The sequence below is a fragment of the Paenibacillus sp. FSL W8-0919 genome (genome assembly GCF_038003785.1).
GTDB classification, from domain to species: Bacteria; Bacillota; Bacilli; order Paenibacillales; family Paenibacillaceae; genus Paenibacillus_AQ; species Paenibacillus_AQ lactis.
The window spans coordinates 4,063,891-4,121,561 of the sequence record NZ_JBBOPV010000001.1 but is presented as its reverse complement, the minus strand read 5'-3'; the positions used below and the strand labels follow the sequence as shown (position 1 = coordinate 4,121,561).

General features: G+C 50.4%; 47 protein-coding genes (1 of these 47 running past the window's edge). 8 read left to right on the top strand and 39 right to left on the bottom strand.

The window, feature by feature from the left end; genetic code table 11:
- Positions 1-617, bottom strand: partial view of an endo-1,4-beta-xylanase gene (locus tag NST44_RS18745; RefSeq protein ID WP_007130182.1) — the beginning only. The gene continues 688 nt to the left of window position 1, outside the view; the window shows 617 of its 1,305 coding nt (coding positions 1-617); it begins with the start codon at positions 615-617; its stop codon lies beyond the left edge, outside the window.
- Positions 618-925: 308 nt separating this feature from the next.
- On the opposite strand from NST44_RS18745, the gene NST44_RS18740 reads away from it, so the two are divergent.
- Positions 926-1,699 (top strand): helix-turn-helix domain-containing protein, encoded by a 774-nt coding sequence (locus tag NST44_RS18740; protein ID WP_007130183.1) that lies wholly within the window; start codon positions 926-928, stop codon positions 1,697-1,699.
- Positions 1,700-1,809: 110 nt separating this feature from the next.
- Here the strand turns inward: NST44_RS18740 and NST44_RS18735 are convergent, their stop codons facing one another.
- The 13 genes from NST44_RS18735 to NST44_RS18675 form a co-directional block, all read right to left on the bottom strand.
- Positions 1,810-3,474 carry a glycoside hydrolase family 43 protein gene (locus tag NST44_RS18735; RefSeq protein WP_007130184.1) on the bottom strand — a complete coding sequence of 555 codons (1,665 nt, stop codon included), beginning with the start codon at positions 3,472-3,474 and terminating at the stop codon, positions 1,810-1,812.
- 171 nt (positions 3,475-3,645) lie between these two features.
- Positions 3,646-5,268: a response regulator gene (locus NST44_RS18730; protein WP_007130185.1), complete on the bottom strand. Its 1,623-nt coding sequence runs from the start codon at positions 5,266-5,268 to the stop codon at positions 3,646-3,648.
- Complete coding sequence (locus tag NST44_RS18725) at positions 5,261-7,012, bottom strand: sensor histidine kinase (protein WP_210095194.1); 1,752 nt, start codon at positions 7,010-7,012, stop codon at positions 5,261-5,263. The genes NST44_RS18730 and NST44_RS18725 overlap by 8 nt, the downstream gene beginning before the upstream one ends.
- An 85-nt stretch (positions 7,013-7,097) precedes the next feature.
- The gene (locus NST44_RS18720) at positions 7,098-8,783 is read right to left on the bottom strand and encodes an extracellular solute-binding protein (protein ID WP_007130187.1); all 1,686 of its coding nucleotides are present in this window, start codon (positions 8,781-8,783) and stop codon (positions 7,098-7,100) included.
- Positions 8,784-8,947: 164 nt separating this feature from the next.
- Entirely contained in the window at positions 8,948-9,892 is a 945-nt protein-coding gene (locus NST44_RS18715; protein WP_210095195.1) for a carbohydrate ABC transporter permease, read from the bottom strand.
- 15 nt (positions 9,893-9,907) lie between these two features.
- Entirely contained in the window at positions 9,908-10,825 is a 918-nt protein-coding gene (locus NST44_RS18710; RefSeq protein WP_007130189.1) for a carbohydrate ABC transporter permease, read from the bottom strand.
- The gene (locus tag NST44_RS18705; RefSeq protein WP_007130190.1) at positions 10,822-13,380 is read right to left on the bottom strand and encodes a DUF5696 domain-containing protein; all 2,559 of its coding nucleotides are present in this window, start codon (positions 13,378-13,380) and stop codon (positions 10,822-10,824) included. Before NST44_RS18705 ends, NST44_RS18710 begins: the two co-directional genes overlap by 4 nt.
- Positions 13,381-13,392: 12 nt before the next feature.
- A complete protein-coding gene (locus NST44_RS18700; RefSeq protein ID WP_007130191.1) occupies positions 13,393-14,019 on the bottom strand; it encodes a Yip1 family protein in 627 nt (208 codons plus the stop codon).
- Positions 14,016-15,476 carry an NHL repeat-containing protein gene (locus NST44_RS18695; RefSeq protein WP_040738682.1) on the bottom strand — a complete coding sequence of 487 codons (1,461 nt, stop codon included), beginning with the start codon at positions 15,474-15,476 and terminating at the stop codon, positions 14,016-14,018. Before NST44_RS18695 ends, NST44_RS18700 begins: the two co-directional genes overlap by 4 nt.
- A 17-nt stretch (positions 15,477-15,493) precedes the next feature.
- The gene (locus NST44_RS18690) at positions 15,494-16,357 is read right to left on the bottom strand and encodes a carbohydrate ABC transporter permease (RefSeq protein ID WP_208604298.1); all 864 of its coding nucleotides are present in this window, start codon (positions 16,355-16,357) and stop codon (positions 15,494-15,496) included.
- Between the two features lie 14 nt (positions 16,358-16,371).
- Positions 16,372-17,331: a carbohydrate ABC transporter permease gene (locus tag NST44_RS18685; protein ID WP_007130194.1), complete on the bottom strand. Its 960-nt coding sequence runs from the start codon at positions 17,329-17,331 to the stop codon at positions 16,372-16,374.
- Positions 17,332-17,351: 20 nt separating this feature from the next.
- Positions 17,352-20,243 (bottom strand): extracellular solute-binding protein, encoded by a 2,892-nt coding sequence (locus NST44_RS18680; protein ID WP_007130195.1) that lies wholly within the window; start codon positions 20,241-20,243, stop codon positions 17,352-17,354.
- 97 nt (positions 20,244-20,340) lie between these two features.
- Positions 20,341-21,738: an extracellular solute-binding protein gene (locus NST44_RS18675; protein WP_007130196.1), complete on the bottom strand. Its 1,398-nt coding sequence runs from the start codon at positions 21,736-21,738 to the stop codon at positions 20,341-20,343.
- Between the two features lie 295 nt (positions 21,739-22,033).
- Here NST44_RS18675 and NST44_RS18670 point away from each other — a divergent pair, with 295 nt between their 5' ends.
- A complete protein-coding gene (locus tag NST44_RS18670) occupies positions 22,034-22,729 on the top strand; it encodes a response regulator transcription factor (RefSeq protein ID WP_007130197.1) in 696 nt (231 codons plus the stop codon).
- Between the two features lie 74 nt (positions 22,730-22,803).
- On the opposite strand, the gene NST44_RS18665 is transcribed toward NST44_RS18670, so the two are convergent.
- The 16 genes from NST44_RS18665 to NST44_RS18590 form a co-directional block, all read right to left on the bottom strand.
- A complete protein-coding gene (locus NST44_RS18665) occupies positions 22,804-24,447 on the bottom strand; it encodes a response regulator transcription factor (protein ID WP_244152710.1) in 1,644 nt (547 codons plus the stop codon).
- A 1-nt stretch (position 24,448) separates the two neighbouring features.
- A complete protein-coding gene (locus NST44_RS18660; protein ID WP_007130199.1) occupies positions 24,449-26,200 on the bottom strand; it encodes a sensor histidine kinase in 1,752 nt (583 codons plus the stop codon).
- Positions 26,201-26,304: 104 nt separating this feature from the next.
- Complete coding sequence (locus NST44_RS18655; protein ID WP_007130200.1) at positions 26,305-27,225, bottom strand: carbohydrate ABC transporter permease; 921 nt, start codon at positions 27,223-27,225, stop codon at positions 26,305-26,307.
- A gap of 12 nt (positions 27,226-27,237) precedes the next feature.
- Positions 27,238-28,137 carry an ABC transporter permease gene (locus NST44_RS18650; RefSeq protein WP_007130201.1) on the bottom strand — a complete coding sequence of 300 codons (900 nt, stop codon included), beginning with the start codon at positions 28,135-28,137 and terminating at the stop codon, positions 27,238-27,240.
- 69 nt (positions 28,138-28,206) lie between these two features.
- Positions 28,207-29,916: an extracellular solute-binding protein gene (locus tag NST44_RS18645; RefSeq protein WP_007130202.1), complete on the bottom strand. Its 1,710-nt coding sequence runs from the start codon at positions 29,914-29,916 to the stop codon at positions 28,207-28,209.
- Between the two features lie 275 nt (positions 29,917-30,191).
- Complete coding sequence (locus NST44_RS18640) at positions 30,192-30,983, bottom strand: sulfite exporter TauE/SafE family protein (protein WP_007130203.1); 792 nt, start codon at positions 30,981-30,983, stop codon at positions 30,192-30,194.
- 17 nt (positions 30,984-31,000) lie between these two features.
- Positions 31,001-31,750 (bottom strand): spermidine synthase, encoded by a 750-nt coding sequence (locus NST44_RS18635; protein ID WP_083832623.1) that lies wholly within the window; start codon positions 31,748-31,750, stop codon positions 31,001-31,003.
- Positions 31,751-31,943: 193 nt separating this feature from the next.
- The gene (locus tag NST44_RS18630; RefSeq protein ID WP_007130205.1) at positions 31,944-32,528 is read right to left on the bottom strand and encodes a GNAT family N-acetyltransferase; all 585 of its coding nucleotides are present in this window, start codon (positions 32,526-32,528) and stop codon (positions 31,944-31,946) included.
- A gap of 201 nt (positions 32,529-32,729) precedes the next feature.
- The gene (locus NST44_RS18625) at positions 32,730-33,197 is read right to left on the bottom strand and encodes a hypothetical protein (protein ID WP_007130206.1); all 468 of its coding nucleotides are present in this window, start codon (positions 33,195-33,197) and stop codon (positions 32,730-32,732) included.
- Positions 33,198-33,213: 16 nt separating this feature from the next.
- On the bottom strand, positions 33,214-33,756 hold the full coding sequence (locus NST44_RS18620; protein ID WP_244152704.1) for a TlpA disulfide reductase family protein: 543 nt from the start codon (positions 33,754-33,756) through the stop codon (positions 33,214-33,216).
- Between the two features lie 8 nt (positions 33,757-33,764).
- Entirely contained in the window at positions 33,765-34,292 is a 528-nt protein-coding gene (locus tag NST44_RS18615) for a MauE/DoxX family redox-associated membrane protein (RefSeq protein WP_007130208.1), read from the bottom strand.
- Between the two features lie 25 nt (positions 34,293-34,317).
- Entirely contained in the window at positions 34,318-34,962 is a 645-nt protein-coding gene (locus NST44_RS18610) for a hypothetical protein (protein WP_210095196.1), read from the bottom strand.
- 356 nt (positions 34,963-35,318) lie between these two features.
- Entirely contained in the window at positions 35,319-36,770 is a 1,452-nt protein-coding gene (locus NST44_RS18605) for a carbon starvation CstA family protein (protein ID WP_007130210.1), read from the bottom strand.
- 147 nt (positions 36,771-36,917) lie between these two features.
- A complete protein-coding gene (locus NST44_RS18600) occupies positions 36,918-37,655 on the bottom strand; it encodes a LytR/AlgR family response regulator transcription factor (protein WP_007130211.1) in 738 nt (245 codons plus the stop codon).
- 20 nt (positions 37,656-37,675) lie between these two features.
- Positions 37,676-39,433 (bottom strand): sensor histidine kinase, encoded by a 1,758-nt coding sequence (locus NST44_RS18595; RefSeq protein WP_007130212.1) that lies wholly within the window; start codon positions 39,431-39,433, stop codon positions 37,676-37,678.
- A gap of 237 nt (positions 39,434-39,670) precedes the next feature.
- The gene (locus tag NST44_RS18590) at positions 39,671-40,264 is read right to left on the bottom strand and encodes a GNAT family N-acetyltransferase (protein WP_007130213.1); all 594 of its coding nucleotides are present in this window, start codon (positions 40,262-40,264) and stop codon (positions 39,671-39,673) included.
- Between the two features lie 292 nt (positions 40,265-40,556).
- On the opposite strand from NST44_RS18590, the gene NST44_RS18585 reads away from it, so the two are divergent.
- A complete protein-coding gene (locus NST44_RS18585; protein WP_210095197.1) occupies positions 40,557-42,956 on the top strand; it encodes an Ig-like domain-containing protein in 2,400 nt (799 codons plus the stop codon).
- Between the two features lie 223 nt (positions 42,957-43,179).
- Here the strand turns inward: NST44_RS18585 and NST44_RS18580 are convergent, their stop codons facing one another.
- Positions 43,180-43,890, bottom strand: coding sequence for a hypothetical protein (locus tag NST44_RS18580; protein WP_007130215.1), 711 nt, complete (start codon positions 43,888-43,890; stop codon positions 43,180-43,182).
- 303 nt (positions 43,891-44,193) lie between these two features.
- On the opposite strand from NST44_RS18580, the gene NST44_RS18575 reads away from it, so the two are divergent.
- Complete coding sequence (locus NST44_RS18575; RefSeq protein ID WP_007130216.1) at positions 44,194-44,649, top strand: AraC family transcriptional regulator; 456 nt, start codon at positions 44,194-44,196, stop codon at positions 44,647-44,649.
- Positions 44,650-44,727: 78 nt separating this feature from the next.
- On the opposite strand, the gene NST44_RS18570 is transcribed toward NST44_RS18575, so the two are convergent.
- From NST44_RS18570 to NST44_RS18540, 7 genes are all read right to left on the bottom strand, one after another.
- Positions 44,728-45,318, bottom strand: a complete 591-nt coding sequence (locus NST44_RS18570) for an HD domain-containing protein (RefSeq protein ID WP_040738692.1) — start codon at positions 45,316-45,318, stop codon at positions 44,728-44,730.
- A 490-nt stretch (positions 45,319-45,808) separates the two neighbouring features.
- Entirely contained in the window at positions 45,809-46,456 is a 648-nt protein-coding gene (locus tag NST44_RS18565) for a FusB/FusC family EF-G-binding protein (protein ID WP_007130219.1), read from the bottom strand.
- A 256-nt stretch (positions 46,457-46,712) separates the two neighbouring features.
- Entirely contained in the window at positions 46,713-47,630 is a 918-nt protein-coding gene (hprK, locus tag NST44_RS18560; RefSeq protein ID WP_007130220.1) for an HPr(Ser) kinase/phosphatase, read from the bottom strand.
- A gap of 313 nt (positions 47,631-47,943) precedes the next feature.
- A complete protein-coding gene (locus tag NST44_RS18555) occupies positions 47,944-49,428 on the bottom strand; it encodes an S-layer homology domain-containing protein (protein WP_007130221.1) in 1,485 nt (494 codons plus the stop codon).
- 131 nt (positions 49,429-49,559) lie between these two features.
- Entirely contained in the window at positions 49,560-50,255 is a 696-nt protein-coding gene (locus NST44_RS18550) for a response regulator transcription factor (RefSeq protein WP_007130222.1), read from the bottom strand.
- Positions 50,224-51,732 carry a sensor histidine kinase gene (locus tag NST44_RS18545; RefSeq protein WP_210095200.1) on the bottom strand — a complete coding sequence of 503 codons (1,509 nt, stop codon included), beginning with the start codon at positions 51,730-51,732 and terminating at the stop codon, positions 50,224-50,226. Before NST44_RS18545 ends, NST44_RS18550 begins: the two co-directional genes overlap by 32 nt.
- 186 nt (positions 51,733-51,918) lie before the next feature.
- A complete protein-coding gene (locus NST44_RS18540; RefSeq protein ID WP_251537641.1) occupies positions 51,919-52,401 on the bottom strand; it encodes a nucleoside deaminase in 483 nt (160 codons plus the stop codon).
- A gap of 285 nt (positions 52,402-52,686) precedes the next feature.
- Here NST44_RS18540 and NST44_RS18535 point away from each other — a divergent pair, with 285 nt between their 5' ends.
- From NST44_RS18535 to NST44_RS18520, 4 genes are all read left to right on the top strand, one after another.
- Complete coding sequence (locus tag NST44_RS18535) at positions 52,687-53,568, top strand: LysR family transcriptional regulator (RefSeq protein ID WP_007130225.1); 882 nt, start codon at positions 52,687-52,689, stop codon at positions 53,566-53,568.
- Positions 53,569-53,807: 239 nt separating this feature from the next.
- Positions 53,808-53,963, top strand: coding sequence for a hypothetical protein (locus tag NST44_RS18530; RefSeq protein WP_007130226.1), 156 nt, complete (start codon positions 53,808-53,810; stop codon positions 53,961-53,963).
- A 41-nt stretch (positions 53,964-54,004) separates the two neighbouring features.
- Complete coding sequence (locus NST44_RS18525; protein ID WP_007130227.1) at positions 54,005-55,348, top strand: arsenic transporter; 1,344 nt, start codon at positions 54,005-54,007, stop codon at positions 55,346-55,348.
- Between the two features lie 238 nt (positions 55,349-55,586).
- Positions 55,587-56,879, top strand: a complete 1,293-nt coding sequence (locus tag NST44_RS18520) for a saccharopine dehydrogenase NADP-binding domain-containing protein (RefSeq protein WP_007130228.1) — start codon at positions 55,587-55,589, stop codon at positions 56,877-56,879.
- 101 nt (positions 56,880-56,980) lie between these two features.
- Here the strand turns inward: NST44_RS18520 and NST44_RS18515 are convergent, their stop codons facing one another.
- The gene (locus NST44_RS18515; protein WP_340900352.1) at positions 56,981-57,646 is read right to left on the bottom strand and encodes a DUF2642 domain-containing protein; all 666 of its coding nucleotides are present in this window, start codon (positions 57,644-57,646) and stop codon (positions 56,981-56,983) included.
- Positions 57,647-57,671: the final 25 nt, after the last annotated feature.

Here is a 57,671-nt window from a genome sequence, read left to right as displayed (position 1 = left end):
AGCAATTTTTTGTTCGCTTCCTGTCGCTTGGGATCTGTCTCATCCACCATCGGCTTGCCTTCCGCATCTTGGAAAAACCATGGCCCGACTTGGGTATGCCAGACCAGCGTATGGAAACGGACCTGCATGTTGTTCTCCTTGGCAAATTCCACGATCCGGTCGGCATTTGTCCATATAAATTGGCCTTCCGACGGCTGGATCGCATCCGGCTTCATGACGTTCTCCGCCACCAGCCAGCGGACATGCTTCTTCAGCAATTCCGATGAAGGACCGCTCGTCTGGTTCGGTTCGATCGCGGCGCCGATCGGAAAATCCTCCTCAAAGAGTTCATGCAGCGAGGGAATATCTTGCGCTAAGGACTGTTGTGTCTTCGACTCAGTTGACGCAGTTTGATTAGTGCCGGCAGGGGGTTCGGCATTCGGTTTTCCGTTCGACGCATCGGAATCCCCTGTTAGCTCCGCTGCTCCTTCCCCCGGTTTTCCTGGGGCCTGACTTTCGGCGGGGGGCTTGTCACGGCTGCCCATTTGGGGCAGGATTAACAGGACAACGACGGACGCTGCTACCGCAGCTGCCACTGCCGTGGCCGCCCATCGGCCGCGTTTAGGCATTCGAAGCAAAGCATGACCTCCTTTCCACTTCGAGCAAGTGATAGGGCCCCCGCTATGGGACCCGGCCCGAATAAATCATAACTCCATATTAGCGCTTACATTTTATTGAAACAACCTGCCAAATTTGGGATCGTTCACCCGTCCAATCTCGGGTTGCCAATGTTTCTTCCGCGTACACAGGCCCCTTATATTTCTGTAAGAAGTAAATATCGGTTAGAAATATAAAAATCGGCACATTGCGATTCGGGTTTCCGTTCCCCATAATGTTATCAAACCGTATGAAAGCGTTATTACAACGAAGTTGGGGGGAAGCTTTTGTGCACGATGTTCTGTTTGTTGATCTGGAATCCCATGATGAAGCAACACCGGGAATCCGGCCGGATTGGAATGAGTTGAGATGCTCGCGGTTCCGCTGCGTCAGGTCCTCCTCGTCCGCCATGCAATTCATTGCTTTGGAGCCTTACACCTTGGTGATTATCCATGCGCTCGGTTCAGATTCCGAAGGTATGGAGTTATGCGCAAACATCCGGTCCGTAAGCCAGGTTCCCATCATTGTTACCGGAGGCAGCACGGATTTTTATTGGACCCGGAAAGCCTTGCAGCTGCAAGTTCATGATTATCTGCCTGCACCGTTCACGGTCGAAGAGCTCAACACTTGCTTGCGGATGATCTCGCCGGCAACCCATTCCGGTGACGGGCATCCGGATAATAGATTGTCCCATGTCCATGCGGAAAAGGAGGATCAGGTCATTCAAGAGGTCAAGGAATACTTGAAGGATTCGATGTACCAAAACATCACCTTAAAAGAAATTGCCGAGCGGATGCATTTCAACTATTCCTACTTGGTGCAGAAGTTCAAGTTCCACGAGAAAATGACGTTTAACGAATATCTGCTGCAGCAGCGAATGGAGAAAGCGAAATTCTTGCTGACGCATACCGACATGAAGATATACGAAATCGCTGACGCGGTGGGTTACAACGATATGGACTGGTTCTATAAAAAATTCAAGACTTATGCTGGCGTAAGCGCTAACATGTATAGAAAATTGCATGGATCCCGTACGGTTCCCGTTGCCTCTGGCCAGCACTAACTTGTACGTACATTTTTACCTGATGCACCTAAAAAGGCGCTGCTTGATACGCGAGCGCCTTTTTAGCTTGCCATCGTCACATTATGAATGGACGGGCTGTATATATGCCGTCACAACTCGAATTGCCATGCTTCAAAATCAAATAACTTCTGATCCTGCTTTCCGGTAAATACGAAGTAAAGATGATGGATGCCGGATGCGCCTGAAACTTCAATGGATATTTCCTGACGCTGCTTCACACCGGATGCTGGCGGTACGTTCACTGTGCCGATCCGTTCTCCTTCCGGATGATCCAGCCGAAGCTCCAGGCTTCCTCCTCCTTCCACTCCCGAGACCCAAGCCGTGAACGCGGATGCTCCTTTTCCGAAATCAACATTGGCCACTGCGATCCAATCCCGGTCGTGGATGTCCGTGACCGTCAATATCGGGCTGTCCTGCGAGTCTTCAGCAGCAGTAGACGGATTGACTTGAATTCCGGCATTCCATGCCATCGTTACTGCCTCCGTTCGCTGGAAGGGATTGTGCGGCTGGACCCCCTTCACGCCTTCCATGTCAGCGTCTATCTCCCGGATGCTACCGTCCGTCTCGAAATAAACGCGGTTCAGATGGGTTGAGCGATAGCCTTTCGGAACTCCCATGGATTTTGACAACGTTTGGGCGTGATAGGCAATATACCAGTTCTGTTGGAACTGAAAGATGGCGTGATGATTATTCCCTCCGACCCCGAAGAAATGCCCGGGATTTTTCAAAATGGTCCCTTGATACGTCCATGGGCCCATCGGATGCTCACTGACCATATAGGCGATTTCGCCGGGAGGCGGACTGTTCTCCGGCCGCGTTCCTTCCGAGAAATTGGAGCAGTACGTATAGTAATACTTTCCGTCAAATTTGTTAATCCCTGAATCCTCGAACATATAAGGAGCCGGAATCGTGACGGCTTCGCCAAGCACGCTGATCATATCGTCGCCAAGCTGCATGACGCGAGCCGTATTCGGCATTTCGGCTTCGCCTTCCGGAATGCCGCCGCCAAAGTAGATATAAGCTTTCCCGTCGTCGTCAACGAGCACGGCGGGATCAAACAGCCACGTGACACCTTCCACGCCCGGCGTGTTTCTTGTGATCAGCGGCTTTCCGATCGGATCCGTCCACGGGCCAACAGGGCTGTCGCTCGTCAGAACTCCGATGCCGCTGGCATTGTTGGCAAAATACAAGAAGAAGCGGTCCTCGCCGTCAATCACCTTGTGCGCGGCTGCTGGCGCCCACGACTGCGTTGCCCATGTGGCAGCGCCGGTAGGTCCTGCGACCTGGATTGCTCCGTGATCGGTCCAGTTGACCAGGTCCGAGGAAGAGATGACGGACAGCTTGTTGATCGTGCTGTAGCTGTTGTCCTTGACATCCCCGTCACCGTCATACTCCAATGCGTCGTACGTGTTATATAAATAAACACGTCCGTCAACTGCCAGCGCATAGGGATCCGCGCCGAATTTATGGGAGACGACCGGATTCCCGTTCGGCGGAATCTTACCGATTGCGGCCGCAGCCTCCCCGCGGGTACTGTCCGCATCCCGGCTCGCAACATTGCCGCTGCTTACCTGGTCCCTCATTTCAATTCCTGTTTTGCCGGCTTTCATTTCATCACTCATCTTGTCACTCAGCTCCTGGTTAAACATTTTTGGATCGTCTTGGCCACGACTCGCTAGGTTTGCAAAAACAACGATTATGCAAACGAAAGCAAATACGGTAGATATGACCAGTAACGGCTTTCCGGGCTTCATCCCTGAACACGCCCTCCTTCATCGTTACTTGGTGACCTGTCATTCCGATCTGGTCAGTCCCAATGCGGGTCGACATGAACGGAATTGTTCGTAAAAAGTGTACCTTTGGGTAAGCAAGACAACAACCGGACATTCCATCTGAAAACACCGGGCAAATGATAGGTCGCCTGCTTATTTTACAAGATGGTCCCTGTACTCCTGCGGCGTTAAACCCGTCGCCTTTTTGAAGAAGCGGGTGAAGGAATGGGCGGCATCGTATCCGACTAGAGGCGCCACGTCCCTTACCTTCAAATCCCCTTCCTTAAGCAGCTCCTTTGCTCTCCGTATTCGGCACTTTTCGATATATTCCGAGAGATTGATTCCCCGTTCCTGCTTGAACAAACGCGAGAGATAGGAGGGATTAAAAAAATAGCGTTCGGCTAGATGCACAAGGGTGATGTCCTTATCCAGATGCTCCTCGATATACTGGCATACCCGATCAATGACATGCGCCGTTTTGCCTCGTTCATCCATGCGCTTGAAATCGAATATATCTTCGGCCGTTCGCCTCAAATAACGAAAAGCTTCCTTCATGGAATCATGACCTTCCAAGTCCAGCAGCTTCCCCCGTTCACCGGTGGGGTCTTGAAGCCCAAGCCGGGTCAGCTTCGCATACAGCACGAGAGCGATAGAATAATAGGCTTGTGCAGCATGCTGATGATGATCGTCTCCGTTCAGCACGAATTCCGACAATTGCTCCAATTCACTCATGAATTCGCTCTCCCTTCCGGCCTCCAAATGGGCTTCCAAGACGCCTGCCTTATGGCTCGTCTCCACTCCTTCCTTGCAGTGAGACGCCTGGGAAGAGTCGACTTGATCCTTCAGGATCATCGGAATGCCATCGCCCATCTTTAACTGCTGGAGTCTCCGCAGCCTTTCATATTGAGGGGTTACATCCTCCCACCGGCAGGGGAAGCCGCTTATGGTGAACGATACGGCAAGTCCCAGAGAATCCAGGCAGGCTTCCTGGATCAGTTCAAGCGTCCCTTCCAAATAAAGAACAAGACGATCACCGGATGGATTCTCGGACCGCGGCTGAAGCATCCATAATAAATCCCCATGTTTGTCCAGGACTCCGATGCTTCGGACATGCTCATCCATAAAAGAATTCCAAATCAGCCTTACCGAGCGATGGCTGTTTTTCTTTTCTGCATACGCTTTGCCTGCTGAATATGCTACGCGGCCAAGAGCCAGCAGCACAGGGAGTTTCGGATCCAATCCGATGTTCAAGGTCCGGAAATCGCTCAGCATGGCTTCCTTGTCCTGTCCAAGCAGGCTGCTGTCCGCGACGAATTGCCGGAAGTATTCTCCCTGCTCCATCCATTCCAGCGCTTCGATCTGCACGCGGGACTGCATGAGCCATTCATTCATGCGATTGCCGCTCTCGATTTCATGAATGACTTCCTTCACGACCTCCATGACCTTATCGAAGCCTTCCGTCTTCAACAAATAGCGGACATTGGGCATCTGAATCGCTTGATAGGCGTAATCGAAATCGCTGTAACCGGTCAGAAAGATAATTCTGCACCTTGGCCAGAGAGCCCGGATGCTCTCCGTCAATTCCAATCCGCTCATGCCCGGCATGCGTATGTCCGTCAGGACGATGTCGATTCTTGTTCGCGACATCCAATTCAGTGCTTCCTTGCCGGAGTATGCCCGGCAAACGTCAAGCTTCTCGGGCATCCACTGATGAAATACTTCGTACAAACTGTTCGTAATAATCTCTTCATCGTCGACGACCAGCAGTCTATACATGTTCATTCCCCTCCGTCAGCCTGATTCGAATTTGGACCCGCAGTCCATTCAATGGACTCCTTGAAAGGACCAATCCGCTGCTTTCCCCGTACGTCAGGGCAATTCGCCGATGGATGTTGATAAGCCCCGTCACTTCAGGGGATTCGGCGGATTCGGCTGTGCGTTCAAGCCGCTTATTTAGCATTTCAATATCGTTATCCGTCAGCCCGTTCCCGTTCTCTTCAATCACGATGGAAGCTTCTTGGTCATCCAGATGAAACGACACACGCAGCAAGCCCTCATCCTGCATCTTTTCGAGGCTGTGCTCATAGGCATTTTCGATAATGGGCTGAATGATCAATCGCGGCACCTTGATGGCCTCCATTTCCTTCGGCAGCTCGCCGAATTCTACGCGAATGCGCCTTGAAAATCTGAGCTTTTGAATCTCGGTATAAATGCGGGAATGTCTCGTTTCTTCCAGCAATGGAACGTTGTCCGCATCATTGCGGGTAATGAATCGAAAGTATTCTCCCAGCATGTTCGTGAACAACTCGATTTGCGTGACATCCCCCGTTTTGGCCAGGGAGCTCAGGATGAAGAAGCTATTATATAAAAAGTGGGGATTGATCTGGGATTGGAGCTGTTTCAGCTCTGCCCTTTGCATCATGAGCTTGTGCCTGAAATCCTGGTCAATCAGATGCTGCAGCTTGATGAGCATCTGATTAAATCGATCGTACAAATAGCCGAACTCGTCCCTTTGTCCGTGCTTGATCCGGATATTAAACATGCCATCCTCCATTTTTCTGAAGCTCTGGACAAGCAGAAGCAGCGGTTTATGAACCAATTTGTACGTCGAAACTGCGTAGATGGCAATCGCCAAGAGGGTCGTGCCTGCAAACAGCCATGCCCAGACATAAAATTTACTTAACGGCCGTTTCACCGCCTCAGTGGGCAAGTACGTGAACACGGATAGGTCCAGCTTGTCGGAATACGCCTTGTCGATCAAATACCTGCCTGTGCCGATGTTCAGAATTTGACGATTCGCATGTTGGATGGCCTGCACGGCCTCTTTCATGAATCGATCCGCCTCCTCATGGCTGGCCAGGGCAAAGCCGGACGGCTCGGAGACGATAAAAGCCCCGCTTTCCGGATATACGCTGATTTGCATCAGGGATTCCCTGAGTTTGCTCGCATCCAGTTCGATCTGAACGATCAGAAGCGGCTCTTCCCCTTTTCGAGCTCCGTATTTGGCCGCCACAAGATGGAAAGTATCGTCGATCTGCAAGAGTCTTTGATTGCCGTTCGCCTCTCCTGCAAACACATGGTTATACCGTCTCGAGTCGAATGCATTCATCGCGGTCATGGCCGAAATCGTTTTATCGATGCTGCGGATATGAATGAATACGTCTTTTATGTAGACACTGCTGTTTTTGATGGAGACCAGCCGCGGCAGCAAATAATGCAGGCTTGCTTTTCTTTCGACCGTGCTCATCATATCCCATGTCAGCACCATTTTGTTCAGTTCCTCATCCTGCAAAATATCGTATTGCTGGATTTCCAGCCATTCGATTTCCCGGTTCAACCCGTCCAGGTAAGCCGAAAGCTGCGCCTGCGAATTTTTGGATACTTCCTGGCTAGCGTATTGGTAACTCCAGTTATACAGATAAACACCGAGAATGATAAGCGGAAGAATGACGAAGAGATAGGTAGCGACCAGTCGAATAAAAATGGTATTACGAATGGAATTCACGGGTAACTTAAGCAATTAAACTCCTCCGATGTGTGTGAAAATGCGTGTAAATCGGCCGCCTGCCGGCCTTTAAAGCCAACCGTGCGGGTGCGGCACATTTTTATGGACGGCTTTTTTTGTCCTCATGCCACTGATTCACTTCAGCCGTAATGTCAGCACCGCCAAGCCGATACCATTCCTCCACGAACCGGTCGAATTGTTCTATGGATTCGCCGAGTATGATGTTGGCAAAATAATCATGCTGAAGATTGTCCAGAATCGTTTGTTTTTCAATCATCGTTTCAGTCGGCGCGCCGGCAAAAGCATCGAACAACAACTGATGGTTATCCTCGTATTGGTCGAGAATACTCATCGCACCGGAAGGCCCGTAGATCTTCTCCCAACCCCAGCCGGATTCGCCGTCTTCTTTCTTATCCAAATATCGATCGATTCGCCCTTGTATGAATCCGGGCTCGCCCTGTAACTGAGACGTCGTGCCCTGACGACGCGCTTCGGTGATTTGCCGGTACGCCTTGAGGTTTTTATCCGCCGGGAAAGGAGTCACGGGAGACAGTCCCCACACGGGCATGACATTGTTGTAGTAAGTCTCGTACTCTGCCGTTTTGCCCCAGTTTTTTTCAAGATGCAGATTGAACATTTTGAGAATCGCTTCCGGGTAAGCAAAATCCTTTCTTACGGCGTAAAAAGAACTTGTGGTAAATTTAAGCGGAACCTTTGGCGCTATGCCCGAGTCAGTAACAATGGGAAAAGCTTGCCACTCAGCATCCGGATCGCCGCCTCGGCTGGACTGAAGCAAGAATGCTCCCCATTGCTCGCCATAGACCATGCCGATCTTCCCATCGGCAACAAGCTGTTTGGCTTTGCTTCCGTTTTTAAAAATGAATTCACTGTCGATTTCATGATGGCGATACATATCCTGAAGCACCTTGAGCGCCTGTTTCACTTCAGGCTGAATGCCTCCATATACGAGCTTGCCGCTCTCATCTTCAAGCCATATGTTCGGGTAAGCTCCATAACCGGCCATGAATCCGGTTAAGCCCATGACGGGGTCCCACAAATATTGGGTAGCCGCTATTCCATAGGTGTCTTGTAGGCCATTTCCGTCGGGGTCCCCTTCTGTAAACGCTTTCGAAATTGCCAGGACGTCATCCATCGTTTTCGGTGGCAACAGCTCCAATCGGTCCAGCCAATCCGTTCGAATCCACAGAAACATCGCCTTTTCAATGGAGGAATCGGTCTCCGGGATGCCCATCAGCTTGCCGTCGATCATGCCGGATTCCAAGGTACCGCTCCCTTCTTGGCGGTGAACTTGCTGTGTCAACGGTGAAGCATATTCCTTGTAAACCTGCGTCAGATCCTGAATCAGTCCGGCGTGGCTCAGCTGCCTGAGCTGCTGGGCATTGACCTTGACGATATCCGGAATGTCCCCTGAAGCCAGCATAATATCCAGCTTTTTGTGGTATTGTTCGCTTCTCACAGCCCATTTGTATTTGATTTGAATGCCCAGAACTTGTTCGTACAACTGACTCCAGCGATTGTCCTCCAGCGTTTCATCAGGCAATGCCTTCAGAATATCTTCCAAGCCGTCGCCGATTTCTCTCACAAAAGTGACTTCGATCGGCGGATGATAAGCGCGTAATGACTTATCGCTGTATACGCCCTCCCCGCGTGTTTCCGGCCCTCGATTGTGGTCGATACCGCTGCTTTGGTGACATGACGCCAGTGTTGAACCAAACAGTAAAGCGCTTAGCATGACTTTGGAGAAGTTCTTTACGATGATCAGCAACAGAAAACACCCTTTCCTATCGATTAATTGTATTATTATACTTTAAAGGCCCCGGCCCACAATAAACATTTTTTTACTTCCTATCCCGTTATTTACGTGTTGCTCGTATGCAAACAAAAACCGCCAACCCCTAGATTCGGGGTGGCGGTCTTCAACTTGAAATGTTAACCTACGATACCCGTACGCTCGATACTTTCCACGAAATATCGCTGAACGAACAAATAGATGACGATCAAGGGAAGGATCGCCAGCAAAATGCCGGTATCCTGCACCATGCTCAAATAAAATGGGTCCGCCTTCGACGGATCGCTGCCCAGCATAATGGACAGGTTGTACGGCAGCGATGACAGCTGGGTGGACATGACTTTGCTTGAAGTCAGATACGTCGTCGTGTAGAAGCTGTCGTTCCACTGCCAGACGAAGGAGAACAACGTCGTGGTAATGATGGCAGGAATCGCGTTCGGCATCATGATGCGGGTAAAGGTGGTTCCGACGCCCGCGCCGTCAATATAAGCCGCCTCCTCCACTTCCTTCGGAATGCCGCGGAAGAATTGCCGGAAAATAAAAATGTACAAACCGGCTTTAAGCGAATTGGCGGTCAGCGAAGTCAAAATGAACGGCCAATAACTGTTCAACAGATTGACGGACTTGCCGGTGAGGAGCGGAATCAGGCCCATCAGCGTAAAATCCTTCAGATTCAAATAAATCGGGATGAGAATCGTGGTAGGAGGCACGAGAATCGTCAGGACGACACAGGCGAACAAAAGCTGGCTGCCTTTGAACTTCAAACGGGCAAAGCCGTAACCCGCCAGCGCGCAAGAAGCGGCCGTCAAGACCGTCGTCGTCGCCGACAGCGCAAACGTGTTGAACAGCGTTTCCCAGTAATCCATGATGCGGATCGCATCAAGGAAATTGCTCATTGTGAAATTTTCCGGAATCCATACGACGACCGGTGAATAAAGATCGGCCTTGTCTTTGATGGCCGTCGAGATTTTTTGCAGAATCGGATACAGAATGACAAAGGACAGGCCAGCGATCAATGTTAAACGTATGAAAGACCAGAGCCATCGTTTCCAGCTTTCGAGCGATAGCCACCGAGAAACCGACATTGCATTCACCTTCTTCTATTCATGGTAAAAGACCTTCCTGGATACAAAGTACGTGCTGATCAACAGGATGATGGAGATAGCCAGGAAGTAAATCCAGGCCATTGCTGAGCTAAGGCCGAAATCGAATTGGACGAAGCCCGTGGTCTTGATTAAGTCTGTCAGCTCATTTCGGGAGAACGAGTCGATAATCGTATATATCATGTTGACCAGAATCAGCGGGCTGACCATCGGAAACGTGATTTTCCAGAAGGCTTCATAACCCGTAGCTCCTTCCATCTTGGACGCTTCGTACAGCTGGGGGGATATCGTCTGTATGCCTGCCAGGAAAATAAGGATCTGTACGCCGGATTGGCTTACGATCTCATAAATACGATCCACGGCTCCCGTTAAATAGTTTACGATCGTCTCGCTTACGCCGGCCTGAAGCATTAATCGCTCGAGTTCAAAACTTCCCAATGCGTTAATCAGCCCCCCGGAACCGGCATTCTGATCATTGATCGCCTGAACGAGACTGCTGCTTTCCAGGGTCAGAATGACCCCGGAAGCAAGAATGACGGGCAGGAAGAATATCGATCGGGCAAAGGAACGGCCAAGGAACTTCTGATTCAGGACGACGGCCAGAAACAGACTGAAGATAACGATCAGGGGCACGTTCACCGCCATGTTCACGATCGCCTCGGTCAGCATTCGGTTAAAGCTGGTGTTGACCGTAAAGGCAGTCACGTAATTTTTCATCCCCATAAACGTTATGCCGATTCCTTCGGAATTTGCCGTTACGGTGCTAAAACTGTAAATCAGGGAAGTCAGCAAAGGGATCAGGAAGAAAAAGATAAAACCGAGCAGCCAAGGCATCACATAAGCAATGCCCCATAATGCCTTCTGTTTCCCATAGCTTCGCTGCTTTCGCCCAAATCGCTGGGTTATGGATTTCATGGCGCTTCACCACCCGTCACATAGCTTTCGGCTTCAATGGTTACGCCGTCTATCGTCACCGGTGCACGATTGTAATTCACGATGACGTAAACGCCGCTCTCGTATGTCGTCTTGAACACGCCGTCAGCCAATTCGTCATGCCCGACGATCCGCTCATGGCGAACCTTTTTCAGAAATGCATTGACTTCCTCATAGATGCGGGCGGCCTCGTCGATCCATAACGCGTAATTGGCGGAGAACAGTTCGTTATGCTCTGTGTCCTTTATTTTGTGATTAGGTTCATAGAACCATTGAAAATACACGCCAGCACCGTACTCCAAACACTTCAAAATATAAGGTTTGGCGTCGGTATACGCGGACAGGTTGTAAGGCGCGCCCGTGTAATCGATATGCCCGCGGATAACCATTTGATAGAACGGAATTTCCGCGTCTTCGATTTTAAAGCTGCTGCTAGACATGGGCGCATGGGTGATATCGGTCAAGAAAGGCAGAGCATAAGCGTTTCCTCCGTCAGCCATGACCTGAAGATTGGCATCTGAAACCTTGTTCAGCGCATCCAGAGACAACTGCTCGGACTCCGTACGGTCAATTTGACGATGCTTGCGAAAATCGCTGTCCAGCTCGGCGGCAAGATCACTCAGCGAAACGCCAATTGCGCCGTATTTTCCATAATCCTTTAAGAAAGCTTCCGTGTAGCTACCTATCAACCGCGGCGATATGACATAGGCAGGCGAACCGGTCCGATCCCGCCGGTTCAGCGCCGGATTGAAGGAATAGATCTCTGCGGGGATGCCTCGCAGCGTTCTGGACGCCTCCTTCGCCTCGTTGAACCCGGAACCGGACAACGCGGTAAGGATAGCGACATCCGGATACAGCTTTACCCCATTCTCGTTCGCATAGGAGAGCAGACGCCGAAGTCCCTTCTCTCCCCCTACCTGTTGATCAACGGAGACGCTGCCTGGAACCTCATGATCCAGCCCTTTGTTGAACCAGCCGCTATATTTCAATTTGATGTCATGGATGCCTCGCTTGCCCATCTCTGTCAGAATACTTTGCGCTTGTTCGAACGTTGTGAGCGGCTCCAGCGCCCGATACGGAATTCCTGCAAAATGCTTTTTCTTATAAATGCTTCCTACGAGCTGAAGGTAGAACGGCATATTCTCCTCATTCCTCTCGGCAATTGCCGGGAGGCCTCCCTGTTGCTCCAAGTAATTCCTGTAATAGGCGGCGAGTCCCGGATAGGAAGCCGACTGCTTGCCCACGAACGCATACCGGACCGAAAAATCGCTTCGCATCGGATTCTCCTGGAACTTCGGGAGCGAGCGCTGCTGGCCGTTCGCATCCAGGCTTAAGTCGCCTTTGTTGATTACCGTGAACGTCGGGTAGACGTAATTATAGCTGTTAAGCCTGCCGCTGACGTCGGCATTGATCGTCGCGGCCGGAGCCCCTTCCTCGATGATGCCGATAAATGCCCCGCCTTCACGGATGATGCCGAACACCGGCAGCCTGACGTCCTGGCTGCTGTCCGCCGTTTCGATTCCGCTCATCGTTCGGTCCATTCCGTACACGCTCTGCTGGTAGGAAGGGTACCGCGTCTTGCCGTTATTAAAATGAATCAGCGCTCCAGATCCGTCCGGAACGAGGATTGAGCCTTTATCCTCCGCCCCCCCTGCACCGAAGAAGCTCAGGAACGAGATCGTGTTCACCGGATATTCAGCGGGGAAATCGATGCTGGAAACCGGAAGCTTGGCGATCAGACTGTCGCCGTCCAGCGTATATTCGATCGAGGCGTGAAATACCCGCGGTTCAGGCTTGGTCTGATCCAAATGGTTCTCCTCGATGTCCACCAGCAAATCGTCCTCGGTATATCCGGCATCCTCAAAGGCTTTAAGCGCACGCTCCAGCTGCAGACCTTTGAGAGCGCCGTCGGACCGGACATACACCCCTTGCTCGGCATCTTCCGTGTACGCGATTTTCAGCGTTCGCTGGCCGGCGCTGTCCAGCTTGCTTAACAGGTTCTGTTCAAAGCGGGACTTGCTGATCTTTTTGGGCATGTCGTCAATCGTTTTTTTGTCCGTGCCGAACCGGTAGTTAACGCGAACGCCGTTTGGGATTTCCTCCATGCCGATTTGCTTGTAAGCCGCGCTGTCGGCGTGCGAATTGACCGAATTTATCTGTCCGAAGCTGTTATAAAAGTCAAGCTTCAACTGAGAGGACAACAAGCTTTTGTTCACGCCCGCGGCCAGCGGATCCGACTGATGGCCGGGGGGATTGCTGTGCCAAATTTCGCCGCTTGCCTTATGCACGACGGCGATCGCCCCCGTCTGATCGTCCGCTAGCAGCTGGAGCTGATCGTTCTCGGCAATGCCTTTCATGCCTTTGACGCTCGGATTGACGAACGATGACTTAAGGGCTGCTCCCGGCGTGAAGCTGTTGGCGGGCCCGTTGCCTTCATCGCCAGCTGCCTTTTCCGGTCCTTTATCCGTACAACCGGCCATAATCAGAGCTGTCAGCACACTGGCAGCAAGCAGCATGTATTTAGCGAAATTGCCCATCCTTCCTCCTCCTTAAGTTCTCATGACCAATTCTTGATAGATGACGGAAATAAAGGCCACGATCTGTTGGACCAAGCTGAAAAACAGCAAACTGATAAAAGCCATAAACCCCATGGCGACCAGGGTGAGCATCATAATTCCGATTGTTTTGGACGGGGAAAACTGATGCACCGTCATATTGCCGACAAACAGCAGATAAACGAACCAGAGAACCGCAACGGAGTTGGAAAAATAATAGAAGGCGGTCTCTTGCAGCGACACGAGATTGCTGAGCCAGATCCATGGAAACTGTATGATCACGAGCGGCAGGAGCGCGAAGCAGGTCGACGTAAAAATTTCGACGAATTTGCCCTCGCCGTCCATCAAGGTCGTAAGCGACCAGTTAGCCACGCACCAGAACAAGATCGGCACGATCACATATACGATTTCCATGACGCTGTTCATGCTCTCGGGATTGTACACATGGACTAGAAAACCGCTGTACTGGCTCCCCAAAATGTTCGTAACGGCAACCAGAAACAATACGCAAAACGAGATGATCAACGTGAATTTTCGATTGCGATCGTATTTCAGGTCCCAATAGCCCTCAAAGGGATGAACCATGAGATTTAGGGGAAACCGAATCCATTCCCTGCTCATGCGGAAGCCCCCTTTCTTCGTTCCTTCACTTTCCGAAGCCTGGATGCGGCAAATATCCCGATTCCGGCCAAGAACAGCATGGTCATGATCAACGGAAAATGTTCCCTCATGACCGCTTTGCGGTATAGCAGGAATGCTTTCGAATAGTTTTTCTGATCCAAGCTGCGTTTGAAATGCATCATGGCACCCTTATAATCGCCTTGACGAAGCAAGGCTTTGCCGATCCCCGCATAGGCGAATTCCAGATTGGCATTCATGGCGATCGTTCGATTAAACAACGCAAAAGCGGTCTCTTCCTCGCCACGATAGTAGCTTTTGACGGCTTCATTCAGCGTTCGACCGTATTCGGTCGTTCGGAAGACGGTAATTTCGCCAAGCGCTTTATCCAATACAAGAAAATCCTCGCCGATTCGGTCGATGGCGGCCGGCGTATGAAATTGGCCCATTTGGTTCCCCAGCCCGCCGAATACGTACATCAGATGTCCGTCCCCGTTGTAAGTGAACACCCGTCCCCGCTTGCCATCGAGAATGGAGTATATCTCGCTGTCGGTAACATCGATGTCGATCAGCTTAGAAGGACCTTCGCTGCTGAGGTAAAGAATGTCGCCCTGCGGGTCGGAATACCCCGTTCTTCTTAAAATATCGCTGCCTTGCGCATTAAGCTTCTTAATGTTATTTCCCCACTGGTCCCCGTTCGTGGCATAGATGAACCCTTCCGAGTCAATATCCAGATTCGTAAACTCCGTAGGCGTAAACATGACCATCTGACTGCGCTGCGCCTTGGTCGAGATTTGCTTCCAGAAATATTCGATCGGATCGATATAAACGCGATTCGCGCCGATGAAGGTAGTAAACGCCCCTTCGGCATCGAATTCCATGAAACCGTCAAACACGCCGGCAGCCATGATGTAAGTTCGCTGCGCATGGTCCATGACGACCCGGACGGGTTCGAATTTAAACGAATCCTGCAGTAGCTCCGACTCCGGCGAATCGATGATCTTGATCAGTTGAAAATCCGAATCCAAGTGAACCACCCGTTTGTTTCCAGTGTCCGCTACGAGCACCTCGCCGTCATCAGTCACGAAGATTCCTTGCGGTTGTAGAAATGTATCCGGCTCGCCCTCTCTTGTGAAGGAATCCACGGTGGTTACCAGCTTTAGATCATGGTCCAGCACAACGATCCGATTGTTGCCGGAATCCAGCACGTATACGCGATTGTCGGCGGTGACGTGAAGATCGCTCGGCTCTTGGAAAGCACCCGTCCCCAGATCCGAGCCGCTTATCAATTCAGTCGCCACATAAGCGGCCGGCGCTGCTGCAGCATCGCCCCAATAAGAATAAATATAGGAGTCCGAGGCGCTCTCGGCGCTTACGTTCCCCGCTCCTGCCCCAACCCCCAATAAGCAGCAGATCATGATGAGGAGAGGCGTTTTCAGTTTGCGCAAGCTGTTCATCAATCTGACATGCCTCCTTTCTAGTCCTTCATCCCTGAAGTGGCCATCGTCTGCATGACACTGCTCTGGGAGATGATAAAGAGCGTAATGGGAACGATCATCAGGAGCAGTGAAACAGCCGCGCCGACGCCGGCTCTTGCGATTCCGCCTTCCGTGATCTGTCCGAGCGCGAAATGTAACGTCTTCAGATGCTCGCTGTAAATGAAGCTGCCCCCATCGCTGCCCCAAAGTGCCGGAAATTGTAAAATCATTAGCGTCAGCCAGGCAGGCTTCACGTTCGGCATCACAATGGACCAGTAAATCCGATATTCGCTGGCCCCGTCGATTTTGGCTGCCTCAAGCAGGGCATCGGGAATCTGCTCCATGAATTGCTTCATCAGAAACAGCCCAAGCGGAAATGCCAAGGAAGGCACGATGATGGAGGCATGCGTATTGATCCAACCCAGCCAAGACATGACCATATAGTTGGGGATCGCCGTAACATGGGGCGAAAACATCAAGGCGAGCACCACAATCGAAAACAGCGCCCTTGAGCCGGGAAACCGGTATTTGGCCAGCGGATAGGCTGCTGCAGACGCCAGCAGGATATGTCCAGCCGTGCCAATGATGGTGATCAACAGCGTGTTTGCGAAATAACGCGATAAGGGTACCCACGAATTCCCCATTAACACCATCAAATCCAGGAAATTATCCATCGTCGGATTGTTCACGAAGAACCGCGGAGGGAATATGAACAATTCGTCCAGCGGTTTGAATGCGTTGTTCACCGCGTAAATCAAGGGCAATGCCATGAAGGCTCCGAACAAGGCGAGCAGCGCAAACAGCAAAATGCTAACGGGCAAAGAACGGTTCAGCGTTCTCGGCAGCCGGAAATATCGAATCATTTTCGCAGCCAACGTTACTCACCTATCCTTCTCAACATTTTTTGCGTTAATTTGTTGGTTCCGACCATCAGCAAGAACAGGAACGTCGCAATGGCCGATGCGTAGCCGAGTTCGAAGCGGATCGTGCCGAAGTCCATCAGATGGGTGACAATGGTGTGCGCCGCATAGTTAACGCTCGGAAACCCGGCGAGCGCGATGGAGATATCCGCGACCGCGAATGCGGTTGTGATCTGCATCACGGCCCCGAACATCAGCTGCGGCCTCATGGACGGCAGCGTAATATACCAGAGCTCCTGCCAGCGATTCTTGATGCCGTCCATCGCCCCCGCTTCGATCAGCGACTTGTCGATCGTTTGCAGGCCGGCGATAAACGCCAAAAAGCTGGTGCCCAGGCTCAGCCAAAGCTGTACGATAATCACGATCCATAGAATATAGTTTTCATTCAGGAGCCATTGAATCGGTTCCAGGATAAAGCCGGCCTTCATCAGAAACCCGTTTAAATACCCATAGCTGTCACCTGAGAAGATGATGAGCCAAATGAAGTAAACGTTGCCCGATATCGATGGCGCATAAAAGACCAACGTCATGAACGCCCGCACTTTGGGCGACAATTCATTAATGATCCATGCGAATACAAAACAGGCGATATAACTGACGGGACCGGTAATGACGGCGAACATCAGCGTATTCTTCAAGGCGATCATAAAGATATCATCATTCAGAAACAGCCTCGAATAATTTTGCCAACCGACGAATCTCGGAAATTCCAGCATGTTGAAATAGAAGAAACTTAGGGCAAAGGAAAAGACCACCGGAATGACCGTAAACAGAAAGAAAATAATCATATACGGACTCATCAGCAAATAATAGTGCTTGCTTCGCTTCAACTCTTTTATGAAAGAGACCCAACGGCTGTTCTTCTGCACATTCGCTTTGGGGCTCTTTACGGTTTGAATTACTGGTTCTCCTTGCATTGACTACCGCACCTCCCCTGTTAATATGGCAAATTGAACTCCTTCCGCTTGATCTCGATTTCATCGTTAATGTACAAAATATAATCGGATAAGGCTTCGCGCGGATTTTCGCTGGCATTTACCACTTTCCTGAAAGCATTGTCCAAATGCCGGCCTGTGAAATATCCTCCGGGCACCTGCGGAATGCCTCGTACCCACCGCCATTGGTTATCCAAATTCCGATAATCCTTCACCGGCCATGGCAGCTCCTCCAGCGCTTCGATGTTGGCCGTCGGATAGCGGGCAGCCTCTCCCATCAAGCCTTCCATCTCTCGACCATACGCAATTTGCGTCTCCTTGTCGGTCCACCACTTCAGAAATTCCCAAGCGGCCGCTTTGCTCTTCGAATTTTGAAGCAGCATGACGGCTGTCGTATGGCTGGCAACCTCGTGGTTCACGGTACCGTCCTCGCGTTCAGTCCCCGGCACAATCGTGAAATCCCACAGCCCCTTAATCTCGGGGGCCATGACCGTCAGCATGTTGTACGTCGTGTAATCCGCAATCCCGATCGGCATTTCCCCGGTCCGGAAACGGTTCGGGAAATCCGCTTGCAGCGGGAACTTGTAGCTGGTATAGAACTGCGTCCACTTCTTGAATGCCTCCATGGAGATATCCGAGTCGAGTGCACTCTTCGTATCGTTATCGCGGTAAAACTGCCCGCCGTTCTGGTACAGCAGCATCGCGAACGTCGCATTCGGGACCAGGCTTGCGTTGGTGGCTTCCAGCGGCAAATAAAATTGCATGTTGTGCTTCTGAAGCACGGAAATCAAGTCATAGATTTCTTGCCAGGTCGCGGGCGGCTTCAAGCCAAGTTCCTCCAAAATATCCTTGCGATAAAACAACATCGGGAAGGTCTGCTGCTCAGGCAAGGCGTAAACCCCGCCGTTATATTTGTACGGCTCCAGCCCGCTGTCGCGGAATCGGGTGACCACCTCTTCGAAATCATCGAATTTCGTTAAATCGGCTGCAGCGCCCCTCATCGCGTAGTTGACCGGCACGTCCTCGCCGATTTGCATGGCGACATCCGGACCTTCACCGGCAAGCGTGGCTGGCAGAAGGATATTTCCCGGAACAAGCCGGAGATGCACCGGAATACCCGACTCAGGCGTAAACGTGTCGTCGATCAATGCTTTCAGTACTTGCGCCTGATCGCGTCCGGTCGTTATCCACACGGTAATGGCATCTTCTTCATCGCCGGCGTTCCCGATGGTGTCATAATCTTCCGTATACGAAGCTGCGTAAGCGCCTAACTCATGGCCCGCGACCTCGAAAAACGACGCGTCCGGTTTGGGCAGCTTGCGATCCGGCGAATGAACGATTAGATAATCAAGCGAGATAGGCTGCTCTTTAATCTGCAGCATCCAGGTTCCGAGACCGCCCACGTTCACCTTATACGTGTCCAAGCGCTTGGCGACGGTTTCGGGATTTTCGGCGAGCTCGTTCAGCTGGTGCACCATTGAGTGCAGAACGGCCACCTTGTCGCTTCGCTCGCCTGTCGCTTCTTCCAGGTAATCGGCCACGCTTTGAATGATTTCGGCCTGCTCGGTGAACACCTCCACCATATCCGGAATCCGCTTCTCCAATTGATAATCCCGGAACGGATCCGGCGTATTGGAGGTGATCATTAGTATTTTGCGGTACATTTCGTTCAGTTCCAGCACGCTGGATTCTATCGTCTGCAAGAGCGGCGCGATCTCGCCAAGAGACACCATCATTCGGATCTGATGCGTCCCTTTGGTGAAATGGAATAAATAAGGTTCTTCCTCGCCCAGCACGTTCATTTGCCAATCGCGGTCATAATGAAAGCGGATTCGTTTCATTTCCTCAAAGGGAAACTCCCCGTCGATCATAAGGCTTCGTGTGGCAAATACGCCCCGGAGCTGGTCCTGCTTTTGCTTCAAGGCGATTTGGTACAAACCGTCTTCTTCCACCTCGAACTCCCATTCGATCCATTGCCCCGGCAGCTTCCAGTTAACGCCTCCGATGGTGTTGATTCTGATTTTGGAAACGTCGTACGGCTCAACGGTCGGGCTGGATCTGTCGGATGTAGGATACAAGGTCGGCGACGATTTCCGCTTGGCATCCTCCGCCTGGATCAGAATGTACTGATCCCGGGTCGGCTCCAAGCCCTCGGACTCATATTCATTCGCCAGCTCCTCGTATGTTCTCAAGGCATGATCCTGGTACAGCTCGATATAATCAATGGCCATCGGCTCCCGCAAGGACGTTAGCGTAAGCTTCTGCTTGCCCTTGTCAAAATAAAAGGAATACGGCTCATCATAGTAGCCGTACCGATCGGAGAGCGGCGCAAGCTGCCAGGAAGGCTGCTCGATCTGCCTTGGCCGCAGATCGTTTCCGCGGTTATCCTGCCTGATTTCCTCGTCCCGGTTTCCCCATACTCTGTCGAATAGCACGATATCCGCTCCCTTGAAAGGCACCTTGTCATTGATAGAGAATTGCCTTTCGATCGCCGAGCTCTTCCCTTCAATCGGATAATATCGGATCCGGACATGGTATAAGCCCGGTTCTTCCACGTTCAAGTCCCATGAGATAGAGCCTGCCTCTGGCGTGATCACGGATTTCCCTTCGGAGCCGTGTAATTTCTCCGCGATCTCGAATCCCTCCCCGGAGGTTGATACAAAGGACTCGCCTTCGATGCGGACGATGCGGTCCGGGCGGCTCGCCGATGCATGGGCGTCTAAATACTGGCTGTACCCGTCCTGCCCTTCCGTTTCTATGACCGCTTCAAAGTCGGAGATCGCTTGAACGAAGCCTTGGTTTGTCGATTTCGAAGGGTAGAAGGCCCATAGAGACAAAAAAAATAGGACGATGACAAGTATGGCGCTACCGAAACGCTTCTTCCTGGTGTTCAATTTCTCTCCCTCCCATACGGTTAATCCATCCAATGACAGTCCCTGCCGCAGCAATGCGCTGCGCAGGGACGATCGGTTCTTCGGCTAATGTTCAAGGTTACTTGCCATATACTTCGTCAATAGCCGCTTGGAACGTTGACTTGTATTTCTCAACAACGGTGGAAACGGATATTCCTTCATTCAGCTCGCCGACGAATTCCCAATATGGAAGTTTCGGAAAGGAGCCATGTTCCAGCACGATCAGGTTAGGCGCAGCCAGTCGCGCGTTGTTAAGGTCGTCCTCTGTCGAAAACACGGTCTCATAATCGGCTTGGTCCGGATACTCATATATGGAATCGATGTCATTGATCTTCTCCCAAATATATAAGAGCTGCTCCGGATTCTCGACTGATTTCGGAATCGCCAACGCCTGATATGCACCTTCCAAGGTATGGTAGGTTGTCGCGTTCGGTCCTTTCGGGAACGGTACGAAGCCGATATCGAAATCCGGCATATCCGTCTTGATTCCGCCAAGCTCATATAGTGCCCCTGCATACATTAACGTGTTGCCTTGGCGGAAAAACTGGCTCGGCTCCCTCCAATCGCCGCCTTCCGTCGGTCTGGCGATCTTCTCCGTAGCCAACCGGGAAACAAAGTTCAGGGCTTCCAATGTCGCGGGATCTTCAAGTGTCTGTTTGTTCTCTTTTGTAAGCCCGGTGTTGTTGGAATAAAGTGCATGCTCGATCAGGGATGAATTCGCGAGGCCCCAGGTATCTAACTTTCCGTCATTGTTTGTATCCTTATTCGAATCCTTGGCCACTTGAATAAACGTGTCCCAGTTCCATTGATCCTCATTCACATAATCCTGAAGCGGCTTTAAGCCCAGTTGATTCATAAGCGTACGGTTATAGAAAATGCCTTGGACAGTGTTTCCACGGGTCTCGCTAAACCCATAGCCTCTGCCTTCGTAAGTGAAGATTTGATTCGATGCCAATTGATCGAAAGCCCGAACGTTTTTCGTATACTCATCGATCGGCCAAAGTAAGTCCTGTTTGACAAGCGCCGGAATCGTATAGTTTTTGCCCAATCGTACGATATCGCCGATCGGCTCGCCGGCTAACAGGGAAGCCGTAACTTTCTCTTGGTATTCGCCGAAGTCGATGGCGATATATTCGATTTTGAAATTATGCTTCTCCATGAGCGCATCCAAATTCTTCTTTTTTGCAATCTCGTCCGGATTCCTTTCCTGATTCGTCATATCCCACCAAGAGACGACTTTAATCGTCTTACCGCCTAAATCGAAATCCATTTCCGGCGTTCTGTAAACTTCCTCCTCCTCCCCTCCGCTGTTTTCCGTCTCGCCAGGTTCCTTCGACGTCTCGTTTTCAGTGCCGCTATTCGTCTCCGATTCCACGGTTTCTTGGGTGCCGCTGCTTGGGTTACCCGAGCCTCCGCTGCAGGCTGCAAGCAGCAGAACCAATCCTAATAACAGAACCAATAATTTGCGAACACGCATCTTTAATCCCCCTCAACGTTTGATGTTTGGTCCAGATTCATCCAAAGTTTAGCGCTTACATTTCCATGCAACAACCTGGGGAAATCGAGATATTCTACCCCTGAAACGCTAGAAGGCCGTCTCCTGCAACGGCTTGTCCGCCGAGCTTTTTCAACCCAAGCTTTGCAAGAAGTAAAGAACGGTTAGCAATGCAAAGAAAAGCACATTGTGGAAATGGGGCGCCGGCCAACATAATGTAAGCGTAACCAATTTAATGGATATTCCGCTTATCGCAATATATGGGGAGGGAGTCATCATGTCTAAGTTACTGTATATCAATCTGGGCTGCTGCTCCGATGATGCGCTTCGCCTGCAGGATTGGGGCAAATGCGGGATGAACATGGAAATTTGCGATGATGATTCTGAGTCATCGCTGCATCGGATTGAGGAGAACGGCTATTCACTGGCGGTTATCAACATGAACGGCAGCCCCAAGAAAGGGCTGGAGCTGTGCGGCCGGATCCGGAGGGTAAGCCGTTTGCCCATCATTGTTGTCGAGGATACCATGGAATTTGCCTTCATCCGCAAAGCGCTGCAGCTGCAGGTAAGCGATTACGTACCCAGCACGTTGCCGGCTGAAGAACTGGTGAAAAGCGTAGCTGCTGTTAACGCGAACCAACGCCGCACTGAGGATGACGTCATTCACAGGGTCAAGGAATATGTGGGGAAAAAGCTGCACGAAAATATTACGCTCAAAGACATTTCAAGCAAATTCCATTTCAACCGCTCCTATCTTGGCCAAAAGTTCAAAAACCATGAAAATATGAGCTTTAACGAATATTTGTTCATTCAGCGCATGGAAAGAGCGAAAATGCTGCTGGAGCAAACGGATCTGAAGATTTACGAAATTGCGAATGAGGTGGGCTATACCGAAATCGACTGGTTTTATAAGCGATTTAAATCCTATACCGGCGTAAGCGCGAACGAATATCGGAAGATGGTCGCCTCCTAATCTGCCAGCCCAATGCAAATAAGTCCTTGGGTTATCCAAGGACTGCTGCCTGGCCATACGCCTGGTCGCTGCACTTATTGCGCTCCATCGCGGCTTAGCCTGACGGTTCGGTATTCCTGCGGCGTCAGGCCGGTCCATTTTTTAAAAAAACGGGTAAACGATTGCGGCATTTCGTATCCGATCAAACCACCGACCTCGGCTATCTTCAGTTCTTCCCTCTTCAGAAGCTCCTTCGCTTTGCGAATCCTGAGTTCGTCCATATAATCCGATAAATTGACGCCCCTTTCCTGCTTAAACAGCCTTGATAAGTAAGATGGATTGAAATGAAATTCATCCGCCAGCCTGACAAGGGACAGATCCTCGCTGAGGTTTTGTTCAATGAATGAACAAATTTTTTCAATGACGCCGGCAGCCCTCTTCTGTTCTCCGCTTTTCCGGAGTGAAAACAAAACGTCAGCAACGCCTTTCAAATAACCGAAGGCTTCCCTCCACGAACGATAGTCTTCCAGCTTCATCAGGCCGAACGAACCGATCTCACGGATTTCCCACCGATTGATGTAAGACAGAAGCACAAGCGCAACCGTATAGCAAAGCTCCGTCATATTGGGATCCCCCCGCTCGAGTTCGTAAGCTGCCGGTTCGGTCAAGTCATCGAACAGCCCCATGAACTCCTCTCTTCTGCCGGCTTCCAAATGGACGGCCAGCGTCTCGAACTTATCGCGCAAGGATCTGTTAAGAATCGTAGCGGACGGCGCGGCTTCCTCGCTCGGAAACACCTTCTGGACCATCCGCGTTCCGTCACCGGTCCGATCATGCTGGTACCGTCTCATTTTATCGTATATGGCAGGCAGTCCTTCCCAGGCGAATGCCTCACCGCATAGTGTCACGGCTACCGACGCCTCAAGCGATTCCAGGCAGGATTGCTGAATCAGCTCAAACGTTCCCTCCAGAAACATGACCGTCTGTGCGAAAGCGTCCGTCCATTCCGATCCGCTCCACCGCTTGGGCTGGATGAGCCAGATCAGATCCCCGTATCGATCGATGAAACCGATGCTGCTCGTCCGCTCTGCCAGGAAAGCCTCTGCCAGAAACTTAACCGCAAGCGCCGTCTCCCGACGGTCGACATACGTGGGGGATCTTCCCGCGGACCCGCCAGACGTTACGCTGCCCAGCCCGATCAGAATCGGCATGGACGCATCCAGCGGAATTTGCAGGCGCCTGAAGTCTTCCTCCAATTCCCGTTCGAAGAGCACGTCGTGGAATAACAAATTTCGAAAATAGTCCCCGTGGGCAAGCGTCTCCAGCGTATCCAGCTGCTCTTTCGACCGCCGGATCAGATCATTCGCCCGCAGCGTCTCTTCCAGTTCCTTGAGCGCTCGCTCGACGGCCGCGATCAATTTCGGGTAGCCTTCGTTTTTGAGCACGTATTGCACGTCCGGCGCTTGAATCGCTTGATAGACATAATTGAAGTCGTTATGCCCTGTCAGGAACACGATTTTGCACTGCGGCCAATTGAGACGTATCGTTTCCATCAGCTCCAGGCCGTCCATGCCTGGCATGCAGATATCGGATAGTACGACATCGACCCGCGTCCGGTTCAACAGTTCCAGCGCCTCTTGCCCCGAATAGGCTTTGTAGATGTCCAGGTCAAGGTTCAATTTTCCGAAAATATCCGCCAGCCCATCGGTGATAATTTCTTCGTCGTCAACGATCAACATTCTATACACTTGACGGTTCACCTCCATCGCCAAGAAGTATTGTTACGGCAAGCCCCCCAAGCTCGCTACGTTCTGTCCGTAATCCGGCATCCTCCCCGAATGTGATGCGGATCCGGCGATGAATGTTCACCATCCCTGTCGTTTCGGCCTGGTCCTGTTCCTCATACAAGGACTTCCGGATCTGCTCCAGCGCCTCGTCCGTCAACCGGTCTCCGTTATCCTCCACGATGACGCGAGCCTGGCCGTCCGCCCCTTCGAATCGCACCACAATCAAACCATTCTTCGTCTTTTTTTCTAGGCTGTGCTTGAATGCGTTTTCAATGATCGGTTGAACGATCAACCGCGGCACGGGAAGCGGCCGCAGCTCATCCGGCAGCGGATCAAAGCGTACCTGAATCCTTCTCGAAAACCGTAGCTCCTGAATTTCTGCATACATTCTCGCATGATGAACTTCCTGCTCCAATGCAACCAAATCCGATGCATTCCTCGTCACGAATTCGAAATACTCCCCGAGCAGCGTCGTAAATTGTTCGATCCGTTCCGTATCTCCCGTCTTGGCCATCGTATTCAGGATAAAAAAGCTGTTATATAAAAAGTGCGGGTTGATTTGCGATTGCAGCTGCTTCAGCTCCGCCCGCTGCGTCATGATTTTCTGCTTGTAGACTTGATCGATCAAAGAGCGCAAATTGTCCACCATCTGGTTAAACCTGCCGTATAAGTACCTGAACTCGTCCTTGGATTCATGGGCGATATGGATGCTCAGATCCCCGTGCTCGATCCTTCTGAAGCCTTTAACTAAAGCCAGCATAGGTTTGTGGATGAACTTATAGGTAGACAGCGCAAAAACGCCAAATATCCCCAGCGCCGCTGCGGCAAATCCCCATGCCCATTTGTAGAACTTGCTCAGCGGCTTCTGTACGACCTTCTCGGGAATGAAACGATAGATCGACAGCGCTAGCTCCGGCGAGTGGGCCTGCACGGCATAGTATCGGTTCCCGTTTACGGTCAGCCGCGAAGGAGTGTCCTCCAGGAGCGCCGGGATTTCCCGCAGGAAAAGGGGGAGGCTAACGTTAGCCAGCTCCCCTGTCCCGTTCGCGACGGCAACCTTGGCGCTGTCCGACAGGAGCAGCGTTCCGCTGCCGGGGTACGTATTGAATTGGGCGAGCGCTTCCTGCAGCCGCTGCTCGTCCAGCTCGATCTCGACCGTGAACAGCGGCTCTGCCCTTTTGATACCCCGCTGTTTCATGGCGCCAAGGAACAAGCCTCCGTTCCATTCAATGAGCTGAGAGCCGCTGCCAAAGACGGAACGGATTTCCCGGAAGCGTTCGGGCCTAAATTCACGCACCCCATCTCCGGCTGAAATCGTGCGGCCGATAGCCGCGATATGAACACTGACATCCTTGATATACATGCTGCTGTTCTGAACAGTATACAGCCGCTTGATCAACGAATTCATGTTCTCGGTACGGGCGATCGTCGCCATCGTCTCCCAGGTCAGGACCAGTTCATTCAGGTTTTCATCCTCCAGCAGGCTGTACTGCAGCATTTTCATGCGTTCGATTTCGTTTTCCAGATCGGTCAGGTAGAATTCGGATTGCGCCGCTGCCGTCTTGGTAATGTCGGAGCTGGCCGTTTGCACGTTCCAATGGTAAAGATACACGGCAAATAACAGAATCGGCACCATAATGAGCAGAAACGTCACGATCAACCGGAGAAATATCGTATTGCGCAGTGAAAAGTCCCGTCGGAACATCAATGGCATTGCCCCCAGCATTTTTTATTCGATTATAGCCTACATCTCGTCAGGGCAGCCAGACTTATGGCGGGCAACATCGACTTGCGCTGTGTCCTTAGCCCTTAGCCCTTCACGCTTCCGAGAACGATGCCCTTTACGAAATATTTCTGCAAGAACGGGTATGCCAAAATAATCGGAAGCGAGCCGAGAAAGATCTGCGACGATTTCAGCGTCCGATCGGAGATCAGCGCCAGGTTCAGCATATCGTCCCTCGACATATTCGACAGGTTTTGCTGGATTACGATCGTTTGAATATAGCTTTGCAGCGGATAATTGGACGGGTCTCCCATCAGCAGCAGTCCGTCGAACCAGCTGTTCCAGTGCTCAACCATGGAAAACAAAGCAAGCGTGGCAAGCGCAGGCTTGGATATCGGGACAAAAATCGACCACATGGTCCGCCAGTGGCTCGCTCCGTCGATGAGCGCCGCCTCTTCAAGCTCCTTCGGAATTTCCCTGAAAAAATTAAGCAGCAGAACGACGCTGAACACGGGAACCGCGCTCGGCAAAATCAATGCCCATATCGTATCCAGCATGCCGTATTCTTTTATCGTTGAATACCAAGGAATCAGGCCGCCATTAAACAGCATCGTGATGAAAAAGATCCACGCGTACGCGCTCCGAAGCCGAAAAGAACGTGTCTCTTTCGATAACGGGTAGGCAATCAACACGGTCAGCAGCAAATTAAGCGGAGTGCCCAAGCCGATCCTCGTGAGCGACACCAGCATCGAATCCCAAAACTCGTGGCGGCTTGCCGTATACATGTAGGAAGCCAGCGTCACGTCGACAGGCCACAGCTTCACATATCCCGCCGAAGCCGCCGCGCTGGAACTAAAGGAAACCGCAATGATGTGAATCAAAGGAAGAACGCAAATCAGCGAGATCAAAATCAAGAAAATGGCATTGATCAGGGAAAACCATTCAAACCGCCTTTTTTGCCGGATACGGCCCCCTTCAGCCGAAGATGGCACCAATCGTTGCTGCATCGTTTCCCCCCCTTAAAATATCCGGTATTTCGCAAACCGATAAGCCAAAAAGTAGGAGCCCGATATCAGCGTGAGCGATATGACCGATTTAAAAAATCCGACCGCCGTCGCCACCCCGTACTGGGCATCAAGCAAACCGATCCGATAAACGAACGTATCCAGAATGTCCCCGCTTTCGTACACTTGCGGGCTGTATAAATTAAACACCTGATCGAAGCCGGCATTCAGCAGCTGTCCCAGGCTTAACACCGACAACAGGACGATTACCATGCGCATGCCCGGAATCGTGATATGCCATATTTTCCGCCAGCGGTTCGCCCCGTCGATCGTTGCCGCTTCGTATAACCCCGGATCAATTCCGGTAATCGCAGCCAAGTACACGATCGTGCCGTACCCGAAGTTTTTCCACACGTCGGAAGCAATGAGCGTGAACGGAAACCATTCGTTATCGCCCAGGAAAAAGATCTTGGGGATGCCCAGCAGGCCGAGAAATCCGTTGACGATGCCTCCCGACGGGGAGAGGATATCGATCAGGATACCGCCAAGCACGACCCAGGACAGGAAATAAGGCAAGTAAATGGCCGTTTGGACCGATCGCTTGATCACATTGTTTTTGAGTTCGTTCAACAGGACGGCGAACACGATTGGAACAATGAGCCCCAAAATGAGCTTGAAGCTCGAAATAAACAGCGTATTCCACAAAACCTGCGTAAAATTCGGCAGGCTCATCACATACTCGAAATTGTTCCATCCGACCCATTGCTGATCGCCGAAGAGGCCTTTGGCAGGGATAAACCTCTGAAACGCGATCGTGATGCCGGCCATCGGAATGTACGAAAATAAAACGATTAGAATCAATCCCGGCAATATCATCACATGGAGCGGCAGCTCTCTTCGCCATTTCGCTTTCATTCGTGAACCTCCAATTCGTAGGTAACAGGTTCGGAGGGAGTAACGACAAGGTTCTCCCTCCGGCCCGGATTATCGCTTCGCCTGTTCGTACCACTCGTTGACTTCTTGCGTGATTTGATCCCCGCCGAGCTTTTTCCAATCCTCTACGAACTGGTCGAAGGTGTCGATGGATTCGCCTAAAATAATCTTGACGAAAACCTCGTTTTGCATTTTTTCGAGCGTCGTCTTGCGCTCGACCATCGTCGGCGTCGGAGCGCCGACGAATTTTTCCTGCAGGAATTGGTCGTTTTTATCGTATTGGTCGGCGATTCCCATGGAGCCCTGTTCCCCGTATATCCGTTCCCAGCCCCATAGCGCAAAGCCGTCGGATGAGCCCGATTCATAAGCTTCCAGTTTTTCCTGGATCGTCTTGGCCTCTCCGGTTAACTTCGAGAAATCGCCGGCCTTGCGCGCAGCATCGATTTCCCGGAATGCATCCACGTTCTTCATGACCGGATACGGCGTGACCGGAGACAGCTGCCACACGCTTTCGGCTTCCGGCGGCGCAAAGTATTTATCGAATTCGGCGGTTTTCCCCCAGTTTTTCTCGAGATGCAGATTGAACATTTTGATGACGGCTTCCGGATAGGCCGCATCCTTCTTGACGGCGAAGAATCGGGTGGTGCTGAATTTGAGCGGCACCTTCGGTGCTTCCCCCGATTCGGATACGATCGGGAACGCTTGCCACTGCGCATTCGGATCGTTATCGCGATTCAGCTGAAGCGGCCAAATGGAATTCCACTGCTCGCCGTACTCCATACCGATCTTGCCGGCCGAGATTTGCTCCGAAACCTTGCCTCCGTCTTTGATACCGAACTCTTGGTCGATCTGTCCGTTTTTGGACATCTCTTGCAAAACCTGAAGCGCCTTTTTCACTTCCGGCTGGATGCTCCCAAAGACGAGCTTGCCGGAGTCATCCTCGATCCAAATGTTAGGGTAGGCATTATATCCGGCCATAAACCCCTCAAGCCCCATCGCGCCCCCCCATAAATCCTTGGTAACGCCAAGTCCGTACGTATCCTGCACACCATTCCCGTCCGGATCGTTCTCCGTAAACGCTTTCGATATGGCGAGTACGTCAGCCATCGTTTTCGGCGGCGCAAGTCCCAGCTTCTCCAGCCAGTCCGTCCGGATCCAGATGTACATGGAACGCTCGATCGAGGATTCCAGTTGAGGAATCGCCATCAGCTTTCCGTCGAACGTAGCGGCGTCAAAAGCACTCGTCCCTTCTTGAAGCAGCACTTCCTTCGTCATTGGGGAAGCGTACGTTTCGTAAAGTTCCGTCATATCCATGATTTGGTCCGAATCCGCCAATTGCTTGAGCTGGGTGGCGTTGACCGGAATCACGTCCGGAAGGTCGCCCGAAGCCAGCGTCACGTTAATTTTCTGCAGGTATTGGTCGGAGGTTGGACTGCCTTTGACCACCCATTTGTACTTGACTTTGATGCCAAGCTCCTGCTCATACAATTGCGTCCATCGATTGTTGTCGATCGTTTCGTCTTTAAGCACGCCCAGCACGTTATTTTCCACGACGTCGCTAAGATCCCTTACGAACGATACCTCGACTGGCGGATCATATTTGCCGAAAGGGCCGTCATTCGCTATGGTGCTTGGATCGGTCTTGGACGTTTCGTTTGAACTGCCGCTGCCGGACCCGCTGACTCCGCAGGCCGAGAGCAGGAGTGACGCCATGAATAATACGGATATCGCTCTCCGCCATACTGAATTCCTTTTTTGCATTTGCATCCCCCGTTCCAATGGATTCAAGATCTGTACTTGGTTACGCTTTCATTATGGAATGGCGTGCATTCCGTTACAACGTTCATCTTTTTACTTTGCTTCTCCTTCATTTACCAACTCCACTCGGTACCTTGATAATGTCTAGACGTATAAAGGTTTTCGTGAAGATCCAGCTGACCCCTGATATGTACTTCGCTAAGCATAGAAAAAACCAACCAGATCACCCGGTTGGCTTAAACAAACGTAAATGGGCTCAACGCAAGAACCCGGACGCTCTATCCTTTAAACATCAGCCGGATCGCCACGATGAACAAGCATACCGACAATATCCGCACGATGACGAGCCCCGGTATTTTGGAGGCAAGCTTGGCACCGATTTGGCCCCCGGCCAGTGCTCCGATCGCAAGCCAAATGAACGTCCCCCATAACACATGGTCAAGCACGACATGAGAGATGGTTCCCACCAGCGAGGAGAGCAGAATCGAAAACATGGACGTTGCGGTGGCGATATGCGGCGGAAAGGCCAGGAACAGGATCATCGTAGGCACCATTACCGAGCCGCCGCCGATGCCGAACAAGCTGGAGATGAACCCGACAAAAAGCGCAACCCCGGAGCCGAACCACAAATTGAACGCATAGCGATGCTCAGCGCCGGAGGCATCGATGAAGTTTCTTGTCACCGTCGGCCGGAGGAAGCCGCCCCGGCTCTGGGTCGGCTTGAAGTTGATCACAACCGCCATCAGCATCAGGAAGAGTCCAAGCGCTATAAAAAAGACGCGGCTGCCCACAATGCTGGTTGTCCAGGCACCCAGCACAGAGCCCGGTATCATGGCTACCGAGAACGCCAGGCCGCTCCGGTAATCAATTCGTTTTTGCCTCGCATAGGCCCATGTGCTGGAGATCGCACTGACGAACAGAACGGCCATTGATGTGCCCGATATCTGGGACACCGGCATTGTATACATGAGGGCCAGTACCGGCACAATGATAAATCCGCCTCCAAGGCCGGCAATCGCCCCGCTCACCGCGGCCAGCATTCCGACAAGCACCAGCAAAACATATTCCATATGTATTCCATCCCTTCCTACGGACGATCCGTTATCACATAGCCCTGTTCAAGAGTTGCCTCCCGGAAGCCGGCCATATGACGCTCCTGATACAGAATAGGGCGCGCGGCTCCGATGAGAATGATATTTTGAATATCTGTGCGGCGATCGGACAGACGAAATGCCTTCGTATAGGAAAACACCGTATGGAGCGTCGTGTGGATCGCACGGATATAAGGGTCCCTAGTTCCTCGTCCAATCAGGTTCATAATCATAATACCCTGATCACGCAGCCTATCTGCCGCCATCATGAAAAATTCCGCAGAAGCCAGATGCCGCGGCGTTCCTTCCTTCGTAAAGGCATCCACAATAATAACGTCCAAAGTATCCTGAGCTTCCCTCTCCAGCAGCTCGCGCCCATCGCCAATTCTCACGGATTCAGCTTCGCTGCCGAAAAAGGTGCGGGCCAGCTCCGCCACCCGCTTGTCCACCTCGGCTGCCGTTATCCGCCTATTCGCATAATGGCGGGCGATCGTCCCGATGCCGTGCCCGATCAGGAACATGTCCTCGAAATCCGAATGATTGGCATCGATCAGGTGAATGATCGCTCTCGGGTACTCAAAGACGATCCGCTCCGGATCGTTCAGATCCAGCACTCCCTGCACCGCATCATCGGAGAACTCCAGCACTCGGAAACGCCCCTTCACGCCGTATAGCTCCTCTGTATCGTACACCTTCAATTCATGAACTTCACTCGTATCATGGAGCAATAAGCGCACCTTCACCATCCCCTTCGCGCCATTGATTCTGACAGGATGATCCTGCTGCAGCTATCTTATTGTACACCCGATCGGGGACCCTCACACACAGGATTATGAAAAATATCGCTTTACGAGAAGAAGGCCCCCCAATCTCTGGGGCGGCCGCAATCATATCCACCTGTCCATGGCTGACCATTTGGGTCGTAACTGTGACACGCGCTTATGACTCAACTTTTTCGGAATCGACACTATTTCGAAATGTGATGGAAACGTCGCCGAGCGATCTTCTCCAGATCATATGATGAAGGCCTTCGCCCCAATAATCCTGCAGGAGAACATCGGGTTCTCCAAACTTTTTCTTCCAGATGCTTTGGGCCGCAGAGTATCCGCTGTCCAGGCAAAATTCCCGGTATCCCCGCTCCATCATCGACAACCAAATGACGTTTAAGAGCAAGCTTCCAATTCCCCTGCCTTGATAATCCGGATGCACGAAAACGGTCCCCACCTCCATGATGTCCTGTTTGTTCCATGGAGCGTGCTGCCGGATCATGGCGTTTGGCGGCCCATATTCAATCGTGCCTACGACATGGCCATCGATCAGGGCAATTAGAAAGTACCACTGTTCGCCTCCTGATTCCAAATCACGATTCAAGTATTGAATTTTCGATTCGATTTCCTGTTCGATATCCTCATCCAATTCCGACAGGCCTTCCTTGGCGAACGTATCGGTTACAACGATTCGAAAAAAATGCGCAAGCGCTTCGACATCAGCGTATGCGGGTCTCCGGATCTCAATGTCCTGCATCAGTCCCTCTCCTTATTCCCTTCATCAGCTCACAACGAATCGTTGCGTTCATTAACCTCGCTGTTTCTCCAATTATATCCTTAAAACGAGGACAAATCAGCCGAATATAAGGAATTGACGCTCTTAGAAAATTTGAGCGCGGCGGCATCCCATCACGACGTCGTGCGTCTCACTGGATTGCATGAACACGCGGCCGATGCATTAATATGTGAAGGTCGATCTGCACGCGCAAATGATATATCTGCCATAAATATGTGCCCCTTGGTAGCAGCCTTTCATCCCGAATTCGGGATGAACATATTGCGAGATGCAATCCTGGCATTTGGCCCGTTGTCCGGGCGGATCGCTTGTATACCACCAGCCGGACGGATAAGGACACAGCCCTTTGCAGTCCGTAATAACGGATTTCGGCGTGCAGATGATATAATCGGGCGGACAGGAAGCATCTGCTCCGCATCCGCTGCAATATTGACCGTGAGGCGGGCGGCATGGCCCGGCGGCAAAGGAAATACGAACCAGCTGCTCTTCGGGTCTCAGGAGGACTCTCGCCAGCAGCTCCGCTGTTTTTTGTGCGAAACGGTTCAAAATCGAGACTCGACTCGCTTTCCGGGTCAAGCGGCTGATCACCGTCTGGGCTTCTTCATCTTTATTTGCAGGCAAACGCCACATGCTTATCACCTCTTATTCAGGAAGCTATGGTTGCCTTCACGTAGGCTTCCAGCTGTTCGCGGCTGTTGACCAGTCCCTTGTGCCTGATTACGCCGCTGCCGTCAACCGCATAGGCATAAGGCGTGACTTGGACATCCAGCTGACGGGCAAGCTCGGAGGTAACCAGGACGGCTTCATCCTCGTAGCCAATCGTCGAGATGTACGATGCTGCATGCTCTGCGGATGAGAATAACAGAAGGACCGGCTTGACGTGGTGCTTCTTCGCGATGCGGGTAAAGTCCGGAATAATTTGTGCGCACTCTTTGCAGGTCGGCGATCCGAACAACAGGATGGCGGCGGTTCCGGCTAAGCCGCTCGTCGACCACGAGCTCCCTTGCAGATCGGTGGTGACGGCATCGGGAAGCTTGCGGCCGACCGGAATGCCGGATTGGTTGACGCCCCGGGCGGTCCCCATCACCATAATTCCCAGCTGTCTGAACAAGACGAGGTTAAGTAGAACCAACGGTACAACGAGGAGCCATAGAACAATATAGGAGATCCAAAAAAACGTGTTCATCATGCCCTCCTTTACCTCTGTTTGATGTACGGAGCATGCGGGGCGGCGAGCTCGCGGTATATCCGGATGGCATGAACGGCATCCGGTATGCCCACGATGACAAGCAGCGATACCAGGAGCAGCATGCCTTCCAGCAGAAATCCGTTCAGGGCGACTGCTTCTCGATAGTCAAACCATGCCGGATTGCTCCAGGCCATGCTGAGCAGTCCCATAAACCCGTTAATAGCAATGAGCGGCCACCCCAGCCGGGAATGAAATTGCGGACCGAGACAGCCGCAGTCTACCCTTCCTTTCTTCCGTATGTAATAGACAACTCCGATTCCCTGAACAAAGTATAGGACCGAAAGCAAGACAAAACTCATGGATGAGGGATATCCGTAAATCATGGTGACGGCAAGGAACTGCAGCAATACAAGCAGCGCGTGCAGACGGGGACTGCCAGGGAAACGGTCCGGGTCGCCGAAGAAGGCGCTCCAGATGTAGCTGGTAACCGATAACAGCATGGGGAAGGTGGCGGAAATGGCAGCAATTTCATACATCGGAACGGCAGCCTCCCTTCTTAAATTAGGACAGGAGAATCCATAAGATGGATCCTGTCAGCAGCACGTAAGATGCGACTAGCCGCACGGCGCTAAGCAAGGTGCGCTTCAGCCATCTTTTTTCCAGCAGCATGTGGACGACGGACCGGATCAGGGGGAGACTAAATACAGTGCCCCGTATGAATCCGAAGCATATTCCCGCCAGGAGACTCAACCACCAAACCGGCGCAAATATCGATAATAGCATGTATGCATGAAACAGGACGCCGGCTTGAAGCGTAATAAACCCCATGCCCAGAATATGGCCCCAGAGCGCTGCGGAACGGTATCCCGCCTGCCGAATCCATTCCGACGGCACAATGAAATTACCCGAGGGCAGAAGTCCGGATTTATTAAACAGCTCTAACAGGATGAACACGGCAAACAATATGACGATGATTGCGTTATACAATGGCCCCAACGGGGTTAGAGACAGCAAATAATTGACGCCGCCGATCGCAAGCCCGGTCACCGCTCCTCCCAGCGTGCAGGAGAGCACATAGACGAGTGCATAAGCGGCTTTGTTCACCTTCGTGTTATCCAGGCTTCCAAGCACGTTCAACCCGCAGGTGGTATCGACGCTGGCAACCGCAGCGCTTGCGGCAAACAGGAACAGCAGCATGGTTAGCATCTTGCACACGCCCCCTTCACCATTTACACGTTTCTTTCATCATTTTATGAGCCGGTCGGATTGATTATATGTATAATTTCGTCAGGATGTTTGCGGGAAGCTTCTTGCAAGAAGTCTAAGCTCCTTATCCAATGGAGCGGGCAGCGATGAAGGACGGTTCTGCGTTAAGCCGGATGACATCTCGGTCGAATGGAGCAGCCATGCGATCGGTATAATGGCACCAGGTAAGGGAATGAATGAGGGTTTGACCGATCACGGCAAAAAGGCACCGCAAACGCAGGCTGTAACTAACCTGCCGCGGTACCTTCAAACCATGGACTATAGATTAACTTGTGGATCCGTTTAAAATGTAGCTATCATGCAGCCTTGTTGAAGCCGGAGACATCCACATCCAGCGGAAGCTTGGCGGCTCGGGCTTTTTGTGCGGCTTTAAAGAAGATAATCACCAGAACCGCACTGATGACTGCGCCGACGATGTAGGAAGCGTTCATGGACAAACGGAAGCCGATTTGCGCGTTCAAAATATACACCGTCGTTGTGTACAGCATCATGGCGCCGGGAATCAGGGCCACCCAGAAGTTTTTGCGTGCGATGTATAAATACATCGCTCCGACAAACAGGGCAATCACGCCAGTCGCCTGGTTAGCCCAAGAGAAATAGCGCCATAGAATGTTGAAATCGATCTGCGTAAGCGCTATCGAAATGAAAAAGAGCGGAACGGCAATGAGAAGCCGGCTCTTCATGCTAAGCTGCGGCAGCTTGATATAATCGGCAATGATCATCCGCGCGCTGCGGAATGCCGTATCGCCGGACGTAATCGGCAGAACGATAACCCCAAGCACAGCGAATGTACCAACAACCGCCCCAAGCGTGACCTTCGCGACTTCGCTTACGACAAGCCCCGTGCCGCCTGTTGCGAGCAGCTCATTCAGACCGGTCGAGCCGTGGAACAAGCTCATTGCCGCAGCTGCCCAGACCATGGCGATAATCCCTTCGGCGATCATCATGCCGTAGAAGATTTTGCGGCCCTGCCCCTCGCGCTGGGTCGTGCGCGAGATGATCGGCGTCTGAGTCGCGTGGAACCCCGACAAAGCTCCGCACGTAATCGTCAGGAACAGCAGCGGGAAGATCGGCAGATTGTCAGGATGCATATTGGTAAATGTCAGCTCTGGAATCGGCGCCTTCTGGATGATCAGCATCGCACCGACGCCGACAGAGGCTATCAGCAGCAGCGCACCGAAGATCGGGTAGAAGCGGCCGATGATTTTATCGATGGGCAGCAGCGTTGCCAGGATATAATAGCCGAAGATGGCAACCGTAATCATCCACAAGCTGATAGAGCCATTCATCAGGTTGTGAAGCAGGCTAGCCGGCGAGGTGACGAATACCGTTCCTACCAGAATCAGCAGCAGAATGGCGAAAGCGTTGACTACATGCTTCATGACTTTGCCCAAGAATTTCCCGGCAAGCTCAGGAAGATGGGCACCGCGGTTGCGAATCGAGATCATGCCGGTCAGATAGTCATGCACGGCTCCGGCGAATATGCAGCCAAATACAATCCACAGAAAGGCAACCGGACCGTATAAGGCTCCCATGATCGGCCCGAAGATCGGTCCGACCCCCGCGATGTTAAGCAGCTGGATCAGCGAGTTTTTGCCCGTACTCATCGGCAAGTAATCAACGCCATCCTGATTGACGTAAGCCGGCGTGGACCGCTCCTCTTTGACGCCGAATAACTTCTCAATATATTTTCCATACGTAAAATAACCGAGTATTAACAGCAGAATCGATACGATGAAGGTAATCATATCTATCGCCTCCTCCTTTGGAATCGCTTACATCGATTATAAGGAAATTCCTGCGGGCAGGAGGTAATTTGCGATTAACATGTCGTTTATACGGATTAAGATGCACAAAGTGCATGCTAACATGCAAGGGAGTTTACGCAGGTCGTCCTATAGCTCCAATGCCTCACGAAAGGCCTTGGCGTAATTGCGGCTCACGGCCAGCAGCTCGCTGCTCCCCTTCAGCTCCAGCTGGTAGGCGCCATTAAACCATGGGACGAGCCTTTTAGCATATTTAAGATGAACGATGTAGCTTTTATGGATCCGAAAGAACGGGTACAACCGAAGCTTCGCCTCCAGCTCCTTGAGCGGCGTTTTCACATGAAACTCCCGATGGACGGTAACAATCTTGGAAAACGGATCTTCCCGCGATATATAAATAATGTCATCCGGATCGATAAAATGAATCTGCCCCTCCTCCTCCAACGACAGCTTGCCGCAGGATTTCAATGGCGCTGGCGATTGCTGCCTTGGCGATAGGATCGCTCTCTCCAGTCTTCGAACCGTCTCAGCCAGACGATCCTCATCGATGGGTTTCAGCAGATAGTCTATCGCCTCATACTGGAAGGCATCGGCGCCAAACTGCGGATACGCGGTGGCGAATACGATTTTCGGCGGCTTCTTCATTTCCTGCATGGCTTCGGCGGCCGCAAGTCCGTTCATGAGCGGCATTTCAACATCGAGAAATACCGCGTCGGGCTGCAGCTGCAGCGTCTTCAGCACCGCTTCTTCCCCTGATCCCGCTTCGCCCGTCACTTCAATGGAAGGGTACTGCATTAATAGAAATCCGAGCTCCTCCCGGCTGTATCGTTCATCATCCACAATGATGGTTCTGATTCGGTCTGTCATGATGCGCGTGATCCCTGCCTTTATCTAAACTTATCGTCAGCTGCCGAAGGCGCCGGCGGTATATGGAATACAACCTCGGTACCCTCTGACTCCTTGCTCTTAATCTTTAATGAAGCGGATCCCCCGTACATTAACGTCAAACGCCGGTTAACGTTGAACACGGCCATTCCGGTGCCGGATGTGGATTGCATCATCTGAAGACCGAGCTGCCGCAGACGTTCAGCAGGAATTCCTTCTCCGTTATCCTTGATCGTAACGGTCACGCCGGACGACGGCTTGCCGGTGATCCTGATGCGAATGATGCAATCATCCGTTTTGTTCCTGAAGCCGTGCCGAATGCAGTTTTCCACGAGCGGCTGCATCGTCAGCGGCGGAACAATAGCGTTCAGAGCCGACTCTTCAACCTCATATGAGATCGCAAGCTTATCCTCGAACCTGGTTTCTTCAATGCTCATATAGGAACGGATATGCTGCAGCTCCTCTTGAAGCGTCGCTTTCTCGGCAGCAGCTGCCGTTAAGTTCTGCCGGATATAATCCGACAAGCTCCGAAGCAGCTTGCGCGCTTTCACTGCATCAATCCTCGTTAGCGACAAAATCGTATTGAGCGCGTTAAACAGAAAATGCGGATGGATCTGTGCCTGAAGCGTCTTGATCTCGGCCTCCCTGGCCAGCTCCTTCGCTTCGGCAAGCTGAGCTGCTTCCAGCTGATAGCTTAACAGCATACTGAGCCCGGACATCAGCTCCGTGGTAACATGCGTAATATCCTTCTTGCTGGGGAAATAAAATTTAAGCGTCCCGACCGTCTCCCCTCCCTGCTTCAGGGGACCGACGATCGCCGCGCCAAGCGGACAATCCCGCATCTGGCATTGGATCTGATGCCGGTCGACAATCAGCAGCTCCCCCTTCTCGATAACGTGCCGGGTTACCTCTGTCTGCAGCGGGCGTCCAGGCGCATGGTGATCGTCTCCTATGCCGATATGGGCCAGGATGACACGGTCATCGGTCATCGCGATTGCGCTTGCCTTCACTTCCTCGAACAGAATCCGGCAGACCGCTTCGGCCGATTCGGGCTTCATGCCCTGCCGCATGTAACCGAGCGTCTTCCGGGCAATCCGAAGCGAGGTTTGGGCCTGTTGGGCTGCAGCCTTCTGTTCTTCATTGACTACGGATCGGATGATCAGCAGGAACAAGGCGCAGCCGATCCCATTGGCCACGATCATGGGAACCCCGATAAAAGCGACCAGGTTCAACGCCTGGTCGAAAGGCCTCGAAAGCAGCAGAATAATCAGCATCTGCAGCGACTCTGCCAGCGCTCCGAGGACTAAAGCTGCGGAGACGCTGATCTGCTCGTTCTTTTTCCGAAACAGACTTGCCAGGATGCCTGCCAGCATCGTCGCCAATCCGCAAGCAAGGCTTGTAAAGCCGCCTAACGTGAAGCGGTGCAGGCCTGCAACAAGCCCTGCCCCCAGACCGATCTTCCATCCGCCGAAAAGCCCGGCCATTGCAATACCAACCACCCGTGAGTTAGCTATGGCTTCTTCCTCGGACACCTGGAGCATCCATTTATTCACGGCAAGCGACTCTGTGCTGACTGTAATGCCGGTATACGTTCCGACAATGCCCAGCACCCCGAAGACCAGAACGGCCTGGAGCCGCTGAACGGAGGACAGCTTGTCCTGGCTCAGCATCGTACGGAAAAATCGCAGCCGGGTCACGATAAAAGCGATCGTAACAATAATGCCGATCCGTTCCGTCATCGTGATCAGCAATTCGAACATGGCGTCACCTCAGTTCATATCCCGTTAGTCATAACCATCGCCTATATGCAGTATACCGTCAAGAATGCTCTCCATACCAGCCTCCGCGGACTAAAGAATACGCGAAGCACACAAAAACCCCCCTTTCGCATAGGGCCCTATGCGTCCGAGGGCAACTTGCAGAAGTGCTCGATTAACACGGTTTCTTAATTATCGATCAATTTCAATCAAAATTTATTTCGTGCAGAAGCTCGGCGTTTAATCCTCCGGTGTCCACTCCATATAAATGCGGTATTTAAACCCTACAATTTCGGCATTGCTCTCCGCTTTCCGCTCAATCTCTCGAAACCCTAATTTCGAGTAAATCCGATGTGCGGCTTCGTTGGCATCGGTAACCTCAAGAACATAGCGACGATAGGGCAGCTTCTCCACCACATAGTTCAACAAGGCAGAGGAAATGCCCTTTCCGCGATCACGGGTCAATGTCGCCACACATTCGATATACCCCGTCTTGTCATCGTAAGGCAAAGCGGTATTAAACTCATTTGTCATGACATGGTAAGCCAGTTCCCCCGTTTGCACGCCGAAAGCGTTCTGAAGCGGCTCCAGTTCGACCGGCATTGCCCGCTGCCGATTGTTGGAGCAAGCCAGTATACCGGCAACCCTTCCGTTGAGTTCGGCCACATAGAAGACCTCGGAGCTAAACAGATCTTTGAAGGCGGAAATGAGGGTCGAGCGGTCCTTCGTGAAATAAGATAATTCCTCATAATACCCATCCACGAATACCTCAGCCACCTCATACCGTACGTCACGACCCGCTTCGGCCATATTATAAATCGCGATTGAATCCATCCATCATTCCTCCTGTCCAAGAAAATCCTTTCAACCAGCTGCACATCCTATTCATCCAACGTTCGTTTAAGAACAGATTACATAACATTCCGCCGGGTTTACACCGTCTTCAGAATAAAATGATGATCCGTCTAAAGACGGATAGCCGGCGGCAGTTCTAAACCTCTAATTTCGTAATAATTAAAAGTAAGCGCTTTAATGACGGTCATATCTGATTTCTTGCATCTAGCGTTTAAGGCTGCCGGGTTGGTCAAGTACGTTTATACATCTCAATGACAAGGGTGTGAAAAGAATGTTGAAAAGCTCAAGGTTTCGCAAATGTGGACTCTTGTTCCTGACGGCAATTCTGCTCGCTGTCTGTATTCCCCTCCCTTCTGCCAAAGCGGCAGCGCTTATCACAATTGATTCTCATCAGGATGGACAAACCATTCAGCCGGGTAAAGCCGAGTTGTCCGGCACCTACTCCGGCGTCTATGATCTCGAACTGATCGTGAATGGTAATATGGTGGAAGACGTCCACATGGATGATCCGGACGGTGATGACAGCGGGACTTGGTCTTATTCGCTTGATACGACTCAGCTGGACGGGGCCATAGAAATTGTCCTCAAATCCAAAGATGTTGTAACCCGGTACGGAGTTTGGTCTCCATGGATTTACTTGAACGTAGATAATCCCCCGGCGAACATACCTCAAGTTCAAATCGTAAGTCCTGCCGAAAACACACGGCTTCGAAATAAAGTCGACGTCCAGATTTCAGCCGTAGGCAAAAATCCGATTTCGCGCGTCGAGCTCCGAATCGACGGGGGCGGGTGGATCCCGGTTCTGCCGGCCAAGAAAGGATATTTATATACCTGGGATACCCGTCAATCAACGCAGCCGGTCCACAGCCTGGAAGCCAGAGCAACCGATACGCACGGCAATACAGGCTACAGCTTATCCGTCTATGCGCAAACCGGAATTACTGCATCCGGCAGTATTTCGGCTGCCAGTGCTGCCGTCACTAGCGACGTTTACGGGGATGAACCGAACTTTGGCCAGGATCGTGCTACGGTAATGGACAGCGTCTATTTGGAGTCCGTTCCCCCAGAAACCGTTACGGAACATGTATACGGTCCGGGTCAACCCCTTCCCGATCAGGACCGAGCAATCTGGATATGGGAAAATGCCTCCTATCCTTTGGTGCTGAACCCGAATGCGCGTTATTCACTCGCTGCCATGGCGAAGGATACCGCTACCTTTGATCAGCGCCCCATCAAGACGCTGTATCTGGCAGTCGGACAGTTTCAAGGAGCCATGATGCTGGAGGATTATCGAAATGAAGTGCAGCGGTTTATTACGTGGGCGCATGAAGAAGGCTTTGATGTGCAGGCATTGATTGCCGGCGGTACCAAGCCTCCCTACTTCGGGGCTTACAGCCGTTATCATGCACAGGCGGTTAAGGAATTCGAGCAGGTATTGAATTATAATCTCGCTTCCGAAGCATCCGCCCGGTTTGACGGAATCAATCTGGACACGGAACCGTATATCCTGCCTGATTTCAAAACGGCAAAGCCCTCCGTACAAATTCAGTATCTGGATATGCTGAAGCTGCTCATGTCACGCAAAGACGCGTCCGGACTTTCGCTCTCGGTCGGGGCTGCGATTCCAAGATGGTATGATTCTTCGGCGGATGCCAGCAATATCACCTGGAATGGGGAGACGAAGTGGTTGTCCGAGCACATTCAGGACACGGCTGATTACATCTCCATCATGAATTATCGCGATCAGGCCGAAGGTTCTGCAGGCATTATTGCCCATGCCGTAAACGAGCTGGCTTATGCCTCCAAGATCGGGAAACCCAAATCCGTTGTGATCGGAGTCGAAACGAAAGACATCGCCGATGGCGGAGATCCGGAGACCATCAGCTTCCACGAGGAAGGTCGGCTCTATATGGAGCAGGAGTTAAATAAGGTTTACGCCGCTTTCGAAAGCGATCCTGCATTTGGCGGCATTGCTATCCACCACTACACTTCGCTGGTCGACTTCCCGAGTGAGTGGGGGCCTAACGGATTCAAATGGCAGCCTCCAGCAGACAATGAGCCTCCCGGCCAAGTCGGCCGGGTATCTGCGGCCGCATTCGATTACCAGCGGATCGACATTCATTATGATATGGCCATGGACAACAGCGCCGTGAACGAATACCGGATCTATCGCGGCACCGATGCAGCATTCGAGATTGGACCGGATACGTATGCAGGTTCATCGAAGACCCTATCTTTCGAGGATACCGGGCTGCTGCCTGGCACGACGTACCACTACAAAATAACGGCCGTTGACATCAGCGGCAATGAAGGATCACCCAGCGCTGCGGCAGTGGCAACGACCGCTCCATCCGCAATGAAGCCCATGATCATTGACCATATGGCCATTCTCTATAATGAAGGCGTCGCTACGGTTACCATCCAGGTCGTTGACATGGAGACGAAGCAGCCGATACCCGCTGCTAAGATCAGCGGACGGTTCACCCATATGGCTGGAAAGTATGTGCTAGGAGTGACAAATACGGATGGCATGTTCACCTCCCGTTCTGAACTCATCTCTCTGCCGAGCGGCGAGATCGGTTTTCTCCCGCGGCGCATCATCGCAGACTCCTATTATTGGGCAAGCGCATATGATCAGCACCCCTACCCGACCGTCATTTGGGAGCCTTAAGAGCTGCTGGCAATACAAATCGTTCTTCTGTACGAGTTAACGGCTTGATTGGCGCTTAATCGATCGGGATTTTAATCGAAGCAGTAAAAGGGACCGTTCCCTTCTCAGCAGAAGGGGGAACGGTCCCTTTTCATATAGGAGTTATTTCAACTCTTGGTTCATGAACACCAATCTGTCGATTCTTGATCTATCGTTCATATGTAAACCCTGTCCATTACAGGTTTTACGAAGATATATCCTCCAGCAATTCTTGAAGACGCTGCTTTTCTTCAATTAATCGCTCAAATGCGCTTCGATTCAAATTTATCGCATTGATTTCAGCAAGCGTTTCATTCAATTCCGCGGCTCGCTCTAAATTGAATTCGATCTCAAGCTTTAATATGAGTAACTTCGCATATAAAATCTGAGACATTTCTTCTTTTTTACCTGTAAGTCCTTCAATGATTTTATATGCGGTTCGATAGTCGTTTTTAGAATGCGCTAATGTATATGCGCTATAGAATCGTTTTTCAATGGTAGAGGTACCCGTTGAATGTGGATTTCCTCGACCTTCCCTTTCTTTTTTTTGCCCTATAATCAGATAATTCCCTGCAGGATCTACAAGATTAAAGCGAATATCTTCTTTATTGGTGCTTATTTTTGTAATTCTAGGCTCTCCGCTTCGGAACACTTTTCCGTATACCTTTTTTAAATTCGCTATAAATTCAGAGTATACACTTTCAACATCCTCAACAAGAATATAAGCGCCATTTATGGATTTTTCTTTTTCATAATTTTTCTGCCTCGTGAAACTCACCTCACCTATTCGATGCTTCACGGCTGCATATCCATAAGGAACGGATTGCATATAGGTTACGTCAAATCCAAGGGCTTCGTAAAACACAACAACCTCTTCTAGTGATTTGCAAGGAAAAATAGGAATCGTTTTATTCATTATCCCCCACCTTTCTTACTGCATTTTTTAATGTACACTTCTATCGTACAACATTCGTGCAAATGATAATGTTTGGCTAAAAGTCATCAATTATATAAAGGGATCAACGTTGGAAAGCAGTCATCTGCTTTAACGATTCGTGGCAATGATTACGAACATGATGCGTTAGAAATCGGAGCAGCAAGGGGACCGATCGTTACCTCTGATAAATTATGAATGCATCGATAATTTCCTTTAGATATTTTTTATAACATGTTAGCATCAAATTGCAGCACCCAATTTACCAAAGAAAGGAAATTAAAAATGACGAATATGACCGTCGAGCATCTTCCAACCTACCGTATTGCCTATGTACGACAAGTTGGCCCGTACGGCCCTGCCAATGCCGAGGCGATGGAAAAGTTAAAAGAGTGGGCTATAGAGCGAGAGCTTCTCACAACCTCGGCCATCCTGTTTGGAATTCCGCAAGACAATCCCGCAGCAACACCTCCCGAAAATTGCCGGTACGATGCCTGCATTGTCATTTCGGAGGATTACGAAATCGCCGGATCCATCAACGAAAGCGAGCTCGTTGGCGGAACCTATGCCATTTATAAAATCAAACACACCGCTGAAGAAGTACAAAGGGCATGGAGTGAAGTTCTCCCCTTTATTCAAAGCAAAGGCTATCAAATGGATAACAGACCGGTCATCGAAAGATATACGGGTGAAATGATAACCAATCATTCATGTGAAATTTGTATCCCCATCATAGCCTGACAGATTATCATGCCGCACCTAAATAAAAGAAGAACAAGGGGTTATCGGCAAGCGATCCCTTCTTGTTCTTCTTTCGATTTACGATTTAGCCAATATCCCTTGTTCAACGGAGCTTTCGATGATGGACTGCGCCACTTCCCATAATGTCCTTGATCCATTCTTGATCTCTTGATTCCGGTTGATGACCTGCTCACTTGTAATCTGATATTTCTGCCAGGTATCTCCCTGGTTTAAATGATTATGGATAAGCGGTTGTAATCGATCAAGTGAGGAAGCGAACTTGGCTTCGTCCGTCTCCTTCCTCTCAAATTCTAACCATAGATTCATAAATTCCTCTTCCTGCTCTGGCGGAAGCATGCCAAACAACCTCTGGGCTGCTTGCATTTCCCGTTCAAACTTATCACTGTGCCCGGCCGTATCATAAGCGAATGTGTCGCCGGCATCGATTTCGACCAAATCATGGATAAGCAGCATCTTGAGCACTTTGAGGAGGTCGATTGAACGGTTCGAATGCTGATGCAGCACAAGGGCCATCATTGCAAGATGCCACGTGTGTTCCGCATCGTTCTCAAGCCTTGGCCCGTGAATAATCTTAGTTCTTCGTTCAATGGTTTTAAGCTTGTCGATTTCAACAATGAAATTGATTTGTTCTTTAAGCAGGTTCTCCACCAGAATTTCCCCTTTATCAGTTCGTGTAGTATTGTTAGCGTGTTCGTAAAAATAAACTACCATGTGCCGTTCTTTATGTACTTTGATTTTGTGCCGTCAATATCATTCTTCAATCCTATGGATGATATGAAGGGGGTGAGCCTGATCTTAAAAGATAAGGCTCACCCGTTTTTACTTATGCGCGATGCTTTTTGTGTTTCTCACACTTTACAATCACTTTTTGTCCAGGCTTGAGGACAATCACTAGAACCTTATCATGGTGTTTTTTCATGAAAAATCCTCCCTTCGAGAAAGATAATATAATATATGTAAATTTAAGAGAATGACTTAGACGCTATGGCAATTAAATCTTCGATTAGACTCTTGCAACGTTGTATGACTCCATCTTCGCGGCTGATGACAAAAATGAAGTCAATCGGAGCTTTGTATCGCACCTGGCCAGATCTATAGTAAAAGGCTGCCTTTGGGGCAGCCCTAACCTTATTAACGTTTATTTGCTAACTGAAAGAATAAACTTCTCCAATGATCCCGAAGCCGTAATGCACTGATTACATGCTTGATTGTCCATACAGACGTAATGACCAACCGAAGAGAAATTATCCGGTGAAGCGAAAGCAGATTTGGTTCTGACCGAGAAGTATGCAAGCTCTTGATGTCGATTGCAGAACAGGCAGTACCCCTTCTTGTGTGTCGGCGTTATTCTGCCCTCGATCCCGATGAACTTCCCTTCGAACGGATAGACAATGAACAAACGGCTTGTTGCAATATCCACCCAGCTCAAATACGTCGTATACCGAAAATCGATGGATCCTAGATCAGGCACTTTCAGTTTTTTATTTTTAGGGAACAGCTTCTGAATCTGTTTGACCGTAATCGGCGGATAAGGCTCCATATACGGCTCCAATGCGTTAAGATATCTTTGGAAATCATTGGCCGTCTCGAGAGTCGTGATCTCCTCAAACAGCTTCTTCTGATCCTGTGTCAGATCAGGGAATGCTTCCGTGATGTTCACGACGGAACGATATCTAACGGTTTCCAAGACGCTCCGATCCGCGGCGGTTCGCAGGGTCTTCTGAATGAAATCGGCTTGCTTTTTAATGACGTTGAATTGATGGTTTCTAATAAATGGTGCACTCACAGCTCTTCAGCCCCTTATTTTTTATGAAAAATGAATAAGGTGCAAAGCCTATTATTAGAAACGATAACATCCAAGGCTGGGCGATGGAATTCCTTCGATCGCACCCATGCAAAGTATCGCCCTAGTTAGGCTTTGCATGAGCACTTCCTAGTAAATAAGCAATCTCGCATTGCCATCGGTACTACCCCCAATCTCATAACATGCGAAAAGTATATCAGGAAATACCATTGGGCGCAATTTAGAATGGCGACTGCGGTCAAGACTTCATCTCATTCTCAATCCGGCTCATAAAGTCTTCAGCCGCGCTGTAGCCGAGTTGTTTAAGATACCAATTGTTAGCCGCCGCTTCGATCAGGCCGGCAACATCACGTCCTGGTTGAAGCTGAACCTCGATATGCGGAATTTGGATGCCTAAGTACTCCGTGAACTGTGGGACCGCCTCCAATTCATTGTTTAGCGAGTCTCCTTGCCATGGCGACAGCTCGATATCAAGCACAATTCGCGTCTCGTCCTGAAACGCCGTGCGCCCGTATTGGCGTACCACATTGATCAGTCCGATGCTTCGCAGCGCCAGGAACTCGCGGCTGATCTCATTATGAGTACCAAGAAGTGTCGTCGGCCCCAGCTTCTTAAGCACCACGATATCATCTGCGACGAACCGGTGTCCTTTTCGGATTAGAGTGTGTGCTGTCTCGCTTTTGCCAATCCCGGATTTGCCCCTGAGCAGGATGCCTATGCCCGATACATTCACACAGACCCCATGGATGGACATCTCTGGTGCCAGCGTCTTCACTAAATAGCTGTTGAGCTTCGCGATAAATTCCGTTGTGGTCTCGATCGTCCGCAGTAAAGGAATGCCTTCTTGATTGCAGAAAAGGGTCAGATAAGGGATCTCCTGCTGTCCCGACGTTACAATAAAGCACGGCGGATGATATTTAACGATGTTGCCGATATGTAACTTGCGTTCCTCTATACTAAGCGTAAGCAAGTAGTTAATTTCCTTGCGTCCAAGCACCTGCACTCGCTCCATAGGAAAAAAGTTAAAATACCCGACAAACTCAAGCCCCGGCCTGTGCGTCTGGGCACGGGTGATCAAACGATCCATACGGTCGGCTCCTGCAAGCACTTCTAATTGAAATTTTTCCGTAAGACTTTGAACGGTGATCGACTTCATGTTGTTCTCCTCCTGCGGCTAAAGGTGCCTGTAGTACACCTGAGATTTATTGTGGTCCTCCGATATATTCAACGGCCATCAGGGGCTTTCCTGCATATTTGTGGGATAAGGGCTGGCACAAGTGAAATCTGTTTCGTTCTCTTTACCTTCAGAAATGAAACGTTTGAAGATGATGCATGCAATTCATGATTGGGCAAAGCATAGCGAATCCTACAAAAAAAATGACCCTGCCGCCTCAAGCATGCAGGGTCAATTTATTTATTTCTCCACGTTCATGGCAGGGAATCGTTCATCTTGCGGCTTCATCCGAACATTACGGTGCAAAGGTCAGCTCAGCCTTGGATTCGCCGGCCCAATCACCGACTGGAGTCACGACATACGTTGCGCCTGCTGTCAGTTTGCTGCCCTGCGCAAGTTCGAATACGCCTGCTGCCCCTTTGCGGCTGGAATATTTATAGGCGGCTGTCCGTTTATTCCCCTCTGCATCCGTCAATTCCACGCTGCGGCCGGAGAACAATTCATCGCCCGGATCCTCCGCCAGCGTTACGACGATGGAGGTTTCACTAGCAGCCTCGGCTTTAACGATATGGAGCGGGTCCATCTCCTTGGCTACGAAGGTTGGGTTAGCAATTTGCACCCAATCCGAAGTAACCGTGTACGTAACGCCAGGCTTCAGGACTTGACCCTCCGGCAAGCGAAATTTCGGTTCTTGTTTGCCGTCTGTGGACTGCGTAAACGGAACGTATTTGGCTGTGATCGGCTGTCCGCCTTCCGGCGTGATCGTCACCTCTCTGGCTTGGCCGGAGGAAATGATCTGGTACTCCACCCCATCCGCCCGGTTGTTCTCATCCAAGATGAACGCATTTTCCCCGCGACCGGCACTATAGGCGGAAATGACGTAGCCGTAATCGACAACCCCGTTCGCCTTGAGTGCCTCCAGCTCAAACGTATCGTTGGCCACCTGTCTAACCTCTGTCATGTCAAGCTTATCAGCGTTGCCCGCAAAGCTGCCCGCATCCTTGCCCTTATAAGCCAGCGTGTAGGTTGCCCCTGGCTGCTGTACGGAAGTAGGGACGATATACGTTGCAATCGAGCCGGTTTTTAGACGCGGCATATTCGTCAGGGTAAGTCCGTTCGTAAAAACAAAATCCTCTTTAGCTTGAGCAAATGCTTCATTTTCGGCCGTCAGCGGGGCGTCGAAGGTAACGATCAACGTTATAGCGTTTAAGGCACGGACGTGTGTAATTTTGGCATTTGCCGAAGGGATCGCCTGACGGGCTTTATCCAGCAAGAACGCTGCTTCGCCACGGGTGGTGCTGTCATTCTCTGAGAAGAACGGCTCCGCCCAGTAATGCACGGATTTTACATCCCGTTTCAACGCTTTGGCCACGATCTGCACCAGCTCGGCGTTTGTTACGGATCCGCTTGGGTCAAATCGTCCGTCTTCCGCCTGCATAATATCGAGCGATGCCAGCGCTGCTGCGTACGGGAAGGACCAATGACTCGGAAGTGTATCCGTTATGTGAGCTGGCAAAGCTGGCGGACCTTCGAGGCCAAACGTAAGAGCGACCAGCTTCGCCAATTCGGCGCGGGTAATGTCGTTCTGTATTCTCATCGAACCATCCTTGTAACCATGGATGATGCCAAGCCGGCTCAGTTCATTGATCGCTCCTTGAAGGTCCTGCGAGGTAATGGGTGCCGAAGCGGCGTTTGCCGGCTGTGCGGCCAATGGCAAGGATGCGGTGCCAAGGGCTGCTGCCAGCATAAGGACAGCCAGTTTAGTCGAATATTTATTCATCGTTAAGTCCTCCTTAAGCTTCATAGGTGCGATTCTGCTCGCCCTACCTATAGATTAAAGGAGAAGCCTAAACGCCTAAGAAACCGGGTATTAACCGTTTCGAAAATGTTTATTAACAATTTCTAAACTCGTTATACGGAAAAGCGGTAGCCCGCCCCCCACACGGTCTCGATATATTGCGGATTCGAAGGATCCACCTCTATCTTCTCACGCAATCTGCGGACGTGAACCGTCACGGTTGCGATATCCCCGTTCGAATCCATGCCCCATATCCGTTCAAACAGTTCATTCTTACTAAAGACGCGATTCGGATGGCTTGCCAAAAACTCCAGCAGGCTAAACTCGCGGGTCGTAAATATCACTTCCTGGTTGCGGACGTGGACCCGGCGGGCTGCTTTGTCAATAACAAGACCACGGAGACGGATTTCCGACCGGGGATCAGTCCCCGTTTTACCTGTTAACCGCTCATATCTTGCCAGGTGCGCCTTGGCTCGCGCAACCAGCTCCCCGGGGCTGAACGGCTTGGTAATGTAATCGTCGGCACCAAGATGAAAGGCACGGATCTTATCAATTTCTTCTTTTTTGGCGGAAACGATTAAGATCGGTACCTCCTTCGCTTGCCTGATTTGTCTGCATACATCATATCCGCCGATCCCCGGAAGCTGCAGGTCGATGATGATGAGATTGTAATCGTTGTTCATGGCAAGCCGAAGTCCTTCATTGCCGGTATGGCATAAATCGACGAGATACCCGTTCAACTCAAAATAGTCCCGCTCCAGCTGTGCGATCGTAATTTCATCCTCGATGATCAGAATCCGGGTTGTCATCTGTATGTGTCCCTCCTAGGTCCTTCGTTCTTCTTAGCGTGAAGTAAAAGCTCGTGCCGACTCCAAGCTCGCTGCTCACCCATATCGAGCCTCCGTGGCCCTCGATGATCTGACGAGCGATCGCTAGTCCGAGTCCGCTGCCGCCTGTTGAGGAATTGCGCGATCGTTCGGCGCGGTAGAAGCGCTCGAAAATATGCGGGAGGTCTTCGGATGAGATTCCCATCCCGTTATCCTGTATTTCAACAGTGACCCATTCCGGCGATGCTTGCACCGAAATGAGAATGAACTTGTCTTTTTTGTTCATGAAATTTTGGGCGTTTCCAATGATATTAAGCATGGCGCGCTTTAATTTTTCCAGATCGGCTACAACCTCAATATCCCTGCTCGGGCGCTCGCCCCACTTCAGCAAGATTCCCTTCTCTTCCATTTCGTAATGCAGCTCATCCATGCAGTCGTCCAGAAAGCTGACGATGCTCACATTCTCGAACAAGAACGGAATTTGCTTTAAGTCCAGCTTGGAGTACAGAAACAGCTCGTCCACCAGCTTATCCAGGTCGATCGTTTTGGAATAGATGATATTGACGTACTTGTCCATCTTCTCCGGGGTATCAGCGACCCCATCACGAATGCCTTCAATGTATCCTTTGATGTTCGTAATCGGGGTACGCAAATCGTGCGAAATATTGGATATCAGTTCCTTCCGATTCTCTTCGTCCTGCAAACGGAGCTGCACCGATTCATACAACCGCTTGCGCATATTCTCGAATGCCTCGTTCAGCAGACCGATCTCGTCTTTGGAACGCAAATCGAGTGCAAACAGCAAATTCCCTTCCACGATGTGCTCAGTCGAGCTTCGAAGCAGATTCAGCGGTTTGACCACACTGCGGGTAATCCAGCGATATAGCATCGCGTTCGCGATGACGATGATGCCGATAAGCAGCACCACGATCATAGGGAGCAGCTTGCGGGTCACTTCGCCGAAAGGGCTGCGTTCATGAATAACATAAACACTCCCTTTCGCCCCATCCGAGTACCGAAAGTCGAATTTGGCATAAGCGTAAAACCGTTCGCCGATGTTGAATGTATCGCGAATATGGTGGTTGTCCAGCTCATAGGGAGGCAGATGCTCCTCCAATTCGGGCTGGTTGAACGTATGCGATTCGAAGACTTGATTGCTCTCCCGGCGAACGTAAAGACCGGCCCGCACCGTTTTCAGCTTGAAATCGTAATCCTGCAGCAGCTCCTGGTTCATCAGCTCATCCGGTTCATTTTTGGCAAGGTACTTCAATTCAAGGAAGATGGATTCCTCCTCCTCCGTCAGCGGGTTGAGCTGATAATGCACTTTATAGAAATCCCGGAAGCTGTGAATATCCCCTGTCGCCGCGATGGTGAACAAACTGGCCGTCAGGGCGAATACGAGCAGGCTGACAAGAAGCATGCCTGTGTAGGACAGCAATAATTTGATTCGAATGGACATACGCTCACCTCGCTGCGAATTGCAATGCACGGTTAGTGCATAAGAGTCAATGCCATACCGCTTGATGCTATATAGAAACGAGAAGCCTCCTGATCCACCTTCAAAGTGGCTGAGGAGGCTTCGATTCATTGGATATTGGATATCCGTTATCCCCGATTCGAGCATGGTGAACAACGCATGGCGGACTTATTTTCGCTTGGAATGGAATTGACGATGGAGCTCCCGAACCTCTTGGGCCAGCTCGGGTACCGGACCGTCTATGGCCGTATCACGGATAACCTCTTGAATCGGAAGATTTCGTACACGGGGTGCCGCAACTCCCATTTCCTCAAGCCATTCTGCCAGCTGTTTCGAGGAGCTTGCGTATACAATCCGACCTAGTCCAACCCAGCCGTGGGCCGCTGCGCACATTGGGCAATGTTCGCCCGAGGTATACACGGTCGCCTTCGCTCTCTCCTCAGGCGTCATGTGATTAGCCGCCCACCGCGCTAATGCAAACTCCGGATGCTGCGTATGGTCCCCGCCGGCAACATGGTTATGGTCTTCGGCAAGCACGTCTCCGTCTGCGGATACAAGCACGGAGCCGAATGGCTCGTCGCCTGCCTCAAGTGCCTCCTTCGCGAGCTCAACGCATCGCTTTAGATGCTTCAGATCGATATCGTTTATCATCAATGGAATCCTCCTCATCGAAACATTTAAATTAAGCAGCCCTTGGCTGCGCATAATCTGAATAAAACGTTTTGTTCAGCGTCCTTTTCCTTATACACCGTAATGCTAACATGTATCAATCCAAACGAAAAATATATAAAAAATATGATGAGCTTAGGTTTTACATATGCATTGTCTTACGAGAATCCGCACCAATATGCTAACATGGGAATAACCAGATCAAAAACATAGCCAAAGTTCGTATTTGCTTAGGTTTTTCATATATGAGAAGGAGTGCTTTCAAAGATGGATATCCGACAGCTGCGATATTTTATCGCGATTGTAGAGGAAGGGAAAATCTCTGCTGCCGCCAAGAGGCTTCATCTTTCCCAACCCCCTTTAAGTCAACAATTGAAAGCCATGGAGGAGGAGCTTGGCTCCAAATTAATAGAGCGCAGCGGGAAACATTTAGAGGTAACCGAGGCGGGAAAAGCTTTATATAAATATGCTTTGCAGATGAATCAGTTGATGGAGGAGGCGAAAATGGAGGTTCAGGAAGTAGGAAAAGGAGTGAACGGGAGTTTATCCATCGGCGTAAATACGTTCTCGGTAGGCGAGCTGCCCCATATTCTTCATCAGTTCCAACGCCAATTCCCTAAGGTAACCTATAAAATTCAGCAAAACGAGTCAGCGCATCTGTGCAAATTAGTGAGGGATCGGGATGTCGAGCTGGCGATCATTCGCCTGCCGTTGGAATTGGACGATTTCGAGGTGCTTCACCTTTATACCGAGCCTTTTTACTTCATTTCGTCGGATAAACAGAAGCTGTTCGAAGATGAAGTGTCGCTGCAGGACATTCATAATCAACCGCTCATTCTGCCAAGCACCCAGGGATTAGGCGTGCACTATTTGATATTGGAGGCATTTTCCCGCTTCCATCTGCATCCCCATATTACAGGTGAATGCTCTGATATTTCGCTGTTGATGGATTTAGTTTCATCCGGCTTTTGCGGGTCGATCGTTCCGGAAACGGTGCTCAAACGGCATAAGGGGTACTCGATCCATGCTCATAAAATCTCCGGGTCAGCCGAGATGTCAGCTCCGGTCGGACTCATCTGGCTGAAGAATCACTCCTTATCCAAAATTGCACAGAACTTCGTCGATGTATTGATAGCAAAAAACAATTAAGAGGATGAACAAGCCCGATTGCTCACACACGAGCAATCGGGCTTGTTTCGTATGTAATCTATTTTACCTATCGATGTGTAACTCCTTATGCGAACATCAATCGCGGAATATCGCAATAACAAGGCATTTCCATTAGAGCAGTGCCAGTCCTTGATACATATAAATAGAGTATATCTATCTACTAATTATGATTGGTAGGTAACTTCGCAAAAAATAAAAACCGAAGAGGAGTGACCTTTATGATCGTACTCATCTTTATCGTACTGGCGGGTTGGGGGCTGTACGCTCTACTAACGCCTCCTAAAGAGGTTCCCGTAGAGTCAACAAAGAGTGAGGCCGCCAAAGAACAAGTTGCTTTTATTAGCGTCGTGATTCCCGAAAAAGAGGATTCGTAAGCAACTCTTGCTATTAATGAAAGAAGGGAGTGAGATTTCCCATGCTCAGTCCAGCAGTAGTCACACTAACGATTGCAGCTTTTATTGTCGCAATGGTCCTTATCATATGGCGTCCAAATGGATTAAATGAAGCCATCCCAGCATCTGTAGGGGCCGCAATCGTGGTGCTTAGCGGGAGCGTATCATTGCCGGACCTCCTTACCATTGGCTCTACCATAAGCAGTGCTGCTATAACGATCATTGCAACCATCGTAATGGCCATTATATTAGAGAGTTTCGGTTTTTTTAACTGGGCTGCTGAATCCTTGGCAGCCAGAGCTCGTGGATCGGGAACCCGGTTGTTCTGGTACGTCAACTTATTATGTTTTCTGATGACCTTATTCTTTAACAACGATGGAAGCATTCTCATTACGACTCCCATTCTACTGATTCTGTTAAAGCAATATGGATTAAAAAACCATGAGAAAATCCCTTACCTCCTCTCAGGTGCGCTAATAGCAACTGCATCAAGCGCACCTATCGGTGTCAGCAATATCGTGAATTTAATAGCACTGGAAATCGTGGATATGGATCTGTACATGCATTCCATCATGATGTTTGTTCCCGCAACCCTCGGGCTTTTGCTGTTTGTATTTCTGTTATTCCTCTGTTTCAGAAAACAGCTGCCGCGTAAGCTTCATGTAAAAAGGCACGCGGGCGGCGCCATGCACCCTCTAAGCAGGACGCTGATTTCAACTGCGGATATCCACAAACGCAATAAGGTCATGCGGAATGTTCTCTTGTTTGTATTTACGGTTCGAGTAGCGCTATTTGTCGCCTCCTATTTAGGGATTCCAATCGAAATTGTAGCGATCCTCGGCTCAGTCATTCTGTTGTCCTGGCGATGGGCCGTATTGAAATTAAAACCGACTGATTTATTGAAGAAGACGCCCTGGCACATTCTCATATTTGCATTCGCGATGTACGTGCTCATCTATGGGCTGCATAATATCGGTCTAACGGAATTTCTCATCCAATTCTTTGAGCCGATCGTTTCCACAGACCTCTTAAATGCAAGCTTATTAATGGGCGGCCTGCTCTCTTTGCTATCGATTCTATTCAATAATCACCCCGCGCTGATGGTTGGAACCATCACACTAACCAATATGAACCTGGATCCTTTAACGCTCAAGATTTCATACCTGGCCAGTGTAATCGGAAGTGATATTGGAGCATTGCTTTTGCCGATGGGTACGCTTGCTTCGTTAATATGGCTTCACATTCTTAAACAACATCATGTCAAGATCAAATGGAAGGAATATATCAAGATCACGATATTGACCATCCCGCCCACCCTTTTATTTACGCTGGTGATCCTTGCATTCTGGGTTCAATGGGTATACTGACATACTGAATACAGGAACAACATTTCATAGAGAGCATGAAATTCTTGTGGAGCATGGGTTCATTATTCGATTAATGAATCATCACCACGGCATTCATGACTCTCTTTTTTGTTCGGCATGCTTCGGGAGCGTACGTACATACATCATGATTTCGAATAAAAGCATCTTGAAGGTGTTTTAGCACAGACCTTTTCCCGACTCTATGAATAATCATATTACTAGAAAGGAGTTGGTAGATTTGAAACAATCACCGATCGTCATCAGCATTCTTGGCAGCTCCGGCGGCGTCGCTAAAGCAATCCTCTCGATATTAAATAAAAGCGCTGAAGATATCCATGACCCCATTCATTCCATTATGAAGCACAGCACCCTTCATTTGATCGACCAGAAACAGAAACATCCGGATTACTATCGCGCTTTCATGCCAAGCTTGCTTAAGAATGCTGCATTGCACCAATTCGATTTGAACCAGCTGGAATCGTTTCGCCAGCATCTGCGACAGACCGGCACCACGCATGTCATTGATGTCTCGTGGGCTGATACGGTTGAGATGCTCCAATGCTGCCAAGAATGCGGTGTGCATTATATCAATACCGCGCTTGAGAATCCCAAGGTGGATGAGAATGAAAGCCTTGCCCCATACTCGCTGTTGGAACGTTACCGAATCTTCCAGGAAGCCCGGCAATCATCGCCGCAGACCACTGCAATTATCGGTTCGGGTATGAATCCAGGAGTCGTCCAGTGGATGGCTATCAAGTTAATGAAGGAACTGCCAGACAAGCAACCGATCGCCTGTTACATTGTAGAACATGACAGCTCGCTATATAAAGACCCCGCCCTAGTAAAAGAACACACGATTTACTCCACCTGGTCTCCCGAATGCTTTTTGGACGAAGCGATTCTCAATTATCCCATGTTTATGAAGCATCAGTTCCCATTTACGATGCATCTTCCGGTGTATGAGCTGGAGTTCAAGGTGACCTTGGGGAGCAAGCAATTCAATGGTTCATTAATGCCTCATGAAGAAGTATTGTCCCTTGGAGAAAAATTCAATATGGAGACTGGTTTTATCTACCGCGTCAGCGATTATACGATCGATTTAATCCGTTCCCAGCTTGAAGATCTCGACGTTATTTGGGAATGGGATCATCAAATTTTGGATCCATCGATTGGCGAAGTCGGAGGAGAAGATTTGGTCGGAGTCTTGCTCGTATATCCAGACAAAGAGAGGTATATGTATAATGTTCTGAGTACCGATAATATCTACCCTGTCTTCCAAATCAATGCCACCTATTTTCAGGTTGCATGCGGCATATATGGCGCATTAAGCACACTTCTGAAAGACGATATTCCAAACGGTGTTTATTTTGTTGACGAATTGCTCCTTCAAACCGAAAGTCAATACGGTGCTTATTTATCCTACTATATGAAGGATTTTGTGGTTGGTGAGAACAAGGGTACGGATGGGTTATTGCTCGACCGAATGATAAAATACCCAGCCTCTTCTCATGAAGACAATTCCGCTGAATAAATACCCGACATCATTTCATCCTGCTTATGGATAAATAGCAGCCCCACTGCCAGACAAACTGTCAGTGGGAAGTCTGCGACGCTCATATGCTTTTAACTGATCTAAGGCAGCTGGATCGATTTAATATGATCCATGTGCAGGTAATTATCATTTCCGCCAGCAAGTACCAACTGAACGATATTCTCATCGACAGATTTCAGTAACCCTTTTTTGTTAGGATGCTCGCCAAGATCAAACACCACGAGCTGACCTTCAAGTTTTTTTAACAGCTGATCCATCGTTCTTGACAAAGCAACAACAGAAGGCTGAACCGGGAAATGTTTTTGATCAAGACTATAAGGCGTTGTGTTTGGAGGATAAGGTATCAAATATTTGACGTGGTTGACTGGAATATAAACCGTTTGATGCATCGGTGAGTGATATACAAAATAGTCATTCATAATACTTGTCACATACCCATGCAATGATTGAGAACCTCCCAGGTAGATCTCAGTAAAGACGCCCCTGGAATTCATCAATATTTTGCGATAGGAGATATTGGCGAGGTCTAATTTCGAATCGGGACTGCTGTCCATCGGGGGATTATCCAGCTCTTCATATAGCCTTAAATGCTGTAGATGATGAATCGGCGTATATATATATTTTGACTTTGAATATAGAACCAGGACATCGCTTCCCATATCAATAAATTCGCCATGAAGCAGTGTCTTACAGCCCGAGACCTCCAGTTCAACACGTTTGCCGATCATTGAACGTAGTGACTCCATCCCTTCCCTCCTCCTATTATCTTAG

Coding starts and splice junctions, on each gene's coding strand:
- NST44_RS18735 (WP_007130184.1), bottom strand. CDS start 3,474: ATGAAGCCCGGAAAGCCGTTACTGGTCATATCTACCGTATTTGCTTTC.
- NST44_RS18730 (WP_007130185.1), bottom strand. CDS start 5,268: ATGTATAGACTGCTGGTCGTCGACGATGAAGAGATTATTACGAACAGT.
- NST44_RS18715 (WP_210095195.1), bottom strand. CDS start 9,892: ATGTCGGTTTCTCGGTGGCTATCGCTCGAAAGCTGGAAACGATGGCTC.
- NST44_RS18710 (WP_007130189.1), bottom strand. CDS start 10,825: ATGAAATCCATAACCCAGCGATTTGGGCGAAAGCAGCGAAGCTATGGG.
- NST44_RS18705 (WP_007130190.1), bottom strand. CDS start 13,380: ATGGGCAATTTCGCTAAATACATGCTGCTTGCTGCCAGTGTGCTGACA.
- NST44_RS18700 (WP_007130191.1), bottom strand. CDS start 14,019: ATGAGCAGGGAATGGATTCGGTTTCCCCTAAATCTCATGGTTCATCCC.
- NST44_RS18690 (WP_208604298.1), bottom strand. CDS start 16,357: ATGATTCGATATTTCCGGCTGCCGAGAACGCTGAACCGTTCTTTGCCC.
- NST44_RS18685 (WP_007130194.1), bottom strand. CDS start 17,331: ATGCAAGGAGAACCAGTAATTCAAACCGTAAAGAGCCCCAAAGCGAAT.
- NST44_RS18675 (WP_007130196.1), bottom strand. CDS start 21,738: ATGCGTGTTCGCAAATTATTGGTTCTGTTATTAGGATTGGTTCTGCTG.
- NST44_RS18670 (WP_007130197.1), top strand. CDS start 22,034: ATGTCTAAGTTACTGTATATCAATCTGGGCTGCTGCTCCGATGATGCG.
- NST44_RS18665 (WP_244152710.1), bottom strand. CDS start 24,447: ATGTTGATCGTTGACGACGAAGAAATTATCACCGATGGGCTGGCGGAT.
- NST44_RS18660 (WP_007130199.1), bottom strand. CDS start 26,200: ATGTTCCGACGGGACTTTTCACTGCGCAATACGATATTTCTCCGGTTG.
- NST44_RS18655 (WP_007130200.1), bottom strand. CDS start 27,225: ATGCAGCAACGATTGGTGCCATCTTCGGCTGAAGGGGGCCGTATCCGG.
- NST44_RS18650 (WP_007130201.1), bottom strand. CDS start 28,137: ATGAAAGCGAAATGGCGAAGAGAGCTGCCGCTCCATGTGATGATATTG.
- NST44_RS18645 (WP_007130202.1), bottom strand. CDS start 29,916: ATGCAAAAAAGGAATTCAGTATGGCGGAGAGCGATATCCGTATTATTC.
- NST44_RS18640 (WP_007130203.1), bottom strand. CDS start 30,983: ATGGAATATGTTTTGCTGGTGCTTGTCGGAATGCTGGCCGCGGTGAGC.
- NST44_RS18635 (WP_083832623.1), bottom strand. CDS start 31,750: ATGGTGAAGGTGCGCTTATTGCTCCATGATACGAGTGAAGTTCATGAA.
- NST44_RS18630 (WP_007130205.1), bottom strand. CDS start 32,528: ATGCAGGACATTGAGATCCGGAGACCCGCATACGCTGATGTCGAAGCG.
- NST44_RS18625 (WP_007130206.1), bottom strand. CDS start 33,197: ATGTGGCGTTTGCCTGCAAATAAAGATGAAGAAGCCCAGACGGTGATC.
- NST44_RS18620 (WP_244152704.1), bottom strand. CDS start 33,756: ATGATGAACACGTTTTTTTGGATCTCCTATATTGTTCTATGGCTCCTC.
- NST44_RS18615 (WP_007130208.1), bottom strand. CDS start 34,292: ATGTATGAAATTGCTGCCATTTCCGCCACCTTCCCCATGCTGTTATCG.
- NST44_RS18610 (WP_210095196.1), bottom strand. CDS start 34,962: ATGCTAACCATGCTGCTGTTCCTGTTTGCCGCAAGCGCTGCGGTTGCC.
- NST44_RS18605 (WP_007130210.1), bottom strand. CDS start 36,770: ATGATTACCTTCATCGTATCGATTCTGCTGTTAATACTCGGTTATTTT.
- NST44_RS18600 (WP_007130211.1), bottom strand. CDS start 37,655: ATGACAGACCGAATCAGAACCATCATTGTGGATGATGAACGATACAGC.
- NST44_RS18595 (WP_007130212.1), bottom strand. CDS start 39,433: ATGTTCGAATTGCTGATCACGATGACGGAACGGATCGGCATTATTGTT.
- NST44_RS18590 (WP_007130213.1), bottom strand. CDS start 40,264: ATGGATTCAATCGCGATTTATAATATGGCCGAAGCGGGTCGTGACGTA.
- NST44_RS18585 (WP_210095197.1), top strand. CDS start 40,557: ATGTTGAAAAGCTCAAGGTTTCGCAAATGTGGACTCTTGTTCCTGACG.
- NST44_RS18580 (WP_007130215.1), bottom strand. CDS start 43,890: ATGAATAAAACGATTCCTATTTTTCCTTGCAAATCACTAGAAGAGGTT.
- NST44_RS18575 (WP_007130216.1), top strand. CDS start 44,194: ATGACGAATATGACCGTCGAGCATCTTCCAACCTACCGTATTGCCTAT.
- hprK (WP_007130220.1), bottom strand. CDS start 47,630: ATGAAGTCGATCACCGTTCAAAGTCTTACGGAAAAATTTCAATTAGAA.
- NST44_RS18555 (WP_007130221.1), bottom strand. CDS start 49,428: ATGAATAAATATTCGACTAAACTGGCTGTCCTTATGCTGGCAGCAGCC.
- NST44_RS18550 (WP_007130222.1), bottom strand. CDS start 50,255: ATGACAACCCGGATTCTGATCATCGAGGATGAAATTACGATCGCACAG.
- NST44_RS18545 (WP_210095200.1), bottom strand. CDS start 51,732: ATGTCCATTCGAATCAAATTATTGCTGTCCTACACAGGCATGCTTCTT.
- NST44_RS18540 (WP_251537641.1), bottom strand. CDS start 52,401: ATGATAAACGATATCGATCTGAAGCATCTAAAGCGATGCGTTGAGCTC.
- NST44_RS18535 (WP_007130225.1), top strand. CDS start 52,687: ATGGATATCCGACAGCTGCGATATTTTATCGCGATTGTAGAGGAAGGG.
- NST44_RS18530 (WP_007130226.1), top strand. CDS start 53,808: ATGATCGTACTCATCTTTATCGTACTGGCGGGTTGGGGGCTGTACGCT.
- NST44_RS18525 (WP_007130227.1), top strand. CDS start 54,005: ATGCTCAGTCCAGCAGTAGTCACACTAACGATTGCAGCTTTTATTGTC.
- NST44_RS18515 (WP_340900352.1), bottom strand. CDS start 57,646: ATGGAGTCACTACGTTCAATGATCGGCAAACGTGTTGAACTGGAGGTC.